This is a genomic window from Streptomyces sp. NPDC111802, assembly GCF_055634335.1.
In genome coordinates this window covers 1-56766 of the sequence record NZ_JBVKCZ010000048.1, presented here as the reverse complement: position 1 = coordinate 56766, position 56766 = coordinate 1, and the positions used below count along the sequence as shown (strand labels likewise).

Below are 56766 nucleotides of genomic sequence, written 5' to 3'. Positions count from 1 at the left end.
GCGCTCCTTGGCCGTGACGCCGGTGCGCGGGAAGAAGGCGAGGCCGGTCAGCAGGGCCGCGCCGGGCAGGGCGAACATGAACACCCGCAGGGCCATCTCACCGCCGTACGACTGCATGCCGAAGCCCAGGAACGGCACGAAGGTGAGGACGAGCAGCGAGCGCTCCCGGTAGTTGTGGAAGCGCCGGCGCCACCAGCCCCAGCAGGCGAAGGCCATCACCCCGCCGGCCAGCAGCACGCGCGTGTACAGCACGAGCTTGTGGGTGGAGCTGCCGCCTTCGATACGACCGGACACCGACGAGGTCACATTGGAGCCGACGCCGCCGACCCCGCCGAAGAGTTCGTCGAAGTGGCCGGACCAGTACGGCTCGGCCATGAAGCCGATCCAGACCGTCACCATGACGCCGAACAGGATGGGCAGGCCGCGCAGTTCGGACTTGCCGATCAGGACCAGCGCCGTCAGCACGCCCAGCATCACGAACGGCGTGAGCTGGTGGGCCGGGACACTCGCCGCGAACAGCCCGGTCACCACCATCAGCAGCACGGCCCGCTGCCGCCGGTCCGTCGGCTCGACCTCGACCTCGCCGGGCCGCCGCTTCGTCCAGATCACGCCCGGCGCGCGGAACCAGACCAGCAGGATCGCCGCGAAGGCGAGGTACAGCAGATAGGTGAAGCCCTGCGGCGAGAAGTAGTCCTGGCCGACCCAGCCGCTGAGCACGAAGACCCAGATGCCGGTCCACTGGGCCCGCCAGCTCGCCCGCATCGACCGCACCAGCAGGAACATCGGGACCAGGTACAGCAGTTGCATGGCCAGCGGCCACCAGCGGATGATCCCGGTGAGGTCGGTGACCCCGCAGGCCTGCGCGACGAACGCGGCCACCGCGAAGAAGCCCGGCCAGCTCCAGCGCGCGTCCAGATCGGGCACGGCGGACCCGGTGCGGTCGATGTGGTCGAGGAAGCCGAGGTGCTGCCAGGCCGTCGCGAACCGCGGCTCGGTCTCGATCAGCGCGGGCAGGGCGTGCAGCGACACGACCGTGGCGAGCAGCGTGACCAGCAGCAGCGCCCTGTGCTCGCGCCCCAGCCAGAGCAGCGAGGCGAACGTCACCGCCAGCAGTCCGGCCCCGAGCAGCGTCGGCGGCGGCAGCACCGAGATCAGCCCGAGCCCGCCCATGCCGTCCAGGTCGCTCTCGCCGAGCCGCAGCGCGGGCACCCAGTACAGCAGCAGCGCGGCGATCAGCAGACAGCCGAGGATCACCCCGAGACGGGTCGGCAGCAGCCGCTCGCGCCAGGTGAGCGCGGGCGCGTCGGCCTGTCGTACGGACGGCTCGTCTTCGCGCATGGGCGGCTCTTCCGGTACGGCGGACTCCTGCCGTACGGCAGCCTCTTCGCGTTCTTCCGGTACGGCGGTCTCATCGCCCATGCCCGCGTCGAACTCCGCCTCGAACGGCGCGTCCACCTCGGCGGGCCCCGTCGACGCCTCCGAGCCGGGCTCCCTCTCCTCCACCGGCAGCCCCACCTCGGGCGTGCGCGCCCAGGTCGGGCGGTGCTCCGGGTGGACCCGCGGGGTGCCGGTGGGCGGTGTGCCCGGTCCCGGGCGGACGTCGGGTCGCCGCTCCAGGTGGTCGAAGTCGACATGGATGCCGAGCGCGAGGGTGTCGGTGTCGAGCGCCCAGGCGGGCCCCCGCCTGCGCGCCCCCTCGGGCACCTCACGCGCCCCCAGATCGGCGAGGTCACCGTCGGGGGCCGCGTCCTCGGGCACCTCGGCCGACGTCGCCCGCACGGTCCTGTACAGCTTGGGCGCGGCGATGGCGACGATCACCGAGAGAGCGGCGATCTCGGCGACGCCGGCGCCGGTCAGGCCCATCCGGGGGAGCAGCAGCAGCGTCAGACCGAGCACCAGGGTGCACAACAGGCCCTGCAGCCATGCCAGTCCGGCGGTACGGCTCTGCGCGCGAAGGACCGCGAAGTACGTCTCCATGACGACCCGCAGCAGCGCGCCGAGCGCGAACCAGCGCAGCAGCGGGGTGGCCGCGTCCGCGTAGCCCGTGCCGAAGACGCCCAGGATCCACGGCGCCCCGAAGAACAGGATCGCGGAGACCGGCACCATGATCCGCGCCATGCGCTTCAGCGCGGCCCGGGTGTTGGCGGCCAGCCGCCTCGGGTCGTGCGAGCCCTCGACCGTGAGGGAGGCGCCCATGTTGATGGCGAGCAGATTGACCGTGCCGCCGATCGTGGCCGTGATGTAGAAGTACGCGTTGTCCTCGGCGGACACCCGCGCGGCCACGATCACCGGGATGAGATAGACCACGGCAAGCGAGAACAGCGAGCCGGTGTAGTCGCCCGCGAGGAACCTGCCGATCTCCTTCAGGGACGGCGGGCTGGTGCGGTCAGCGGTCGCCTCCACATGGCGCGGCACCAGACGCCGGAACACCAGCCAGCCCAGCGGCAGCACCGACACCGCGATGGCCGCGACCCAGGAGACGAAGACCCCGGCGGTGGGGATCGCCACGGCGAAGGCCACCAGCAGCCCCAGCTTCACCGCCGAGAACACGGTGTTGCCGACCGGCACCCACACCGCGCTGCGCAGCCCGGTCAGCACGCCGTCCTGAAGGGTGAGCAGGTTCCAGGCGATGACGGCCACGACGAAGAAGAGCCCGCCCCGTGGCCCGCTCAGGAACCGGTACGACGGCCCCCACAGATCCAGCGTCAGCAGGAAGACGCCCGCGGCCAGCGCCACGATCACACAACTGCCCGCGTACGTCCGGAAGATGAGCCGGCCGCTGCTGCGTCCCGCCACCGGGATGAAGCGGGCCAGCGCGCCTGTCAGCGTCACCGCGGTCAGACCCGCGAGGAACTTCATCGCGGCGATCGCGGCGGATCCCTGGCCGACCGCGGACTCGGAGTAGTAGCGGGCGGCGGCCAGCCAGAAACCCAGCCCCAGCACGGCGGAGACGCCGGTGTTGATCATCAGGGCGTAGGCGTTGCGGAACAGCTGGCTGCCGCCGGAGGACCTGCCCATGCCGGGCAGGCGAAGCCGGCGCCCCGACTGCTCGGGCGCCGGCGCGTCGGTGGATGCGGGCTCGGTCGTGGTCGTCGTGTCAGACACGGGAACTGATGGCCTTCCGGCGGACCTGTCGGGCTCTGCGGACCACGGCGTACCCCTTGGTGAGGGCGCGGTCCCTGGCGAAGGCGCGGGCGATGGCACGGCCCTCGACCATCCGCCCGAACTCCTCGATGCCGGTGGTGCGGCGCACGGTGAGCCGGGTGAGGGCGTACGGCCCCTGCCGGCGCCGTGCGAGGCCGTTGTTGACGGCGAGCGCCTGGGCGTACCCCGTCTCGCGCACCGCGTCGCGCACCCGGCGGCTGGAGTAGCCGTACGGGTAGGCGAACGAGGCCGGGACGGTGCCGAGCCGGTCCGAGATGATCTCCTTGCTGAGGATCAGCTCGGTGCGCAGCCTGCCGTCCGGGAGCTGGTCGAGCTGCGGATGTGTGTGGCTGTGGCCGCCGATCTCGACGTCCGCCTCGGCGAGTTCGCGGACCTGGTCCCAGTCGAGCATGGTGTCCAGGCCGCCGCCCATGTCGTGCGGGCCCTTCAGCCAGCCCGTGGAGACGAACACGGTGGCCGCGAAGCCGTGCTTGGCGAGCACGGGCAGCGCGTGCCGGTGCACGCCCTCATAGCCGTCGTCGAAGGTGATCAGCACCGGCCGCTCGGGCAGCGGTCTGCCGGACCGCCAGCGTGCCGCGAGGTCGGCGGTCCGCACGGGCGTGAGACCGAGGTCGCCGATCAGCGCCATCTGCTCCGCGAACGCCTCCGGCGCCACCGACAGTTCGCGGGTGGCATCGTTCGGCGAGGTGGAGACGGCGTGGTACATCAGGATCGGCACCCGCGCGTCGGTCATCCCGTTCCCCCCTTGATGCCCGGTTCCCCCTCCGTGCCCGCTTGCCCTTCGATCCCCGCCAGCGAGTACGTAACGTCACCCCGGCGCGCTCGGACACTCCCCACGACGTACCCACGAGCCGCCGTCAGCACCCCGGCGACGATCGCCCCGGCCCGCCCCGCACCGCCCGGCCGGGCCAGCACCGCGTCCCGGAGCCCGCGCACCACCCCGGCCGGCAGGACCCGGGTGGTGTACCGGCGCTCGGACTCAAGTCCCTTGTCGGCACCCACACTTCGGGCCACGAGCGCCTTCGACAGCCCCTCGGCGTAGGTGCGCGTGCGGAAGTACCCGAAGTGCTCGCGCGCCTTCGGCACCCGGTGGTGGATCACCGCTCGGTCGTCGATCAGCAGGACCGCGTCGGGTTTGGCCCGGGTCAGGCGGATGCACAGCTCCGTCTCCTCGCAGCCCAGCGGCAGCCGGTCGCCGTCGCGTCCGATGCCGGTGGCGAAGCCGCCCGCGAAGTCGAAGGCCGTACGCCGGAAGGAGGCGTTGCCGCCGAGGACGTTGCGCACCTTGACGCGGCCGCGCGGCAGGCCCCGGTAGGTGCAGCCGACCACCCAGTCGAACTCCTCCGGGAACCAGTCCGGTCGCCGTCCCGACGCCCAGATCGGCTCCGTGCGCCCGCCGACGGCCATGACGCGCGGATCGGCGTACCCGGCCGCGAAGTGCCTCAGCCAGTCCCGCTCGGCCACGGCGTCGTCGTCGAGGAACGCGATCACCTCGCCGTACGAGGCGGCGATGCCGGTGTTGCGGCCGGCGGACAGGCCGCGGGGGCCCGCGTTGGCGAACACCCGCACATCGGTCGCTTCCTTGTACTCCTTGGTCAGCCGGTCCAGGAGCGCCTCGTTGTGGTCGACGACCAGCAGCGTCTCCAGGGCCGGATACGACTGCGCCCGCACCGAGGAGACCGCCGCGAGGATGTCCTCCCAGCGGTCCTCGGTGTACACGCAGATCACGACGGAGATGTCGGGACCGCTCAAGACACCTCTCCCCGCACCGAGTGGACCGAGTCGAGCATCGGGGAGTGCGCCGCGGCGGTGCGGCGGCGCAGGGCACGCCGGTTGGAGCGCTCCTTCAGGATCACCTTGAGCACCCTCAGCCCGTCCCGCACGGCCCGCAGATTGCTCGTGCCGTGGATACGGAGGTACTCGTGGCTGGGTATCTCCTGCACCTTCAGCCCCGCCTTGACGACCCGGATGTTCATCAGGGTCTCCACCTCGAAGCCGGTGCAGTCCAGGTCGATCTTGTCCAGGCAGTGCCGCCAGAACGCGTTGTAGCCGTAGCACAGGTCGGTGTAGCGGGCGCCGAACTTACGGTTGACGGCCGTGCACAGCGCCCAGTTGCCCAGCTTGCGGATCGGCGTCATGTCGTCGGTGCCGCCGCCGTTGGCGAAGCGGGAACCCTTGGCGAAGTCCGCTCCCGAGAGCAGGGCGGAGACATACGAAAGGATCTCGTTGCCGTCGGCCGAGCCGTCCGCGTCGACCATCACGATGATGTCGCCGGTGGCCGCCTCGAACCCGGTGATCAGGGCATCCCCCTTGCCCTTGCCGCGCTGGCGCACGACCTTCACGTCGGGCCACAGCTCACGGGCCACCTCGACGGTGTCGTCGGTGGAGTTGCCGTCCACCAGGACCACTTCGTGTATCCAGTCCGGCAGTGTCTTGAAGACGTACGGAAGGTTCTCCGCCTCGTTCATGGCCGGGATCACCACGCTCACCGGCGGCGCGATGGCCAGGTGGGTGGAGACGGGCCGGTACTTGCCGGCCGGTGACGGATCTTGGTCCGCGACGGCCGGGTGCAGCACAGAACTCATGAGTCAGGTCCCTCTCGTCCGGTGGACCGCCCGCCCCTGGGCGGCCCGGCTATGTGTCCGGTTCGAAAGGGGGGTTCTTCTCACTCACGGCACGGAGGAACGGATCTCCGTACACGTGTGGTGAGCTGGCATGTCTGGCCGGCCGTCGAAGAGCGGCAGCCGGTCGCGCGGCACGACCCGGTCACAAGTGCGGACACCTTCACCGAGCACCCCCCTACCGCGCCCCACCCCGGAACCGTCGCGGTCCTTGAGCCCTCCCCTAGAGCCGCTTACCGACAGTCCGATGCGGGTGAGATGTACGACGGTATTGATGATTGAGCCTGTATGGCAAGAGCTGGAACGAGCCCTCACGTTTTTGTTGGGTTTGACCGGAGTTAGCTGCGCCCCGAGCGGATCTTCCCCATGCGCTTGAGGAGCCGGTCCGCCGGTTCGAAGAGCTCCGGCCGTGTCTGCACGGTGTTGCGCAGCGCCCGGAACGGCGCACGGCGTGCCCGGTGTCCGAACGCGACCGGATGACGCCTGGTCACCCACCCCTCCGACACCGTCAGCTCACGTGTCTTCAGGGAGTCCTTGTACTCCTTCTGGCCCCGGCCGAGATCGAGATACGCGATACCGTCGGCGGCGGCCGCCTCGGCCATCCGCAGATGCAGCACCAGGCCCGGCGAGTACTTCGAGAACGCCGGGTCGTACGCCGGGAACCAGCAGGCCAGCACCCGTTCGGTGCGCAGTCCGAAGTGCGCGGCGATCGGCTTGCCGTCCGCGTACAGCACCGACAGGATCCCCGCGAACGGCTCGGAGCGGGTGTGGAACAGCTGCTCCACGAGCAGGGTGATCCACGCGTGCGCGAAGCGGTCGCTGCGCCCGGTCCTGCGGTACTGCGCCGACTTCCAGTCCATCAGCGTGCGCAGCGCGGCCGGATCACGCTCGTCGTGCACATACCGCACCCCGTCGTGATCCCGCCCCAGCTTGCGCTCCTTGGCGAGCGTCGTCCGGGTGAACTTCGGTGAACGTTCGCGCAGTTGGGCCAGATACGCCTCGTACCCCTGGTCGACGTCCATGACCGGGGACGGGTATGCGCCGGAGGCGTCCGCCCCGAAGGCCACCTGGCCCTCCACCAGGTGGTCGAACTCCCATACGGCGAGCCCGCACGCCTTCAGCAGCTCCCGGGCGTCCCAGGCGAATCCGGGCCGGTGCACCACGCCCTGGGCGTCCGAGACGCCGAGTCCGATGGCCCGCCCGACGCCCGACGCCGTTCGCTGGAACGGGAAGAACGCGGCCGGCTCGCCGCCCTCCCGTACGACCGCGATCCGCACCCCGCGCCGGCAGCGGCCGACGGCGAGCGCGAACTCGGGCGACAGGAAGGGGTTGCCGAGCTCGGCTGAGCCCTGGAGATGGGCCTTGGACTGCATCGATGTCCACGCCGCCCGGTCGGCGGAGCTGAGCTCCCCGGGGCGGTACACGCTGATGTCCACGTCAGTCAGTCCGCCTTCGCGTCGTACCGCCGCGCAGCCGCCGCAGCAGAACCAGCAGGAGAATGAGGGCGCTGATCGCGGTCACGGCCACGATCCCGCCGCGTACCGACCACCGGTGCACGGCCAGCATGCCCTGGGTCACCAGCATGTTGACGACGACCGCTCCCGCGACCGCGGCCACGGTCCGGCCGAAGGGTTCCAGCCCGCGCAGCGCGGCGGCGATGGCCCCGGCCGGCGCCGCGAGCAGGAAGAAGAGCGTGAAGGGGCCGCGCAGTGGCGAGCCCGAGTCGACGAGCGCGAGGACCGCGCCGATGACCCCCACAGCCGTCGCGGCACCCGCGAGCAGCGGCGTCAGGTCCCTCCCCGGACCTGGTCGCGCACGCTCGCCGTCCTGAGTCCCGGCTCTGGATGAAGCTGTCTTGATACGTAAGGTCTGCATTGGCGACTTTGCCCCCCGAAGCGCCGGATGCCGGGCTTCAATGTGGCTCAGCGCCGCGTCGGCCGTCAAGATGCGAACGGCCTCTTGACATCTGTTCGTATCCGGCACGAGCGCATGTGGTCCCCGCAGGAGTGGGGCCTGCGGGGACCGGTGGTTCAGGTGGTGCGGGGGTGGGTCACGGAACCAGCTTCAGCAGCCGGTTCGGGGAGCCGCTGCCGGGGCTGGTGACCGCGTTCGTGGTGGCGCCGGAGGTCAGGGCCGAGGCGACCGCGGCCGGGGTGGCCGAGGTGTGGCTCGCCAGATAGACGGCGGCCGCACCGGCGACGTGCGGGGTGGCCATCGACGTACCGGAGATGGTGTTCGTCGCGGTGTCGCTGGTGTTCCAGCCCGCCGTGATCGAGGAGCCGGGCGCGAAGATGTCCAGGACCGAGCCGTAGTTGGAGTAGCTGGCCCGGGCGTCGGAGCTGGTGGTGGCGCCGACGGTGATGGCCTCGGTGACCCGGGCCGGGGAGTACGAGGAGGCGTTGGCGCTGCTGTTGCCGGCCGCGATGGCGTAGGTCACGCCGCTGGAGATGGAGTTGCGGACCGCCGTGTCCAGCGAGGTGGAGGCGCCGCCGCCGAGGGACATGTTGGCGACCGAGGGACCGGAGTGGTTGTTGGTCACCCAGTCGATGCCCGCGATCACACCCGCGGTGGTGCCGGAGCCCGCGTTGTCGAGCACGCGCACCGCCACGATGTTCGCCTTCTTGGCGACGCCGTAGGTCGAGCCCGCGATCGTGGTGGCCACGTGGGTGCCGTGGCCGTTGCCGTCGGAGGCGGTGGTGTCGCCGTCGACCGCGTCGTAGCCGTAGCCGGCACGGCCGCTGATGTCCTGGTGGGTGATGCGAACGCCGGTGTCGATGACGTACACGGTCACGCCGCTGCCCGCGGTGTCCGGGTAGGTGTAGGTGCCGGAAAGCGGAAGCGAGGTCTGGTCGATGCGGTCCAGGCCCCACGGGGCGCTGGACTGCGTGGCGTCCATCCGAACGCGCTGGTTCTGCTCGACGGAGGCCACCGCGGGGTCGGCGGCGAGTCTCTTCGCCTCGGTCGCGGAGAGGGTGGCGGTATAGCCGTTCAGCGCTTTGGTGAAGGTCTTGTTCACCTTGCCGCCGTGCTCCTCGACCAGGTCCTTGCCGGCGGCCGAGGACGCCTTGAGGCCGGCGCTCTTCTTCAGCGTGACGATGTAGCTGTCCTTGATCGCCGTGGGGGAGCCGGCGGCCAGGACCTTGCCCTCGGCGGGGGCTGCGTGGGCGGGGAGGGAGGTGAGTCCGCCGACGAGGGTGGCGGCCGCCAGGCTGGTTATCGCGGCGAACCGGAGCTTCTTGCTACGCAGTTGTGCCATTACGAGGGAGTCCTCCTCTAGGCGGTGCGCATGTGGTGCGCGCACATGTGGGGGGTGCACGCGTGGTCGCGCGCACAGCCCGGAACGTCGCGTTCCCGTTCCAAAGCCGAAGTAAAGGATCTGTGGTGCACGGGTGACCGACAAGAGAGTTGACGGTCTGTCAACAAGCTTGTCATGGACGCGAAATCAAACTCATGGGGCGCTCATAGGTTGCAGGCCGTGATAAGCGGAAAAGTCTTGGCATGGACACTTCCCGTCAACACGCGTAGTTGGTACGACGGTTAAGGCAGAGATCCTGCTATAGGGAGGTTCCATGAGACGTTCCCGACTTTCCGTATACGTCGCCTCACTCCTCCTCGCCGTCGGCACCGCCCTCACCGGGGCCGCCACCGCGCAGGCCGCCGACACCGCCGCCACCGGCGGGTACGTGGCGCTCGGCGACTCCTACTCCTCGGGCCTCGGCGCGGGCAGCTACATCAGCTCCAGCGGCGACTGCAAGCGCAGCACGAAGGCGTACCCGTACCTGTGGGCCGCCGCCAACTCACCCTCGTCGTTCGACTTCACGGCTTGCTCGGGCGCTCAAACGGGTGATGTGACCGCCAGTCAGCTCGGCCCGCTCAGCTCCGCCACCGCACTGGTGTCGATCTCCATCGGCGGCAACGACGCGGGCTTCGCCGACATCATGACGACCTGTGTGCTCCAGTCCGACAGCGCCTGCGTCGCACGCATCAACACCGCCAAGGCGTTCGTCGACTCGACGCTGCCCGGCCGGCTCGACACCGTCTACTCGGCCATCCGGGCCAAGGCCCCGTCCGCCCATGTGGTCGTGCTCGGCTACCCCCGCTTCTACAAGCTGGGCGCGTCCGGGTGCCTCGGGCTGTCCGAGACCAAGCGCAGGGCGCTCAACGACGCCGCCGACCACATCGACGCCGCTACCGAGAAGCGCGCCCTGGACCACGGCTTCACCTTCGCCGACGTGCGACCCCCCTTCACCGGGCACGAGATCTGCTCCGGCAGCTCGTGGATGCACGCCGTGAACTGGCTCAACATCCCCGAGTCGTACCACCCGACGGCCGCGGGCCAGTCGGGTGGTTATCTGCCGGTGCTGAACAGCGCGGCCTGAACGTCCGGTGCTTCGCCGGGCGCTACGCGCTCGGCGACTCGGTAGGCGCCTGCGAGACCCCGCCCGTCGGGGTCTCCGTCTCACAGGTGACCGAGAACGGCACCGACTCGGACTTCGTCTTCACCGGGTCGCGCACCTCGACACTGATCTCGTTCTCGAACGTCCCACTGTCGTCGTACGTCGTCACGAACGCCCGGTCCTGCTTGGTCCGTTCCCCGCCCTCCGGGAACGACAGGGTCTTCCAGCCCTGATCCATCACGTCACCGTCCTTGGACACCCAGCGATAGGTGACCTCCGCCGGCAACCGCCCCACCGTGAACGCCGCCGTGAAGGCGGGCGCGTCACCGCTCGGCGGCGGACAGGGCCCGGCGTACTCCAGATTCGAGCCCGTCAGTGCCACCCGCACGGACTGCGGCGCCGGAGCGCTGGTACGGCTCGGACTCGGTTGCGGGCTCTCGCCCGCGCCGGAGGTGTTCTCGTCCTCGGTCTCCGTGTTCTTCGTGGGCGAAGTCCCGCCGCCCTCCTGAGTGGTCGTGCTCCCGCCGCCCGCCTTGTCGCCGCCGTCGTCGCGGTTGAGCAGGGCGTACGTCAGTCCCGCCACGGCCAGTGCGAGGACCGCGATGCCCGCGATCAGGGTGAGGGCGGCGCGGCGGTTGCGGTCGGGGCGGTCGGGGGTCGTGGTCGAGGCGGGCGGGCCGACGGGCCGGGTCGGCGCGGGCGAGGGGACCGGGGCCGTCGGCCCGGTAGGCGACGGGAACGCCGCGACGGTCGGGGCAGCCCCCCGCACGGTGTCCGCGCGCACCGTCCCTCCGGCGCCGACGATCCGCAGGTCCTGCTCCGCCCGGTCGGCCGGCAACCGCTCGGCCGGGTCCTTGCGCAACAGCCCCTCGATGACGGGGGTGAGCGGACCGGCCCGGTGCGGCGGGGGCAGTTCGTCGTCGACGATCGCTCGGAGCGTGCTGAGCGGGGTGTCCTGACGGAACGGGGAGTTGCCCTCCACCGCCGCGTACAGGAGCACGCCGAGGGACCACAGGTCGGACTCCGGGCCGGGGGTGCGGCCCAGCGCACGCTCCGGGGCGAGGAACTCGGGGGAGCCGATGACCTCGCCGGTCATCGTCAGCGCGGAGCTGCCCTCGACCATCGCGATACCGAAGTCGGTCAGCACGACCCGGCCTTCGTTCGACAGCAGCACGTTGGCCGGCTTCACGTCCCGGTGCAGCACCCCGGCGTCGTGCGCGGCCCGCAGCGCGGACAGCACCTCGGCGCCGATGTGGGCGGCGCGCTGCGGGCTCAGCGGGCCCTCGGCGTCCAGCAGCTCGGCCAGCGAGATGCCGCGGACCAGCTCCATCACGATCCAGGGCCGGCCGTCCTGCGTGGCCACGTCGTACACCGTGACGACATTGCGGTTGGCGACCCGCGCCGCCGCCCACGCCTCGCGCTCCAGCCGGGCGTACATCCGCTCGACCTCCGGGGCCGGGAGCCCGTGCGGCGCGCGTACCTCCTTGACCGCGACCTCGCGGTGCAGCACCTCGTCGCGGGCCCGCCACACGGTGCCCATGCCGCCCTCGCCGAGCGGGGACAGGAGGCGGTAGCGGCCCGCGATGAGACGTTCACTGCTGTGTTCTTCGGACACGGGCGTCCCCCATTCGCATCCGTGCGAAATCTCCACTCCGTGTGATTTCTTCCCCAAAGTAGCTCAGCCGAGTACGGATGCCGCCCCCTGGAACACCAATCCGGCCCCGAGCAGCACGACCAGGAGCGCGGATGCCAGTGGAGCTGTCCTGCGCAGGAAGGTCGTGAACGGGTGCGCGGTCCAGCGGGGGCGTTTGTCCAGTACTCGTGTGACTCCGGTACCCAGCTTGACGACCGCGAACCCGGCCGCGGTCAGGGTCAGGGCGAGCCCGACGCCGTACGCCACGACGAGCAGCAGCCCGAACCAGGCCTTGCCGAGCGCCGCCGCGCCGACGAGCACGACGACCGCCGAGGGGCTGGGCACGAGCCCGCCCGCGAAGCCGAGGAGGATCGTGCCGCGGAGGGTGGGGGCGGTGGGGTGGGTGTGGGTGAAGCCGCCGTGGGTGTGTGTGAGCACGCCATGTGTGTGGGGGTGCGTGTGGGTGTGGTCGTGATGGTCGTGGTGGTCGTGGTGGTTTGCGGGTGCGGGTGCGGAGGCTTCCGTCGCGGTGTGGGTGTGGGCGGCGACCAGGACCGGCTGGCGCTCGTAGGCGTGGTCAGTGTTGGAGGTGTGGTCGTGGGGGTGGGGATGGGGATGGGTGTGGTCGTCGTGGGTGTGCCCGTGCCCGTATCCGTGCCTGCGGATCTGCCACGCCCGGCGTACGAGTGTCGCGCCCGCCGCGATCACCAGGGCGCCGCTCGCGATGCCCAGCCAGGTGATCACCGAGGGCGCCGCCGCGGACCCGGCCGTGACCAGCAGACCGAGGGTGACCACGCCCAGGGTGTGGGTGATCGTCACCGAGGCGGCCAGGGGCATGACGTCCTTCAGGCGTGCCCGGCCGCCACGTGCCGTCGCGACCGCGGCCATGATCGTCTTGCCGTGGCCGGGGGCGAGCGCGTGCATCGCGCCCAGGAAGATCGCGATGACCAGGGCGAGCGCGGCGAAGCCGACGGTGAGGTCGTGCCGGGCGACCAGGCCGTCCAGGGCACGCGTCCAGCGGTCGGCGCCGCGCGGCAGCACGGAGGAGGCGGGTGCGTCCCGCTCCGCCGACTCGGCGAGGGCGGGGCCGCCCGGGCGTACGCGCAGCGACGCGGCCCTGGTGTCGGCCGGGGAGGAGAGCAGCTCCTTCGGGTACGTGGTCAGTTCGCCGGAGACCGAGTCTTTCGGTACGTCCGAGTCGGTGAGCGTCATACGGTCGCCGCGCGCCGTGATCTCCCGCCAGCCGGGGCCGGACTGCGCGCCCGCGCCACGGAAGCCCAGAGTGACCGTGGCGTCCTCGGGAAGCGGTGCCGTCAGCCGGCACTCCACTCGGAGCGTGTCGAGCCCCGCCTGACCGGGCCGCACGCGCGCGTGGCTGCTGATCGGCGTCAGCTCGACCGTGCGGCCGTCCACGGTGACCTCGCTGCCCCGCGCGGCGTCCGCGCAACGCTGCCGGGCCCATCCCGTGATGCCGGCCTTCTCGATGTCCGGCCCGGCCTGCGTCGCGGGGATCTCGGCGAGGTCCTCGACATGGTGGACGCGCAACTCGCCAGGAGCGGCGACCAGGCCGTCGTAGCGGTTGACGGTGAAGTTGCCGAGGGGGTGCGCGCTCGCGGGAGGGGAGGCGAACAGCGCGAGCGAGCAGGCCGCCGTGAGGACGGCGGCACCGGAGGCGAACAGACGACGAGGGCTCACTTGGCCGCCTCCAGGTCCTTCAGTGCCGTACGGGCTTCCCGGGCGCCCAGCGGTGAGAAGCCGGGGTTCAGCTTCAGCGCGGCCTGCAGATGCTCGCGGGCGTCCTCGGCGCGGCCGGTGGCACGCTCGATGATCCCGCGGTGGTAGAGGAACGCGGCGCTGCGGTAGCCGGTGGCCGTGGCCTGGCGGGCGTAGGGCAGGGCTTCCTCGTCCTTGCCGTTGACGTGCAGCGCCCAGGCGAGGGCGTCCGCGGTGTGCACGGTGTGGCGGCGCTCCCACTCGGCGCGGGCCGCGCGCAGGGCGGAGGCCTTGTCGCCGTGGTCGGCGGCCGCGAGGGCCGTGTCGAGGTCGGCGTTGACGCCGTTGGCCCGCGCGAGGGCCGTCCAGGCGTCGACGAGGGCGTACTGGTCGTCGGCCTTCACCTCGTCGCCCGCTGACGCGTACAGCTCGCCGAGTTCGACGAGCGGGCCGGGGAGGGGGTAGCGGGAGACGACGTCCCGCAGTCCCTTGAGCGCGCCCGTCCTGTCGCCGCCCGCGGCCTGCGCGCGGGCGCGGCCTTCGAGCGCCGGGACGTAGTTCTCGTCGGCCGCGAGGGCTCGGGCGTAGTGGGTGAGAGCGGTGTCGTAGTCGCCCTGGTTCCAGGCGAGTTGGCCGAGCTGGGTGGCGACGTAGGCGATGTCGCCGGGGGAGACGGCGGAGGAGAGCGCCTGTTCCAGCACGCGCTCCGCGGTCCGGACGTCGCCGCGCAGCTCGTGCACGTACGCGTAACGGGTGAAGACCGGGATGCCCGGGCGGCGGTCGTCGGCGGTGTCGGCGGCCTTGGAGGCGTCGGCGTAGCGGCCGAGTTCGACGAGGGCGTCGACGCGGGTGCACAGGGCGCGTTCGCTGTACGGGTTCACCTTGAGTGCCTGGTCGGCGTACTTCAGGGCGTCCTCGAAGTCGTGCCGGGCGGCGGCGAGGGCGGCGCGGCCGGCGAGGGCCTGGTCGTTGTCCGCGTGCAGGGCGAGCGATCGCTCGAAGGCCTGCTCGGCCTGGGGGTAGCGGGAGGGGTCGCCCTTGGTGCGGGCCTGTTCGATGTAGGCGAGGCCCAGGGTCGCCCAGCCGCTGAAGTCCCTTGGCTGGTCGCGGAGGTGGGACTGCAGGGAGGCGATGCCGGTGTCCAGGTCGCCGGTGGCGAGCAGGCCCGGGGAGACGGCCGCGGAGGCGGGGGCGACGCTCTGGCCCGTGTGGTCGCGTGCCGCGCCGAGGGCTATGGAGCCGGCGGTGAACGCGACGGCCAACAGGGCGGCACAGCCGGCGAGATGCAGGGCGCGGCGACGGCGTGCCGCCGCGGCGGCGCGGCGTACGACCGCGATGCGGTGCTCGGCGGTTTCCCCGCCCCCGCCAGGGGGCTCCGCCCCCTGGACCCCCGTCGGCCCTGAACGGGCCTCGTCCTCATCCTCGAACGCCGGACGGGCTGAGATTGCGCGTCGCCCGAAGCCACGCACGCGCCGTACCGCCGCAACACGCTCCCCGCTCCCCGCGGCAGCGGCATCCGCACCAAGCGCCTTCCCGTGCTCCTCGTTCTCCGGTGCGCTGTCGTTCGTACGCGGGGCCATGCCCTCTCCTCGATCAAGACTTCAGGAACGGTCGTTGTCGCATGCGGCGCGGCCCGCGCCGTGGGGGATGAGTACTTCGCGGGCCGCGCCAGTCGGTGGGGGAGGGGCCTGGCCTCAGTACGCCCGGTCCCGCATCCGGCGCCACCACATCAGGGCACCGCCGATCAGCAGGATTCCGAGCGCGCCGGCGCCCGCGGACCCGGCGATCAGGGTCATGTCGTCCGTGCCGCCGGAGGCGCCGGCCGGCTGGAGGGCGTCGCCGATCTGGCTGCGGACGTCGGTGTCGCCGCTGGTGCCCTTGGCGAGCGGGCCGCGCGAACCCTCGGTCGGCAGGGCGACGTACGGGAAGGACTTCTCGAAGTCCTTGTCGTTCTTGTCGACCGCGTCGCCGAGGTCGTTCTTGGCGCCCAGCAGCTCACCCTCGACGACCTGGAGGGAGGCGTCGATCACGTCGTCGGTGAGGCGACGGCCGTTCGGGAAGCCCGCGTTGTCGCCGTCGAGGACGCCGAGCCGCTTGGGCTCTGCCGCCGGCTTGATCGAGGTGTTCAGGCGCAGCATTTCAGACGCTGTGACGTGCGGCGGCTGGTTGAGGCCCTTGACGCCCTTGAGGAAGACATCGACCAGGTCGTTGCGCGGCTCGTCGGGCGCCGGGATCTTGTAGATCGCCTCGATGAGCTTGGGCAGCTCGGGGTTGGTGACGTTCTTCAGGAACTTCGCGTCGTCCCACGGCGAGGACGCGTTGAACTTGTCCTTGTCCTTGAGCGGGTTGACGACCTCGTTGACCAGCGGGCTGCCCAGGCGCGAGACCTGCTCGTAGTAGCCCTTGGCGTTCTGGCGCTGGGTCGTCGACCAGATGCCGACGATCGGCTGGTCCGCCGACTCGGCGAGCATGTGGTTCGGGACCTGGAGGGCTATGGAGTTGACGTTGTAGCCCTTGAGCGTGTCGTTGCCGACCTCGGAGAGGTTCCCGCCGTAGAGCAGGTCGAAGACCCGCAGGTCGAGGAAGAAGGGATCGTCGGCCTGGCCGGCGAACGTGGTCGTGCCGCCGTGGACCTCGTGAACGGCCTGGTCGCGCAGCTTGGAGTAGTCCGGCATCGATGCCTTGCCGACGTTCGACGGCGCCACCGGCACATCGTTGGCGATCTTCGTCTTCGACACCAGGTGCTGGTCCTTCAGCTTCAGCAGCTCGATGTCGTACGTCTGCGTGATGTTGAGGTCCGGGTCGTCCAGGCTCTCGACCGGGCCGGTGTTGTACAGGAACGTCTTCTTGTTCTTGACGTGCGTGTCGAAGGTGAAGCGGTAGAGCAGGTCGCCCTGCGCGTCACCGTTGTTGTCGATGTGGATGTCGTACTGGGCGTCCTCGGCGAACGTGAAGAAGTTCGGTCCGCCGGCCGGCTCCTCGAACGGGATCCAGTTGGCGACGACCGTCGTCGTGTCCGGCTTGTCCGGGCTGACGAACGCGTACACGTCCGTGTTGTCGTACTGCGGGGTCCCCGAGATCAGCGGGGCCTCCCGGTGGCTGGAGGCGGAGGCCGCCCCCGGTTCCAGCGCGGTCATACCGGCGGCTACGAGCCCCCCGGCGGCCAGCGCTCCACAAACGAGGGTCGCGAGGCCCTTGCGTCCCGCTCCGCTCCTGGAAATAGGTGTCATGCCGTCCGTCCTCAGTGCCAACTTGCCTGACGCACCGGGATTCGGAGCCGGGGGCGGGCCGGATTGGTCGATCTCGAAAACAAATTTCGCGGCTGCTCGACCCGCGTTTTCGCCCCGCTGATCCGTAACCCCATCCGGAGGTGTGTTCGTTGCGAATACCTCGTGGGACAAGGCGGCCGAGATGCGGTCTGGCGGGAGGGGGAGACGAGTTGGAGGCGGACGAGCTGCTGGTGCTCGTGGCGGGCGGTGACCAGAAGGCGTTCGAGGAGCTGTACGCGCTGGTCTCCGGCCCGGTGTACGGGCTGGTGCGGCGCGTGGTGCGCGACCCCGCCCAGTCGGAGGAGGTGGCGCAGGAAGTGCTGCTCGAACTGTGGCGGTCCGCGGCGAAGTTCGACCCCGGCCGGGGCAGCGCCCTGTCGTGGATCCTCACCCTCGCCCACCGCCGCGCCGTCGACCGGGTGCGCAGCGCCCGCGCGGCCGGCGAGCGTGAGCAGCGCGAGGCCCTGCGCGCGAACCACCCCGCCTTCGACCACGTCGCCGAGGAGGTCGAGGCCGGCCTCGAACGCGAGTGGGTGCGCCGCTGTCTCGAACGCCTCACCGCCCTCCAGCGCCAGTCGGTCACCCTCGCCTATTACGACGGCTACACGTACCGTGAAGTGGCCGAGCGGCTCTCGCTGCCGCTGGGCACGGTCAAGACCCGGATGCGCGACGGACTCACCCAGCTGCGCAAGTGCCTGGGAGGTGTCGCGTGAGCTTCGTCGACCGCCTGCTGCGCCGCGCGGACCTGCACTCCCTCGCCGCCCCCTACGCCCTCGACGCCCTGGAGCCCGGTGAGCGGCTCCGCTTCGAGAAACACCTGAGGACCTGTGACATCTGCGCGGCCGAGGTGCGTGCCCTGTCCGAGGACGCCGTCCGCCTCGCCTGGTCGACGGCCGCCGCGCCGCCGGCCGCGATGCGCGACCGGGTCCTGGCCGCCGTACGGACGACTCCGCAGATGCCCGCCGGGCGGGAGCAGGCACGCGCGCGTGCCACCCAGTTGCCGCCACATGTGTGGGGCAGCCAGCCGCCGCCGCGCACCCGTGTGCCCAGGCAGCGCCCCTTGTTCGCGCCGTTCGCCACGGCCACGGCCGCCGCGGCCCTCGTCGTCGCCTCCCTCTTCGCCGTCCAGGCGAACAAGACGCAGGACCAGTTGGACGCCCAGCGGGCGCGGGCGAGTGAGATCGCTAACGTTCTGGCGGCCCCCGACGCCCGCGCGAGCACCGGCGAGGACAAGGAGGGCCGGACGATCGGAGTGGTCGCCTCCGCATCGGCGGGGAGTGCGGTCGTCACTCTGAGCGGATACGGCGAGCTGCCCGGCGGCCGGGTGCACCAGCTCTGGCTCATGCGCCCCGATGTGCAACCGCGCTCCCTCGGGCTTTTCGACGGCGACACGCCCTTGGTCGCGGCCGGTCTCGACAAGTCGGCGACGTCACTGGCTGTGACCGTCGAGCCCGACGGGGGGTCACCACAGCCCACCAGCCAGCCGGTTGTCCAACTCGCCCTGAAATCGGTTGGATTCGGAGAGTAATCGGGAACGGGTCGTCAACACCCTTACGGGGAAGGTGAATCCTGTGACCGCGATACACGAGTGCCTCACCGGGGAGATAGGGTTAACCTGCCCGGGCCGGGTGGACTCGTACGGGTGGGGAGTGACATGGATCAGATAACAGTGCGCAGCAGGGCCAGGGTCCCTGCGATCACCTGCGGGAGCAGCGCGACCAGTTCGCGCCTCGACCGCCATCTCTCGGTGCTGGCGGGTCCCGCCGTGCCGCAGACGGAGGCGGCCGAAGCGACCTCGCTGATGCGCGAACTGACCAGTCGTGACACCGCGCAGCGCAGCGACCGGGGTGCGCGGGTCCGCCGGGTCTCGCTCTTCGCCCCGCTGCGCCGGCTCCGGCGTTCGCTGTTCGGCGGACGCTGACCGCCCCGGCGTTTCTCCAGCGGCCTCCAGGCCCGCGCCCGGCAGATCACACGTCCCGGCGCCGTACGGCGCTGTCGCCGCCGTCATCCCCACGGCACGCGGCGGCGCCCCGACGTGCTACCCGGGCGCGGGTACGTCCCCCGACTCCACCCACCCCGTCCGTTCCTCAGCGCCCGCCGCGCGTGTACCGGCGTACCGCGAGCGGCGCGAACACCGCGAGCAGCACCCCGCACCAGACCAGTGACCCGGCGACGGGATGGGCGACCGGCCAGGCCGCGCCGTCCGGTACCGGTGCGTTGCCGAAGAGGTCCCGCAGGGCCGTGGTGACCGCGCTGATCGGATTCCACTCGGCGACGGTGCGCAGCCAGCCCGGCAGACCCTCGGTCGGAATGTACGCGTTGGACAGCAGGGGCAGCAGGAAGATCGCCCCGCCGAGCTGACCGGCCGCCTCCTCGTTCCGGGTGAGCAGCCCCAGGAAGATCCCGACCCACGTCGTCGCGAACCGGAACAGCAGCAACAGCCCCAAGGCGCCCACCGCTTCGAACGCGGACCCTTCGATCCGCCAGCCCACCGCGAGCCCGACCAGCAGGAACGGCACCGTCCCCGCGGCCGTCACCAGCAGATCCGCGGCCGCCTGCCCGAGCGGTACGGCGGCCCGGCTCATCGGCAGCGTCCGGAAGCGGTCCATCACACCACGGTGCGTGTCCTGGGCGGCCTGGAACATGCCGGTCATGATCCCGTTCGCGGCGGTCGCCACCAGCAGCCCCGGCACCAGGAACGACCGGTACTGTGCGCCGGGCATCGCCAGCGCGCTGCCGAAGACATAGCCGAAGAACAGCAGCATGCTGATCGGCATGGTCTGGGTCAGGATCAGCAGCCCCGGGTTGTTGCGGATCCGCCGCAGCTGCCGGCCCAGCATCGCGCCGCCGTCGTAGGTCAGGGTGCTCATGCCGCACGCTCCTCGGTGAGTCGCAGGAACACATCGTCGAGAGTCGGTGGTTTCAGGCTCGCGTCGAGCAAGGGCACGCCCGCCGCGTCGAGTTCGCGCACCAGCCGGGGGAGGGTGAGCGTGGCGTCCCGGGTGACCGCGCCGACGGCGCGCCGCTCGTGGTCGAACGACGGCTCGGCACCGGTGAGTTGATCCAGTACGGCCGCCGTCTTCACCATGACGTCGGCGTCGGTGACGACGACCTCGATGTGCGCGCCTATGGTCGCCTTGAACTGGGCGGGCGAACCCGTGTGCGCGACCCGTCCCCGGTCCATCAGGGCGATGTCGTCGGCGAGTTGGTCGGCCTCCTCCAGATACTGCGTGGTCAGCAGCACGGTCGTGCCGTCGGCGGTCAGCTGCCGCACGGCGTCCCAGATCCGGTTGCGGCTGGCGGGGTCGAGGCCGGTCGTGGGCTCGTCCAGGAACAGCACGTCGGGGCGGCGCACGAGGCTCGCCGCCAGGTCGAGACGGCGGCGCATCCCGCCCGAGTACGTGGACGCCGGCCGGTCGGCCGCCTCGGTCAGCCCGAAGCGGTCCAGCAGCTCGGCGGCCCGCTCGGCCGGCCCGCGCACCCGGTGCAGCCGGGCGAACAGCCTGAGGTTCTCGCGGCCGGTGAGTTCGCCGTCGACCGAGGCGTACTGGCCGGTGACGCCGATGTGGCGTCGGACGGCCGCCGGGTCCCGCAGCAGGTCGTGCCCGGCGACACGGGCCGAGCCGGCGTCCGGACGCAGAAGTGTGGTGAGCAGTCGGATCGCCGTGGTCTTGCCCGCCCCGTTGGGTCCCAGGAGCCCGCAGACAGTGCCCTGCGCGACGGCCAGATCAAGGCCACGCAGGGCATCGACCTCGCCGAACCGCTTCTCCAGACCTTCACTAAGTACAGCGTACGTAGAAGTCATGTCTCGACCATAGCGCACTACGTACGGTGTACGTAACTAGGATGGTGGCGAGGTGATGATCGATGGCGGGCCGAGCTGCCGTACCCGAAGTGATCTGGGCGCGTCCCGAGCGGACCGGGCGTGGTCCCAGGCCCGCGTTCACGCGTGCGGACATCGCGGCCGCGGCGGTGCGCATCGCCGACGCCCGGGGGCTGGATGCGGTGTCCATGCGGCATGTCGCGGCCGAGCTGGGCTGCGGGACGATGTCGCTGTACAACTACGTCCCCCGTAAGGAGGACCTGTACGAGCTGATGATCGACGCGGTGGGTGCCGAGCACGACATCCGGGAGCCCTCGGGCGACTGGCGTGCCGACATGGTCCGCAACGCGCAGGAGACCCGCGCCATCATGCATCGGCACACCTGGGTGCCGCGGCTGATGTCAGGGATGTACGGCTTCAGCCCCAACACCCTGCGCTATCTGGAGCACTGCCTGGCCTGTCTGGAACCGCTCGACGTTCCGTACAGCGTGAAGATGGAGCTGGTCGCGCTGCTCAACGGCGTCGTGACGACGTACACCGCGAACGAGATCGCCACCGCCGAGCGCACCCGTTCCATGCCCTGGTCCGAGGAGGAGGAGAACGCGGTCCGCATCGCCTACCTCGGCAGTCAGGTCGCCACCGGCAAGTATCCGCGCCTCGCCGCGGCCTTCATGGAGGACAGCGGGCCGATCGATCTGGAGGCGGTGTTCCGGCGGGCGCTCGAACGGGTGCTCGATGCTTTTGACCCCGGTTCGCGTTAGAGGTTGCGTCAGAGGTTGGTCAGAGCAACGCGAACTGGCCTTCTGGGCCTTCCTCGTGGTGGTCCAGGACGGATGCCGGGCGGCGTGTCGGCTCCGGCACCGGCAGGACGCCGGCCTTGTGGAGGTCGGTCGCGGTGATGGGCGACGTCAACTCCTGGTCGATCGGCTGGAGTTCCGCCAGCAGGGCCAGGACCGTGATCAGTTCCAGCAGCTCCGATGTCCACGTCTGCGGCCAGGTCGCCGGGCGGATCGCCGCCAGGGTGCCCGGTTCGGGCTCCGTGACGCGGGCGGCGAACCACTGCTCCAGGACCTTCACACCGGCCACCTCGTAGTCCCAGGCCTCCGGCGGGACCGGTGAGATGCGGCCCTCGTCCAGCAGCAGGGCCTCCTCGTCGCGGTCGTACTCCAGGGTCAGCGGACGGGAGGGGAGCGGCGCGCGGACGTACGGGCGGCGGCCGCCGGGCAGCTTCGGGCGGTCGCCGTCGCGCCGCATCAGCCACAGGGCGCGGTGGCCCGACTCCACGCCGCGCGCCCACAGTTCGGGGTCGGCGGTGAGGGGGACGGTGAGATCCGGGCGTACGGCCGCCACGGTCCAGGCGAGGAGGTCCAGCGGCTCGACCGGTCCGTCGAGCCGGTCCCGGAGGTGCTCCAGGAGGCCCGGCGCCAGATTGGGTTCCGTGCCGCCCGGGCGGCGGTACAGCGGGCGGACGCGTCCAGGGCGGACCAGTGGGAGCAGGGAGGTCGCCAGCAGGCGGGACTCCGGCGTCTCCAGCACGAAGATCTGGTGCTCGTCCATCACCCGCCACAGCTCCGGGCGGGCCGCGTCGATCAGACGGTGGTCGGGGATCAGCCACTGCTCGTCGAAGGGGGCGTGCAGGGCGCGCACCGGCTCCGGGCAGGGGCCCGAGGCGCGGATCAGCTTCTCCGTGCCGGTGGACCGGCCGGGCAGCTGTCCGACCGCCGAGTGCAGGGTGCGCGAACGCGTCGGCTCCAGCAGGGCCTCCCGGTCCGGGCCCTCGGCCTTCACGAAGGCGTCCCAGCGGGCCTTCAGGGACGCCGCGTCGGGGCCCGTCGGCCACCCCCGGCCGAGCCGCGGCGGTGCGACGGACCACGGCATGAGGTCCGCGAGCAGCGGAGCGTCGTCGTGCGTCACGCTGGGCATCGTACGACTTGGCTGTGACACCGGGGTCAGGTCGCCTCCAAGGTCACCGTGAAGGAGAAGCGGTCGCCCCGGTAGTGGATGACCGCCGCGTCCAGCACCTGCCCGTCCGCGTCGTACGTCACGCCCGTGTAGTGCAGGATCGGGCTCAGCAGCGGGACTTGGAGCAGCCGGGCCGTCTCCGGATCGGCCAGACGGGCCTCGACCGTGTCCGTGATGCGGCTGATGTCCGCTCCGACGACGTCCCGCAGCACCTTGGTCATCGGCCAGCGCACCAGGTCGTCCAGATCGATACGCGCGGCCAGTTCGGGGCGGACGTAGTTGCGGGCGTGGTTGGTCGGCTCGCCGGTCTTCTCGTCGCTGCGCAGGCGGTGGTACGTCGCCACCTCGTCGATGTCCGGGAAGTACTCGGCGAGTTCGGGCGGGACCCGCGCCCTGCCGTGCTCCAGCAGTTCGGTCGCCATGCCGGACTGCTGGGCCACGATCGCGTCCACCGAGCCGAGCAGCCGCACCGGGGCGCCCCGGCGGGCGTCCGGCTCGATGAACGTGCCGCGCCTTCGATGGCGCGTGATCAGGCCCTCGTCCTCCAGCTCCTTCAACGCCTGCCGCATGGTCAGCACGCTCACGCCGTAGTGCTCGGCCAGCTGCTCCTCGGTGGGCAGGCGCAGCGGGTCCTGCGGTCGGCGGCCCAGTATCGAGGCGCGCAGCGACTGCGAGACCTGGTACCAGAGCGGCAGCTTGCGGTTCAGGACGATCGAGTCAGGCGCGAAGGAGGTCACGGGGCCATCCGTACCGGTAGGGGATCTTTACTGCAAGGGGCGGAAGTGGCGCTCCATGCCTTGCCAGACGTCGTCGTAGCGCTGTTGCAGGTGTTCGGCCCCGGCCGCCTGCGGGGTCAGCGTCACCGGCCAGCGGGTCTCGAACATGAACGCCAGCCCGTCGTCGATCTTCTGCGGCTTCAGATCGGCGGCGCTCGCCCTGTCGAACGTCTCCCGGTCCGGGCCGTGCGCCGACATCATGTTGTGCAGCGAGCCGCCGCCCGGCACGAAGCCCTCCGCCTTCGCGTCGTACGCGCCCTCGATGAGGCCCATGTACTCACTCATGACGTTCCGGTGGAAGTAGGGCGGCCGGAAGGTGTTCTCGCCCACCAGCCAGCGCGGGGCGAACACGACGAAGTCGACGCCCGCGAGGCCCGGTGTGTCCGAAGGGGACGTCAGCACCGTGAAGATCGACGGGTCGGGGTGGTCGTAGGAGATGGTGCCGATCACATTGAAACGGCGCAGATCGTAGATGTACGGCACATGGTTGCCGTGCCAGGCGACCACGTCGAGGGGTGTGTGGTCGTAAGTGGCCGTCCAGAGGTTGCCGCAGAACTTGTTCACCACCTCCACGGGGCCCTCGACCTCCTCGTACGCCGCCACCGGAGCCATGAAGTCCCGGGCGTTGGCGAGGCCGTTGGCGCCGATCGGGCCGAGGTCGGGGAGGTGGAAGGGCGCCCCATAGTTCTCGCACACATAACCCCGGGCAGAGTCATCCAGCAGCTCCACACGGAAGCGCACCCCACGTGGAATCAGTGCCACCTGTGCCGGCTCCACATGCAGCAGCCCGAACTCCGTGCGCAGCAGCAGCCCGCCCTGCTCCGGCACGATCAGCAGCTCGCCGTCGGCGTCGCTGAAGACACGGTCCATCGAGGAGTTGGCGTGATACAGGTGCACGGCCATGCCGGTGCGCTGGGTCACGTCGCCGTTGCCGCCCAGAGTCCACAGGCCGGCCAGGAAGTCGGTGCCGGGCGCGGGCTCGGGCAGGGGGTTCCAGCGCAGGCGGTTCGGGTCCGGCACCGACTCCGTGAACGGCGCCGTACGGATCGCGCCGTTGTCCGTGCGGGTGAACGCCGGATGGGCGGCCGACGGGTGGATGCGGTACAGCCACGAGCGGCGGTTGTGCGCCCTCGGCTCGGTGAACGCCGTACCGCTCAGCTGCTCCGCGTAGAGGCCCAGCGGGGCACGCTGGGGTGAGTTGCGGCCCTCGGGGAGGGCGCCGGGCACCGCCTCCGAGCTGTGCTCGTTGCCGAAACCGGAGAGGTAGGTCAGCCCTTCCGCGGTCTTCCGCGTGTCCCCGCTCATGATCGCTCCCTTGAGATCTGATTCCTATGCTTCACCGTAGGATTGCGTTTTCGCAGGCGCAAGAGATCCGACGGACTCGCTGCGAGTACGACGAGAACCGGACGCCGACCCGACTCAAGGGGGATTCGGCTGTCGGACCGGTGTTCTAGTCTCCGGGCATGTCGTGGACGCGGACCCTTGTCGCCGCGCTCGCGGTCTGTGTCCTGCTGCTGACCGGAACCGCGGGCCGCGGCTCCAGTGGTGCGCGGAACCAGGACGGCAGCGCGGTGTCGCCCTCCCCGGTGGGCAAGGTCCTGGACGACACCGACGACGACGGACGGCACTACCGCGAGGTGGACAAGGACGATGCCCCCGCGGTCGCCATAGAGGTGCAGCCGGCCCGGGACGGCGCAGGTGGGGGAGGCTGGGACGTACGGCTGACGGTGCGCGACTTCCGCTTCTCGCCTCCCGGTGCGAAGGCTCATGCGGTGGCCGGACGCGGGCTCGCGTACGCGGAGACGACCGCGGCGCCGGCGTCGGCACCGTCCACCGCGGCACTGAGTGCGCCGGGTACTCGTCCCCGTACCTGGGGTCAGGGTTCACCGGACCGAGGCGGAAAGGCATCATGAAGACCGTGCCCCATCCAGCATCGCTACGCCGGGCGCCCGTGCAGCGGCGCAGCGCCGAACGGCTGACCAGGATCCTCGACGCCTGCGCCGACCTCCTCGACGAGGTCGGCTACGACGACCTGAGCACCCGGGCCGTCGCCCAGCGGGCCGGCGTGCCCATCGGCTCGGTCTACCGCTTCTTCGGCAACAAGCGCCAGATGGCCGACGCCCTCGCCCAGCGCAACCTGGAGCGCTACACCGCCCGCGTCACCGAGCGCCTGAAGGAGACCGACGACCAAGGCTGGCAGACGGCGATGGACGCCGTGCTCGACGAGTACATCGCCATGAAGCGCACCGCGCCCGGCTTCTCCCTCGTCGACTTCGGCAACCAGATCCCCGTCGGCAGCCGCGGCGAACCCAACCACCGCGTCGCCGACCGCCTCACCGACCTGCTCTCCGGCCACCTCGACCGCGAACCGGACGAGGACCTGCGCCGCACGTTCCTCGTCGCCGTCGAGACCGCCGACACCCTGGTCCACCTCGCCTTCCGGATGGCGCCCGAGGGCGACGAACGGATCCTCGTGGAGGCGCGGGAACTGCTGCGGGCGTATCTGGCGCGGGTGCTGGACTGACCGCACCGGCGGACCGGCTCGGGTACGGCTCTGCGGCGTCCGGTCGTCCGCGGGGCCGACGGCTCGCGAATTTCCGACCTCACCCCCCGCGAGGACTCCCCTCCATGCATACCGGTCGGTATGCTCGGTCGGAGTCCATGCGCCAATGTCGCCGCCATCTCCGGGAGGACCCGTGTCCCGCACCGCACTGCGCATCTGCCCCCTGTGCGAGGCCACCTGCGGCCTGACCCTCACCATCGAGGGAACCAAGGTCACCGGTGCCCGAGGTGACCGCGACGATGTGTTCAGCAAGGGGTTCATCTGCCCCAAGGGCGCCTCCTTCGGGGCCGTCGACGGCGACCCCGACCGGCTGCGCACCCCCCTCGTGCGCAAGGACGGCGAGCTGTGCGAGGCCACCTGGGAGGAGGCCTTCGACGCGATCGCGGCCGGCATCCGCCCCGTCGTCGAGCGGTACGGGCCGAACTCGGTGGGCCTCGTGCTGGGCAACCCCAATGTGCACACCGTGGCCGGCGCGCTCTATCCGCCGGTCCTGATCGCCGGCCTCGGCACCCGCAGCGTCTTCACCGCCTCCACGGTCGACCAGATGCCCAAGCACGTCTCCAGCGGACTGCTCTACGGCGACGCCCTCGCGATCCCCGTGCCCGACCTGGACCACACCGACCATCTGCTGCTCATCGGCGCCAACCCCCTGGAGTCCAACGGCAGCCTGTGCACCGCCCCCGACTTCCCCGGCAAGCTCAAGGCGCTCAAGGCCCGCGGCGGCACCCTCACCGTCATCGACCCGCGCCGCACCCGCACCGCCCAGCTGGCCGACCGGCACCTCGCGATCCGGCCCGGAACCGACGCGCTGCTGCTGGCGGCGATGGCGCACGTGCTGTTCGAGGAAGACCTGGTCGCCCTGGGGGAGTTGGCGCCGCACGTCCAAGGGGTCGAGGAACTCCGCGCGGAAGTACGGGACTTCACCCCCGAGGCGGTGGCCGACGCCTGTGACATCGACGCCGGTACCATCCGCGCCCTCGCCCGCGACCTCGCCGCCGCCCCGACCGCCGCCGTCTATGGCCGTATCGGCAGCTGCACCGTCCCGCACGGCACCCTGGCCAGCTGGCTCGTCGACGTACTCAACATCCTCACCGGCAACCTCGACCGCCCCGGCGGCGCCCTCTTCCCGCAGGCCGCCACCGACAAGACGCCCCGTCCGGCGGGGCCCGGCCGCGGGTTCGCGCTCGGCCGCTGGCACTCCCGGGTGAGCGAACACCCGGAAGCCAAGGGCGAGTTGCCGCTGTCCGCGCTCGCCGAGGAGATCGACACCGCCACCGAGGAGGGCGAGCCGATCCGGGCGCTCATCGCGGTCGCCGCCAACCCCGTCCTGTCGGCGCCCGACGGCGACCGGCTCGACAAGGCCCTCGGCTCGCTCGACTTCATGGTCAGCGTCGATCCCTACCTCAACGAGACCTCGCGCCACGCCGACGTCGTACTGCCCCCGCCTCCACCCTCGCAGAGCCCGCACCACGACTTCGCCTTCAACACCCTCGCCGTCCGCAACCAGGTCCGCTACACCCGCCCCGCCGTCCCGCTGGAGCCCGGCCGCATGGCCGAGTCCGAGATCCTGGCCCGATTGATCCTGGCCGCCACCGGCATGCACGGCGCCGACCCGGGCGCCGTCGACGCGATGGTCATCGACCAGACCCTCGGCAAGGCGGTCAAGGAGCCCCACTCGCCCGTGCACGGCCGCGACCCGAAGGAACTCGCCGCGCAACTCGCCGGCGTGAGCGGACCTGAGCGGCGGCTCGACATGATGCTGCGCCTGGGCCCGTACGGCGACGGCTTCGGCGTACGACCGGACGGGCTGACCCTGGAGCGGCTGCTCGCGCATCCGCACGGCATCGACCTCGGGCCGCTGAAGTCCCGGCTGCCGCAGCCGCTGAAGACCGTCAGCGGCAAGGTGGAGCTGCTGCCGCGGCCCATCGCCGACGACCTGCCGCGGCTGAGGGAGGCTCTGCGCGAGCGCCCCGACGGGCTCGTCCTCGTCGGCCGGCGCCATCTGCGCTCCAACAACAGCTGGATGCACAACGTCCCCGCCCTCACCGGCGGTTCCAACCGGTGCACCCTGCACATCCACCCGGACGACGCCGAGCGGCTGGGCGTGCGCACCGCACAACCCGTGCGCGTGAAGGGCGCCGGGGGAGAGGTGATCGCGAAGGCCGAGGTCACCGACATCGTGCGACCCGGTGTGGTGAGCCTCCCGCACGGCTGGGGTCACGACCGCCCCGGCACCCGTCTGACCCACGCCGCCACCGACCCCGGGGTCAACGTCAACCAGCTCCTCGACGGCAGCCTGCTCGACCCGCTGTCGGGCAACGCGGTGCTCAACGGAGTGCCCGTCGACGTGGCGCCCGTGAGCTGAAAAAGTTCCCCCTGTGACCGGAAATGATCAGCCGCTGACCTGAGCAAAGCTCTGACCTGGAGTTTTGCGCTTATTGCTCGCATGTCAACGTCTTGTTAACGCTGCTTGACGGGACCTAACGTCGTCGCACCCCCGGCCCTCGTGGGATGTTCAAGGGCGAACGTTAGGTATCCACTCATGCTGACCATCCTCGGCTTCGCCATGATCGCGACCTTCCTGGTCCTGATCATGATGAAGAAGATGTCGCCGATCGCGGCGCTCGTACTGATTCCTGCACTGTTCTGCGTGTTCGTAGGAAAGGGCGCCAAACTCGGTGACTACGTCATCGAAGGCGTGACCAGCCTCGCGCCCACCGCGGCGATGCTCATGTTCGCGATCGTCTACTTCGGTGTGATGATCGATGTCGGCCTCTTCGACCCGATCGTTCGGGGAATCCTGAAGTTCTGCAAGGCCGACCCGATGCGGATCGTCGTCGGCACGGCGATCCTCGCCGCGATCGTCTCGCTCGACGGCGACGGCTCGACCACCTTCATGATCACCGTCTCGGCGATGTACCCGCTGTACAAGCGCCTGAAGATGAGCCTGGTCGTGATGACCGGTGTCGCCGCCATGGCCAACGGCGTGATGAACACCCTTCCGTGGGGCGGCCCGACCGCCCGCGCCGCCACCGCCCTCAAGCTCGACGCCAGCGACATCTTCGTGCCGATGATCCCGGCCCTCGCCGTCGGCCTGCTGGCCGTGTTCGTGCTCTCGTACTTCCTCGGTCTGCGCGAGCGCAAGCGCCTGGGTGTGCTCACGCTGAACGAGGTCCTGGTCGAGGAGAAGGAGTCCGAGACGGTTCTGGTGGGTGCCGGCGGCTCCGGCAAGGCCAAGACCCCGGCGGGCACGGGCGGCTCGGGCTCCGGCACCGACGCCGAGGACGCCGCGGACGACGAGGACGAGCGCTTCCAGGCCCTCGACCCGAACCGGCCCACCCTGCGCCCCAAGCTCTACTGGTTCAACGCGCTGCTCACGGTCGTCCTGCTCACCGCCATGATCATGGAGTGGCTGCCGATCCCGGTGCTGTTCCTGCTCGGCGCCGCGCTCGTGCTCACCGTGAACTTCCCGCACATCCCCGACCAGAAGGCCCGTCTCGCGGCCCACGCCGACAACGTCCTCAACGTCTCCGGCATGGTCTTCGCCGCCGCCGTCTTCACCGGCGTCCTCCAGGGCACCGGCATGGTCGACCACATGGCCAAGTGGATGGTGGACGTCATCCCCGAGGGCATGGGCCCGCACATGGCCCTGGTCACCGGTGTGCTGAGCCTTCCGCTCACCTACTTCATGTCGAACGACGGCTTCTACTTCGGCGTCCTGCCGGTCCTCGCCGAGGCCGGCGCGGCCCATGGCGTCACCCCGCTGGAGATGGCCCGCGCCTCCCTGGTCGGCCAGCCGCTGCACATGTCGAGCCCGCTGGTCCCGGCCGTGTACGTCCTGGTCGGCATGGCCAAGGTCGAGTTCGGCGACCACACCAGGTTCGTGGTGAAGTGGGCGGCGCTCACCTGCCTCATCATCCTCGGGGCCGGTCTGCTCTTCGGCATCATCTGATCCGCGCACACATCCTGGGAGGGACACGATCATGGCGCCCGGTGGGAACCGCGGCTGGCTGCTCCGCCTCGTCATCGCCTTCAGCTTCGCGCAGGGGGCGGTGTCGATGGCCCGGCCCGCCGTCTCCTACCGGGCGCTCGCGCTGGGCGCGGACGAGCGGGCGATCGGTGTGATCGCGGGGGTGTACGCCCTGCTCCCGCTGTTCGTCGCCGTACCGCTGGGCCGCCGTACCGACCACGGCCGCTGTGCGCCGCTGCTGCCCGTCGGTGTCGTCCTGATCTCCGGCGGCTGCGCCCTCAGCGGCCTCGCGGCCTCCCTCTGGGCGATGGCGGTGTGGAGCGGGGTCATGGGCCTCGGCCACCTCTGCTTCGTCATCGGCGCCCAGTCGATCGTCGCCCGCCAGTCCGCCCCGCACGAACAGGACCGCAACTTCGGCCACTTCACCATCGGTGCCTCGCTGGGCCAGCTGGTCGGCCCGATCGCGGCGGGCGCGCTGATCGGCGGCCCGGACATGGCGGGCACCAGCGCGCTCGCCCTGCTGGTCGCGGGCGCGGGTGGCGCGGTCGCGCTCGGCTCGCTGTGGCGCATAGAGAGCCGTACGACGTCCATGTCGCGCGAGGCGCCGGGCGAGCGGGTCCCCGTCCGGCGCATCCTGCGCGCCCGGGGCGTGCCCGCCGGCATCTTCATCAGCCTCGCCGTGCTGTCCGCGACCGACATCCTCACCGCATATCTCCCCGTGGTCGGCGAGCACCGGGGCATCGCGCCCTCGGTGATCGGCCTCCTGCTCAGCCTGCGCGCGGCGGCCACCATCGCCTGCCGACTGGTCCTGACGCCCCTGCTGCGGCTGCTCGGGCGCACCCTGCTGCTGACGGTGACCTGTCTGCTGGCCGCCCTGCTGTGCGCGGGCGTCGCGCTGCCGGTGCCGGTGTGGGCGCTTGCCGTGATGCTGGCGGTGCTCGGCTTCTGCCTCGGCGTCGGCCAGCCGCTGTCCATGACGACGGTGGTCCAGGCGTCCCCCGAGGGCGCCCGCTCCACCGCCCTCGCCCTGCGGCTGACCGGCAACCGGCTCGGCCAGGTCGCCGCGCCCGCCTCGGCCGGCCTGGTGGCGGGCCTCGCGGGGGTGGCTGCGCCGTTCGTGATGCTGGGCGCGCTGCTGCTGGTGTCGGCGGGGACAGCGCTGCGGGCGCCCGCGAGGATGGCGGAGGAGGCCGAGGGCGCCGGTGGACGCGGCGGATCCAGGTCGGTTCTGCGGCGAAAGAGTGGAATCTGACGGCTCATCGGGCGCTGCTCCCCCGATTCGTCGTGCACATGTGAAAGAGAGTCAGACGAAGAGCGATTTGTACGAAAATCATCTGACTCGGAGGACTCGCATGCCCACCACGTCTCTTCCACGCCGCACAGCGCGCTTTGTCGCCGTCACGGCGCTGACCGCCGCGCTGACTCCGCTCTCCGGGATGCCGACGGCGGGAGCCGCGCCGATGGCGCCCGGTGACAATGGCACCCTCAAGATCCACACGGCGCCGTGGGACGGGGTCGCGCGCACGCCGTACGGGGACGCGATCGACGAGCCGAGGGTCTGCCGGTTCTACCTCGACGCGGCCAACTTCGAGACCATCACGGCCGTCACCTGGAACATCGCGACCCAGCCCAATGTGCCGGGCGGCGCCACACTGCGCGGGACCCTCAATCTCGCGGGCGGCATCGGCCACACCGAGGACCTGAATCTGCCCGACGGCCAGTACCGGCTGTCGTGGACGTTCACGGGCATGACGGGCGGCGAGCGTGAGAAGACGTTCACGGTCGACTGCCGGACGTCGATGACGACGCCCCCGCCCGGTCCGCAGGGCGGTCCGCCGGCCGGGGGCGGCGGCATCGCTCGCGGTGAGGCCTTCACCACCGTCGCCGGCGCCGGCGTCGTCGGCCTGGCCGCGGTGGGCGGGGTGATCTGGTTCCGGCTCCGTCGTCGTACGCATGGCGCGTAGAAGGCGCAGGCCCTGGTATCGCCGGCGCGCCTACCGGCTGGCGAGGACGGCCGTACTGACCGTCTCGCTGGTGGTGGTCTGCGTCCGGTGCGACCACGAGGGGTCCGGGGCCGGTACGGCCGCTCCGGGCTCCGCCGAGGCCTCCGAGGTCCAAGCCGCCGGCACCGACTCCGGTGCCGGCGGGGAGGGCACCGGCCTGCGAGCCGACTCCCGCCCGGCTGCGGGCGGTCCGGGCGCCGACGCGCAGCCGGCTTCGCCCGAACCGGCCGACCGCGGCGAAGCCGCGAACCTTCCCGTCGGCACGGCACCGACCACGGTCCCGGCGACCACCCAGGCCCCACCCCCACCCACCCCCTCCTCTCGGCCCGCCCGTTCCGGGAAGGCCGCCAAGCGCCCCGCCGGCCCTCGACCGCTGCCCCGCTCCAGCGCGACCCGTCTCGCCATCCCCTACATCAGCGTCGACGCTCCGCTGATGGACCTCCGCCTCGACAGCGGGCGGCGCCTGCCCGCGCCCCCGGAGGACAAGCCCGACCTGGTCGGCTGGTACGCGGACGGGCCCTCCCCGGGTGAGCAGGGCACGGCCATCGCCGTGGGCCACCTCGACACCGACACCGGCCCCGCCGTCTTCGGCGGCCTCGGTGAACTGAAACGCGGCAAACACATCGAGATCCGGCGCGCCGACGGACGGACCGCCGTCTACTCCGTCGACCGCATCAAGACGTACCAGAAGGACAAGTTCCCCAACCGCGAGGTGTACGGGGCCCGATCCCGTCCGGAGCTGCGGCTGATCACCTGCGGCGGCAACTACGACCGCAGGACCGGCTACACGGGCAATGTGGTCGTCTACGCCCATCTCACCGCGACCCGGGAGCCGAAGCGCGACCGCTGAGCCCAGGGGTGTCGGCCGGCGCTGAATGCGGGCGTCCGTTTGTCCGCCTGATGGACCGTGGCGCCCGATCCCGCCCGTTCCCTTCCCCCGGCCGCACACATTCCGTTAACTTCCGTGACTCATACGCCCCGTACGACCCGCACGGAGCGTTCGACCGCGGAGCACCAGGGCCTGTCCGGCACCCGCGCGTGCCGGAGTACACACCGGCAGCCGGACGCGCCCTGGCGCCTGATTGAGCCCCCGGGGGCATCCGTCATGACACGCGCCATCTCCCTGCACGACGTGAGCAAGGCATACACGCGAGGCGTCCGCGTCGTGGACCGGCTCTCGCTGGACATCGAGCCGGGCGAGTTCCTCGTCCTCCTCGGGCCGTCCGGCTGCGGCAAGTCCACCGTGCTCAGGATGATCGCCGGTCTTGAGGAGATCGACGAGGGTGAACTGCTGCTGGACGGCGAGGTGGCCAACGACCTGCTGCCCGCCGCGCGCCGGATGGCGATGGTCTTCCAGAACTTCGCCCTCTACCCGAGCATGACCAGCCGCGACAACATCGGCTTCCCGCTGCGCATCGAGTCCCCCGGCGCGGATCCGCGCCCACAGGTGGACGCCACCGCCCGCATGCTGGGCATCGAGGACCTCCTCGACCGCTTCCCGGCGCAGCTCTCCGGCGGCGAACGCCAGCGCGTCGCCATGGGCCGGGCCATCGCCCGGCACCCCACCGCGTTCCTGATGGACGAGCCGCTGTCCAACCTCGACGCCAAACTCCGCAACCACCTGCGCGCCGAAATCTCCGGCCTCACCCGGAAGCTGGGCGCCACCACGGTGTACGTCACCCATGACCAGGCCGAGGCGATGTCGCTCGGCGACCGGGTGGCCGTGCTGCGCGGCGGCGTCCTCCAACAGGTCGGCGCCCCACGCACGGTCTACGCGCTGCCCCGCAATGTCTTCGTCGCCGCCTTCATCGGTATCCCGCGCATCAACCTGCTGCGCGGCGTGGTGCGAGCCCCGCTGGACGGCGCGATGACCATCAGCCTCGGCAAGCAGTACCTCCGGCTGCCCGAACCGCTGTCCCTGGACCACCAGTTGCTCCGTGTGCAGCAGGGCCGCGAGGTCATCGTGGGCCTGCGTTCGGAGGCGGTCCGCATCGCCAAGCCCGCCGCCGCCCGCCCCGGCGAGGCGCACATCACCGGTCTCGTCGAGCATGTGGAGTTCCAGGGCCACGAGGTCCTCGTCCACTTCAACACCGGCTCCCGGCCGGCCGTCGTACCCGACCTGGAGGCCCCGCGCCCCCTTCCCCCGGTCCGGCGCCGGCGCCGTGAGGCCGGCACGGTGCTCGACCGGCTTCGCGGCCGCGCCGCCGCCCTGCGCGCCGGCCCCGTGGTGACGCTGGAGCACCCGGCCGACGCCGGCCCCGACCCCGCCCCGCCGGAGGGCCGCCTCCCCGGTGACCTCATCGTCCGCACCACCCCCGACATCGAACTACGGCACGGCATGCAGGTCCCCCTTCTCGTCGACATCGCCCACCTGTTCGTCTTCGACCAGCACGGAGAGCGAATCTGCCCGGATCCGGCGCGGCTGCCCGATCTGGAGGAGTGAAGTCCGCCCGGTATAGCCAGTTATGGGCCGTGAACGTGCCCTTCGCGCCCGGACAGCGGCCCGGAGGTCACCGACGAGCGGTTCATGGCGCTCGTCGGCGAGGAGGTCACGCTGCACTTTCCGGACGGGCTGACCATCCAGACGGTCAGGAGGCGGTGGGGAGGGTGGACGACGAGGCGCGCGTCGACTTCTGATGTCATGGGTCGCGCGGCGGAGCCGCATGGCGATACCGCTGGCGCCCAAAAACTAACGCCGCTAGTTTATGGGTCGGACGATGATGTGGCCCGCCCGGGAGGAAGCGTGATGAAGGCACACGACGGCATGTACATCGACGGCGCGTGGCGCCCCGCCGCCGGCCGGGATGTGATCGAGGTGGTGAACCCGGCCGACGAGCAGGTCATCGGCAGGGTCCCGGCCGGCACCGCCGCCGACGTCGACACCGCCGTACGAGCCGCCCGCAGCGCCTTCCCTGGCTGGGCCGCGACCCCGCCCGCCGAACGGGCCGCACGGCTGGCCGCCCTCCGGGACGCCCTGGCGGCCCGCAAGGACGAGATCGCCGAGACGGTCACCGCCGAACTCGGCTCGCCGCTGAAGTTCTCCCAGTCGGTCCACGCGGGCGCGCCCATCGCGGTCGCGGGCACCTACGCCGAACTCGCGGCGACGTACGCCTTCGAGGAGAAGGTCGGCAACTCCACCGTGTACCTCGAACCCATCGGCGTGGTCGGGGCGATCACGCCCTGGAACTACCCGCTCCACCAGATCGTCGCCAAGGTCGCCCCGGCGCTGGCGACCGGCTGCACGGTGGTCCTGAAGCCCGCCGAGGACACCCCGCTGGTCGCCCAGCTCTTCGCCGAGGCGGTGCACGAGGCCGGCGTCCCGGCGGGCGTCTTCAACCTGGTCACCGGCCTCGGCCCGGTCGCGGGACAGGCGCTCGCCGAGCATCCGGGCGTCGACCTGGTCTCCTTCACCGGCTCCACCGCCGTCGGCCGGCAGATCGGCGCGGTGGCAGGCGCGGCGATCAAGAAGGTCGCCCTGGAACTCGGCGGAAAGTCCGCCAACGTCATCCTGCCGAGCGCCGACCTGGCCGCCGCGGTCAATGTCGGCGTCGCCAACGTCATGTCCAACTCCGGGCAGACGTGCAGCGCCTGGACGCGGATGCTGGTGCACGCCGACCAGTACGACGAGGCCGTGGAGCTGGCCGCAACCGCCGCCGCGAAGTACGGCGAGCGCATCGGCCCGGTGGTCAGCGCCAAGCAGCGGGCGCGGGTGCTCGGCTACATCGAGAAGGGCGTCGCCGAGGGAGCCCGGCTGGTCGCCGGCGGCAGCGAACCTCCGCGCGAGCAGGGCTACTTCGTCAGCCCGACCGTCTTCGCGGACGTGACCCCCGAGATGACCATCGCGCAGGAGGAGATCTTCGGCCCGGTCCTGTCCATCCTGCGGTACGAGGACGAGGAGGACGCCCTGCGGATCGCCACCGGCACGGTCTACGGCCTCGCGGGCGCGGTCTGGGCCGGCGAGGAGGCGGAGGCCGTGGCCTTCGCGCGCCGGATGGACACCGGTCAGGTCGACATCAACGGCGGGCGCTTCAACGTCCGCGCCCCCTTCGGGGGGTACAAGCAGTCGGGCGTCGGCCGTGAGCTCGGCACGCACGGCCTGGCCGAGTATCTCCAGACCAAGTCCCTGCAGTTCTGAGGAGCCCGCACATGGTTCGCGCCGCCGTCCTGCCCGCCATCGGTGCCCCCCTGGAGGTCACCGACATCGACCTGCCCGACCCCGGACCCGGCCAGGTCCGCGTCCGACTCGCCGCCGCCGGCGTCTGCCACTCCGACCTGTCCCTGTCCAACGGGACCATGCGCGTCCCCGTCCCCGCGGTCCTGGGCCACGAGGGCGCGGGCACGGTGGTGGCCGTGGGGGAGGGGGTCACGCGGGTCGCGCCGGGTGCCGACGTGGTCCTCAACTGGGCCCCGTCCTGCGGCAGTTGCCACGCCTGCGGGCTGGGTGAGGTGTGGCTGTGCGCCAACGCGCTGAACGGCGCCGCCGACATCTATGCCCGTACTGCGGACGGCACCGACCTCCATCCCGGTCTGAACGTCGCCGCGTTCGCCGAGGAGACGGTGGTCCCGGAGGGCTGCCTGCTGCCGCTCCCGGACGGCGTCCCGCTCACCGACGCCGCCCTGCTGGGCTGTGCCGTGCTCACCGGTTACGGCGCCGTGCACCACTCGGCGCGGGTCCGGGCGGGGGAGACCGTCGCGGTGTTCGGCGTCGGAGGCGTGGGCCTCGCCGCCCTCCAGTCGGCCCGGATCGCGGGTGCGGCGAAGATCGTCGCGGTCGATGTCTCCCCGGCGAAGGAGGAACTGGCGCGCGCGGCGGGAGCCACCGACTACGTCGTCGCCTCCGAGAACACCGCCCGCGAGATCCGGGGCCTGACGGACAAGCAGGGCGTGGACGTGTCCGTGGAGTGCGTGGGCCGGGCGACCACGATCCGCGCCGCCTGGGACGCCACCCGCCGCGGCGGCCGCACCACGGTCGTCGGCATCGGCGGCAAGGACCAGCAGGTCACCTTCAACGCCCTGGAGATCTTCCACTGGGGCCGCACCCTCTCCGGCTGTGTATACGGCAACTCCGACCCGGCACGGGACCTGCCGGTGCTGGCCGAGCACGTACGCGCCGGGCGCCTGGACCTGGGCGCGCTGGTGACGGAACGAATCGCGCTGGACGGAATCCCGGCGGCGTTCGAGAACATGATCGCGGGGAAGGGCGGCAGGGCGCTGGTCGTGTTCTAGCCCTGCCCGCCGCGTGCCCCGGTCTCCGCGCGAGACCGGGGACTTCGGCATGTCCACGCCCGCTCGTCATGCCATGTGCAGGTAAAACTCCTACCGCGCGACCCGTTGACGTCCATACCGTCCGGTCAGTACGGTCCCCGGAACCCGAGCCACCCCCCGTTCCGTCCCCGCACCCACCGGAGTGTGCACGCATGGACACGGCACCTTCCGCCCAGCCGCTCACCCTCACTGCTCCGGCCGTCGGCAACCGCCGTCGCGTCGCCACCGCCGCGGCTCTCGCCTCGGCCGTCGAGTGGTACGACTACTTCGTCTTCGGCATCGCCGCCGCGCTCGTCCTCGGCGACCTGTACTTCCCGGCCGGCAGCTCCACCGCCGGAGTGCTCGCCGCCTTCGCCACCTTCGCCGTCGGATTCCTGGCCCGTCCCATCGGCGGCATCGTCGCGGGCCAGCTCGGCGACAAACGGGGCCGCAAGCCGATGCTGGTCCTCGCGCTCACCCTCATGGGCATCGCCACCACCGGCATCGGCCTGCTCCCCACGTACGACACGATCGGCGTCGCCGCCCCGATCCTGCTCGTCGTCCTGCGCATCGCCCAGGGCGTCGCGGTCGGCGCCCAGTGGGGCGGCGCGATGCTGCTGGCCACCGAGTACGCCCCCGAGGGCAAGCGCGGCATCTACGGCAGCGTCGTCCAACTCGGCGTCCCCATCGGCGTGGTGACCGCCAACACCGTCTTCCTGCTCGCCGGGGCCTTCACCACCGACGCGCAGTTCGCGGCGTGGGGCTGGCGCGTGCCGTTCCTGATCGGCCTGCTCGTCCTCGCGCTCGCCTGGTACATCCACACCCGCGTCGAGGAGACCCCCGAATTCCGCCAGGCCGAACAGGCGCTGGCCGAGAAGGAGAAGGCCGAGCAGAGCAGCCCCCTGCGCACGATCCTGCGCGGCCACCTGAGCACGGTCCTCCTCGCCGGCGGCTCCTTCGCCGTCAACACCGCGACCTTCTACATCCTGATCACCGGCGTCCTCGACTACACGACCCGGGAACTCGACATGGAGAAGGGCGCGGTCCTCACCGTCTCGCTCTGCGTCAGCCTCACCCAGCTGGTGCTGATCCCGGCCGCCGCCGCGCTCTCGGACAAGGTCGGCCGTATCCGGATCTACGCGCTCGGCGCCGTCGGCATCGCCCTGTGGGCCGTACCGCTGTTCCTGCTGATCGACACCGGGTCGCTGCTGTGGCTGGCGGTCGGCACATTCGTCGCCAGCTGCTTCCTCAGCATCATGTACGGCCCCCAGGCGGCCCTGTTCGCCGAGTTGTTCACGCCCGAGATGCGCTACACGGGCGCCTCCCTCGGCTACCAGATCGCGGCCGTGCTCGGCGGCGGGCTCGCCCCGTTCATCATGGTGCTGCTGCTGGAGGCCGCCGGTACCTCGATGGCGGTGTCCGCCTACATCATCGGTCTCGCGGTGATCGCGCTGCTGTCCATCAAGGTGCTCGCGGACAGGGCGCGTTCACGCTGACTCACGGGCCTGCTCGGGTTGTGGCGCGGTTGCCACGACCCGGGCGGACCGGGTCCGGGACCGCGACACGGCGACACCGGCCAGGCACAGCGCCCCGCCCGCCAGTGTGAGCGGCCCCGGCACCTCGCCGAGCGCCAGCCAGGACATCAGCACGACCAGCGCGGGCACCGCGTACGTGGTCGCGCCCATACGGCTGGCGGTCGTGCGGGCCAGGGCGTACGCCCAAGTCGTGAAGGCGAGCGCCAGGGAGAAGACGCCCAGATAGACCAGGTTGAGGGTCGCGGGCACCGAGGCGTCGGCCACGTCGTCGACGAGCTGCCCGGAGAAGGGCAGGCAGAGAACCGCCCCGACCAGACACCCGAAGGTCGTCACCTGGAGCGCGCTCGCGTGGCCGAGGGCCGGCTTCTGCGCCACCGCGCCGCCCGCGTAACCGACCGCCGCGAGCAGACACAGCACCACCCCGAGCACCGACGATCCGCCCCCGCCCGACATCGACAGCCCCACGGTCACCGCACCGGCGAACGACACCGCCATCCCCGCCAGCAGCCTCGGCGGCATCGGGTCGCCGAGCAGTCTGGCCCCCAGCAGCGCGATGAGCAGGGGCCCGATGTTCACGACCAGCGCCGCCGTACCGGCGTCCACCTGCTGCTCGCCCCAGTTCAGCACGACGCTGTAGAAGCCGAACCACAGCAGGCCCGATATCGCGATCCCGGGCCACGCCGCCCGGGGCGGCAGCCCCTCCCGCCGGACCAGGCAGATGACCCCCAGCACCAGGGCGCCGACGAGCAGCCTCCCGAGCGCGAGCGCACCCGGCGAGTACTCGGCCCCCGCACTGCGGATGGAGACGAAGGCGGAGGCCCACAACACGACGGTGACGGTGGCGCCACCGGCGGCGAGCAACTCCGTACGGCGGGCAGGGGAGGCGTTCATCATGCTCCAGAGGCTAGGAAGGGAAAACGAACGAGGCTGGCGGATTTCGGACGAGGCACAGGTCCGGGGCGCGGGGTCCGGGGCGCGGGGCGGCGGGCAGAGTTACGCCGACTGCAGCCCACCAGAGGCGCGCGGCGGCGGGCAGAGTTACGCCGACTGCAGCCCACCAGAGGCGCGCGGCGGCGGACAGGGTTACGCCAACTGCAGCCCACCAGGGGCGCGGGGCGGCGATCGGAGTTACGCCAACTGCAGCCCACCAGGGGCGCGGGGAACTGCGCGACAAGCCCCCACACACCCGCACCCGGCCCCCGACACAAGCCGCCGCCCCCTGAGCCGCCGCCTCACCGCAACGCCTTCGCCTCGGAGGTGTGGGGTCCGGGGCTGTGACCCGGGGCGGCCGGCAGAGTTGCGCCAACTGCAGCCCACCAGGGGCGCGGGGAACTGCGCGACCAGCCCCCCACACACCCGCGCCCGACACCCGGCACCCCGCAGGCACCCCGCACCCGACACAAGCCGCCGCCCCCTCACCGCAACGCCCCCGCCTCGATACCCAGCAGCCTGCCCAGCGCCCGCTCTCCCGACGGAGTCACTTTCACGGCCCGCTCCGACCCGATCCGCACGCACCACCCCGCCTCCAGCGCGTGCCGGCACAGCGTGGCGCCGGCGACCCCGGCCAGGTGGGGGCGGCGCTCCGTCCAGTCGAGGCAGGCACGTGCCAGGGGGCGTCGGCTCGACCGGTCGAGGGAGATGCCGGTGGACTCGAACCAGCCGAGCCCCGTGTCCGTCAGCGCGAACCCGGTGTCCTGGCGCAGCAGCCCCTGCGAGGTCAGCGCGTCGGTGACCGCGATGCCGAGCCGCCCGGCGAGATGGTCGTAGCAGGTGCGGCCCCTGGCCATCGCCGAGCCCGCGCCGGCCTCCCGTAGCGTCCGGGGCCGTCGGGTCGTCCCCGGCGCCACATGGGCCGCCAGGTCCTCCACGAGCTGGGCGATCCGCGCGTCGGCCAGCCGGACGTACCGATGCCGTCCCTGCCGCTCCTCGGCCAGCAGGCCGCCCGCGACGAGCTTGCCCAGGTGCTCGCTCAGTGTCGAGGCGGCGACCCCGGCGTGCCGCGCCAGCTCACCGGCGGTCCACGCCCGGCCGTCGAGCAGCGCCAGCAGACAGGCGGCCCGGGTCTCGTCGGCGATGAGCGCGGCGAGCCGGGCCAGCTGGAGGGCCTGTGGATCCCTGGTGGTCATGCGTCCAGGATGCGGCACGGACACTTCGGTGCCGGCCGAAGGATGACTACGCCTTTGCGGCCTGCTCGTACTGCCGCGCCAGCCCGTCCAGCAGCGCCGTCAGCCCCGTCTCGAAGGCCCGCTCGTCGATCTTCTCCTGCTGCTCGGCGAGCAGGTGGGCCTGCCCGAGGTGCGGGTAGTCGGACGGGTCGTACGCGCTCGCGTCGTCCACGAAGCCCCCGGCGAACGAGCCGAGCGCCGAGCCCATGATGAAGTACCGCATCAGCGCGCCGATGGACGTGGCCTGCGGCGGCGGCCAGCCCGCCTCGACCATCGCGCCGTAGACCGCGTCGGCGAGCCGCAGCGCGGCCGGACGGCGGCCGGGGCCGCGGGCGAGGACGGGCACGATGTTCGGGTGGTCGCGCAGGGCCGCCCGATAGGAGACCGCCCAGTCGTGCAGCGCGGTCCGCCAGTCCCGGCCGTCCTCGAACATCGACAGGTCGACCTGGCCGCTCACCGAGTCGGCGACCGCCTCCAGGATCTCGTCCTTCGTGCGGAAGTGGTTGTACAGGGACGGCCCGCTCACGCCCAGCTCGGCGGCGAGCCGGCGCGTGGAGACGGCCGACAGGCCTTCCGCGTCCACGAGTTCGCGAGCCGTCTCGACGATCCGGTCGTAGCTGAGGAGGGGCTTGCGCGGTCGGGCCATGGCGCACATAGTAGGGCTGCCGACCAGAAACTAGCAGTGCTAATTTAAATGCACGGCTTTCGATCCACGACCGTCCGCGTCCACCGACTGTGGGGTGACTCTGCATGAACCTGGAGCTCAGCGAGGAGCAGACCGCCGTCCGGCGGCTCGCCCGGGACTTCGTGGACCGCGAGATCGCCCCGAACGTCGTCGCGTGGGACCGCGCCGAGGAGGTCGACCGCTCGATCGTCAAGAAGCTCGGCGAGGTCGGCTTCCTGGGCCTGACCATCGACGAGGAGTACGGCGGCTCCGGCGGCGACCACCTGGCGTACTGCCTGGTCACGGAGGAGCTGGGCAGGGGCGACTCCTCGGTGCGCGGCATCGTGTCGGTCTCCCTGGGTCTGGTCGCCAAGACGATCGCCGCCTGGGGGAGCGAGGAGCAAAGGCGCCGCTGGCTGCCGGGGCTCACCGCGGGCGAGCTGGTCGGCTGCTTCGGCCTCACCGAGCCGGGCACGGGCTCCGACGCGGGCAACCTCACCACACGGGCGGTGCGTGACGGCGACGACTACGTCCTCAACGGCACCAAGATGTTCATCACCAACGGCACCTGGGCCGACGTCGTCCTGCTCTTCGCCCGCTCCACCGACGCGCCGGGCCACAAGGGCGTCTCCGCCTTCCTCGTCCCCACCGACACGCCCGGCCTGACCCGCCGCACGATCCACGGCAAGCTCGGCCTGCGCGGCCAGGCCACCGCCGAACTGGTCCTTCAGGACGTACGGGTGCCGGCGGCGGCCCTGCTGGGGGAGGAGGGCAAGGGCTTCTCGGTCGCGATGTCCGCCCTGGCCAAGGGGCGGATGTCGGTCGCCGCGGGATGCGTCGGCATAGCCCAGGCCGCGCTGGACGCGGCCGTCCGGTACGCCGGTGAGCGTGAGCAGTTCGGCAGGTCCATCGCCCACCATCAGCTGGTCCAGGAGCTGATCAGCGACATCGCCGTCGACGTGGACGCGGCCCGGCTGCTGACCTGGCGGGTCGCCGACCTGATCGACCGGGGCCAGCCCTTCGCCGTGGAGTCCTCCAAGGCCAAGCTCTTCGCCTCGGAGGCCGCCGTACGCGCCGCCAACAACGCACTCCAGGTCTTCGGCGGCTACGGCTACATCGACGAGTATCCGGCGGGCAAGCTGCTGCGCGACGCCCGGGTGATGACCCTCTACGAGGGCACGAGCCAGATCCAGAAGCTGCTCATCGGCCGGGCGCTGACCGGGGTTTCGGCTTTCTGAGTACCTTCTAGGTACTTCGGCGGATGTGGCGGCGGCCATATCCGCCGACCCTTGTCCCCATGAGTGACGCATCGGGCAAGCAGCAGAACACGGCGGCCTTCTACGGCCAGGCCGTCGCCTCCTTCGCGGTCGCCATGGCCGCGACCGCCATCGGCATCTTCAAGCTGAACGCCGACGCCTGGGTGCGCGCCTTCCTCGGGATCGCCGTCCTGTACCTCGTCACCTCCGCGTTCACGCTCTCCAAGGTGATCCGGGACCGGCAGGAGGCCGCGGATCGCGCGTACCACCCCTTCGAAAAGCTCTGACGGCTCCGAGACCTCCTGGACCTCCTGGACCTCCTGGACCTCCCAGACCCTCCGGGCCGCCACGCTAAGCGCTCGCTCACCTTGGGCGGTATGGTGGTCCCTCTGTCTTCGAGAGGGGCGAGTGAGCGATGAGTACGGCGGAGGAGACGGCCGGCGGCGATGCGTCGGCGTGGGCCGAGGTCACCCCCGACGCGGCCCGGCGGCTGCTGATCGCCGCCGTGGAGGCCTTCGCCGAGCGCGGCTACCACGCCACGACGACCCGTGACATCGCGGGCCGCGCCGGTATGAGCCCGGCAGCGCTCTACATCCACTACAAGACCAAGGAAGAGCTGCTGCACCGCATCAGCAGGATCGGCCACGAGAAGGCCCTGGAGATCCTGCGGACGGCGGCCCGGCGCGAGGGCAGCGCGGCCGAGCGGCTCGCCGACGCCGTGGGCTCCTTCGTCCGCTGGCACGCCGGGGGGCGCACCACCGCGCGGGTCGTGCAGTACGAGCTGGACTCGCTCGGCCCCGACGCCCGCGCCGAGATCCTCGCGCTGCGGCGGCAGTGCGACGCCGAGGTACGCGGGATCATCGAGGACGGTGTGGCGGCCGGCGAGTTCGATGTGCTGGACGTGAAGGGCACCACCCTCGCGGTGCTGTCGCTGTGCATCGACGTGGCCCGCTGGTTCAACGTCGACGGCCCCTGGACACCGGACGAGGTCGGCGCACTGTACGCCGACCTCGTGCTGCGGATGGTGGGGGCGAAGTAGGCCCGGCCGCTGCTGGTGCCCGCTGCGGCCCCGCTACAGGTAGTACCGCGCGACGGACTCGGCCACGCAGACCGGCTTGTCCCCGCCCTCGCGCTCCACGGTGAAGGCGACGGCGACCTGGATGCCGCCCGTCACGTCCTCGACCCCGGTGATGGTGGCGGTGGCGCGCAGCCTCGACCCCACCGGGACCGGGGCGGGGAAACGAACCTTGTTCGTCCCGTAGTTGACGCCCATCTTCACGCCCTCGACCTTGATGAGCTGGGGGCCGAAGAGCGGAAGCAGCGACAGTGTGAGATACCCGTGGGCGATGGTGGTCCCGAAGGGCCCGGAAGCGGCCTTCTCCGGATCGACATGGATCCACTGATGATCGCCGGTGGCCTCGGCGAACAGGTCGATCCGCTTCTGGTCGACCTCCAGCCAGTCCGTGTACCCCAGCTGCTCGCCCACCGCCGACTTCAGGTCGTCGGCGGAGGTGAAGATCCTCGGCTCTGCCATGTCCCGGCCTCCCGCGTCACGTATGTCTGTGAGTGATGCCTGCGCCACTTCTCTAAGCGACTGCTTAGCATGCTAGGTGACGGGACCCCTGTCAACGGATCGGGGCGATGGCCGGGTAGGTAGGTTTGAGGGGTGCCCCAGATCCCCGAGAAGATCCACGAGCTCACCGTCGGCCAGCTGTCCGCGCGTAGTGGTGCCGCGGTCTCCGCCCTGCACTTCTACGAGTCCAAGGGCCTGATCAGCAGCAGCCGCACCACCGGCAACCAACGCCGCTACACCCGTGACACCCTGCGCCGGGTGGCCTTCGTCCGGGCCGCGCAACGTGTCGGCATCCCCCTGGCCACGATCCGCGAGGCCCTCGCCGAACTCCCCGAGGAGCGCACGCCCACCCATGAGGACTGGGCACGTCTGTCGCAGGCCTGGCGCTCGGAACTGGACGAGCGCATCAATCAACTGAACCGCCTCCGCGATCACTTGACCGACTGCATCGGCTGCGGCTGCCTCTCGCTGGACACCTGTGTCCTCTCCAACCCGGACGATGTCTTCGGCGAACGCCTCACGGGGTCTCGTCTGATGGCGGAGCAAGGGGGCGGCGGGCAGAAGGGGAAGGGTGCCGGCAGGGCCGGATGACAGGGCGTGAGCGACCTGACCCCGCACCGGCCCCGGCGTCGGGCGCCTGCCGGAAGGCGGCGCCCGCTTACTCGTACTCGGTCCCGCCCTTGCGCGTCAGATAGGCCGGACTGACGGCCTTCGCGATCGCCCGCCCCCCGGTCACCGCGCTGTACCGCTCGACGACGGGACGTATCACCACACCCTCCCGCAGATGCAGCTCCCGCCCGGACACCGTCTCCCGCCCGCTCGCGACCTCCAGCACCCGCTCGATGTCGAAGGGACCCTCGAACAGCCGCGGTACCAAAGGCAGTTCGCCCTCCAGTACGTCCGCCGCGTCCAGCCACTCCACCCGGCCGTCGATCTCCGCGGACACATCGAACGCGGCGTACCCCAACGTCTCCCGTCGCCCGTCGGCGCCGTACGTCAGGTCCTGCACGCCCGCCCCGAACACCTCACCGAAGATCCCGACCCGCCGGGCCCCGAGCCGCTCGGCCAGTCGAGCGGCCGCCTCGGCGACGCCGTGCCCGCGTACCGCCCGCCAGTACAGATTCCGCGACTCCTCGCGCAGTGCCAGCGACTTCGCGCCGAAACCCTTGGAGGAGACCTGGACCCGGCCCTCGTCGGCGACATACGTCAGCAGACACGCCGACCCGTGCAGCTTCTCGGTCAGCACCACCGGCTCACCGGGCGTGAAGATGTCCGGATACCGCTGGATGTTCTCGATGTCGACCCAAGGCAGCAGATCCGGCGCCGACTCCACGTCACCGGACATCGTCGGCGGGATCGGCGGTACCCACTTGGTGATCCCCAGCCGCTCGGCGAAGTCCGTGCCCTCCGAGGCCGCCCGTGTGAGGTCGACGCCGGCCAGCACCTTCGGCCGGCACACGATCCCCTGCGACAGCTCACCGCGCAGCCGCACCGCCTTGACCCGGTCGGCGCTGCTCCCCGCCAGCCGCCCGGTCAGCCCCAGCTCCTCGATCAGCTCGACCGGGAGCACGGACTGCTCGGGGATGTACACGGCGGCCTCGCCGGTGCGGTACGCGCCCTTGGCGACGACGGCGCGGTACAGACCCACCTGGGCCAGCTCCAGCGCGTCGGCGTTGGGATGTTCATGGACGGTCAGCACTTCGGCGGTGACGCGCAGCGTCGACATGAGGGGCTCCTTCAGGACCTCGGGTCTCGTTTCATCGCCCCCAACTGTCCGGACGGGAAAGGGCTGGAGCGAGCGGTTTACGGACTGCTACCGTCGCGATCCGTCCTCGCCCCGCCCCTGCCCTATGACGAGCGTCGGGCCCACCCGTACTGGACCAGTCCCTCGGCCACCAACTGAGCATTGGACCGGGCCCGTTCACCGTCCGGCAGGACCAGCGTGTCCTCCAGGCCGATCCGCGTCGCAAGCCCCAGCCGCCCCGCCAGCCGCAGCACCGGCCACGCGCCCCCGTCCTCCCCGTGCAACAGCACCGGGCGGCCGAACGCCGGGCCAAGGTCGGTCAGGAGGTCATGGGCGGTCCGCTCGGCTGTCTCCGGCGATGTGTCCGTCACCTCCGCCAGAACCCGCAACACCCTTGGCCCCAGCCGCGAGACCGCGAAACGCGCCGCTCCGTCCGTGCCGGACCAGATGCCCGCCTCCACGCCCACGCCCCGCTCCAGCAGCGCCGCCGCCAGCTCCTCGGCGCCCGGCTCGTGCCAGTTGACCGAGGCGTGGTCCGGCAGGACCGTCCAGCTTCGGACGCGCTCCAGCCGTGCGCCGGGATCCGGTTCCGCCCATGCGCCCGTGGTCACACCGACCGGCACCGACACTCGCGCGCGTATCTCCTCCAGCGTCGGCGCGAGCACGCGCGGGGACAGGCTGTCCTGGCCGCAGGGGGTCTTGGGATGGACATGGATGTCCGTGGCACCGGCCACTACGGCCTCGGCCGCGGCGTCGGCCAGCGCCGTCGGCGAGAGCGGTACCGCCGCTCCGTCGCCCGCCCCTCGGGGCCCGTTGAGACACACCTGGATCATGTCTCGATGGTGCCAGTCACCACTGACAACGAACCTGCGACGAACGACCCTGCGACGAACGGCCCGCGAACGACCCCGCAACGAGAAAGGCCGGCAATAGGGGGTGCGGCATCCCCGGCGCACCCCCGTCGTACTAGGCGGACACGAGCAGCCGCCGTCCGCGCCGCGACGCCGCCAGCGCCTCGGGCGTGAGCACCGGGCGCGGCACCACGATCCCGCACACCGTGCAGACCGGGCCCGACGACGGTTCATGGGCGAGGTCGTACATCCAGATCAGCCGGTCCCCGCAGCACACCGGGCACTCCGAGCCCGGCTCGCGCTCCAGCGCGGAGATCAGTCGGCGCAGCACCTCGGCCAGGGGTTCATCCGGGTGGACCTGGGGATCGTCGCACCAGGCGACTCCGAAACCGCCCCAGGTCAGCCGGTGCCAGTCGTCCACGCTGCCCGGCCTGCGCAGTCCGTCGTGCTTTTCCTTCTTGCGTCGCTCGGCGAACTCGACCTCGTAGGCCAGCCAGACCGAACGCGCCTCTTCCAGTTCTTCCAACGCGGCCACGAGCCGCGCCGGGTCGGGGGACCGGTCCTCCGGACCGAATCCCGCCCGGGAGCACAAATGGTCCCAGGTCGCCCTGTGCCCGTAAGGAGCGAATCGCTCAAGGCACTTCCGCAGCGAGTAGCGTCGCAGCGCGAGATCGCACCGCGGATCGCGCACCTGTCTCGCCAGACTCCGGAAACCGGCCATCGCCCTGCACCTCCGTCACACCTGCACCTGTACTTCGGTCACTTCGGCGTCGTCGTTCGGACGTCGCCGAATAGACGTATCGACAAGCGATTCGGCTCCATCCGATTTCCCATGACCTCCCTGGCGAGTCCTGGCGACCCGAAAAGGTGACGCATGTTCATCTTCAATCCCGGGGATACCGCCGGTAACACTTTCGGCCCACCCTCGTCGGTAGGAGCTGCCATGCCAAGGCGTCACTTGAGCCACTCCCCGGACAGACTGAGAACTCCCGGCAGATTCCCCGGGTTCCTGAAGACCGCATCCATATGCGCCCTGATCGCCGGTCTTTTGTCGCCACTTTCCCCGGCGGTCGCCGCGTCCCGGGCGGCAGTGACGGAGGTCACTGCCGCGAACGACCACTGCGGGAACCAGTGCTCCGACATACTGCCGCCGGGCCAGAACGGCAACGCCACCCTGGCGCAGGTCCTCCTCAACCAGGCCTTCGGCACCATGCCGGAACACGCCTCCGACCAGCTGGGTCCCTACGCCGGCCTGGCCAAGGGCTACTCCGGCCTCACCAACGCGACGATCAACAACTTCTTCAACGACGCCTCGTTCGGCGTCCCGTCCGATCAAGTCGCCTCCACCGTCAGTCCAGCCGGGCGCGGCGACGTGACGATCGTCCGTGACAAGAAGACGGGCGTACCGCACATCACCGGTACCACCAGATACGGCACTGAGTTCGGCGTGGGCTATGCCGCCGCCCAGGACCGGCTGTGGCTGATGGACGTCTTCCGGCACGTCGGGCGTGGCGGGCTGACCTCCTTCGCCGGCGGCGCGCCCTCCAACCAGGGTCTTGAGCAGCAGTTCTGGCGCAACGCGCCCTACACCGAGGCCGATCTGCAGGCCCAGATCGACAACGCCGTCGCCTCCAACGGCGAACGCGGCCGGCAGGCCCTCGCCGATGCCAACGCCTATCTCGACGGCATCAACGCCTATATCGACGCCTCCGACAGCGGCCGCTACTTCCCTGGCGAGTACGTCCTGACCGGCCACAAGGACTCCATCACCAACGCCGGCACGATCGAGCACTTCAAGCAGACCGACCTGGTCGCGCTGGGCTCCGTCATCGGCGCGCTGTTCGGCTCCGGAGGCGGCGGCGAGGTCAACAACGCGATCTCGCTGCTGGCCGCGCAGGAGAAGTACGGCGTGGCCGAGGGCACCAGGGTCTGGGAGTCGTTCCGCGAGCGCAACGACCCCGAGGCGGTCGTCACCGTCCACGACAAGAGCTTCTCGTACGCCACCCGCCCCACCGACCCGCAGGGCGAGGCCCTGCCCGACGCCGGCTCGGTGACCGAGGAACAGCTCGTGTACGACCGTACGGGCAGCGCGGCCGGCTCCGCCGCGGGCACCGCCTCCGCCACGGCGGCTCGGACCGCCATGACCTCGGCCAAGCGGGGCATGTCCAACGCCCTGGTGGTGAGCGGCGAGCACACCGCGAGCGGCCATCCGGTCGCCGTCTTCGGCCCGCAGACCGGCTACTTCGCCCCCCAGCTGCTTCTGCTCCAGGAGATCCAGGGCCCCGGCATCAGCGCCCGCGGCGCCTCCTTCGCCGGCCTGAGCATGTACGTCGAGCTCGGCCGCGGCCAGGACTACTCATGGAGCGCCACCACCTCCGGCCAGGACATCATCGACACCTACGCCGTCGAGCTGTGCCAGGACGACCACCACTACCTGTACCGCGGCACCTGCACCGCGATGGAGAAGATCGAGCAGAAGAACGCCTGGAAGCCCACGACCGCCGACAGCACCCCCGCCGGCTCGTACACGATGCGGGTCTGGCGCACGAAGTACGGTCCCGTCACCCACCGCGCGACCGTCGGCGGCAAGAGGGTCGCCTACACCACCCTGCGCTCGTCCTACCTGCACGAGGCCGACTCGATCATCGGCTTCCAGATGCTGAACGACCCGGACTACGTCAAGGGCCCCGAGGACTTCCAGAAGGCGGTGCAGCACATCAACTACACCTTCAACTGGTTCTACGCCGACTCCGAGCACACCGCCTACTACAACAGCGGCGACAACCCGGTCCGGGCGACCGGCGTCGACGCGGAGTTCCCGGTGTGGGCGCGGCAGACGTACGAGTGGCGGGGCTGGGACCCGGCGAAGAACACGGCGCAGTACACCCCGGCGTCCGAGCACCCCAACTCCATCGACCAGGACTACTACATCTCCTGGAACAACAAGCAGGCCAAGGAGTACACGACCGCGCCCTGGGGCGACGGCTCGGTCCACCGCGGCAACCTGCTGGAGAACCGGGTGAGGAAGCTGGTCGCCGCGGGCGGTGTGACCCGGGCCTCGCTGGTGAAGGCCATGGCGGAGGCGGGCCTTGCCGATCTGCGGGCCGAGGACGTGCTGCCCGACCTGCTCAAGGTCGTGGGCGGCTCGACCGTGACCGACCCCACGGCCGCGGCGGCCGTGAGCAAGCTGCAGGCGTGGCTGACGGCGGGCGGCAAGCGCACCGAGACATCGGCCGGTTCGAAGACATACGCCGACGCCGACGCGATCCGCATCCTGGACGCGTGGTGGCCGCTGCTGGTGAAGGCCGAGTTCGAGCCGGGGCTCGGCAGCGAGCTGTACGGCGCGATGACGGACAACCTGCCCATCGACGAGTCCCCGTCGGCAGCCCACGGGCCGACCGGCTCGCACGCCGGAAGCTCCTTCCAGTACGGCTGGTGGAGCTACGTCGACAAGGACATCCGGGCCGTGCTCGGTGAGCCCGTGCAGGGCCCGCTCGCACAGAAGTACTGCGGCGGCGGCAGCCTCGGCGCCTGCCGGGACCTCCTGATCAGCACCCTGAAGGAGGCGGCGGGCAAGACCGCGGCCCAGGTCTACCCCGGCGACGACCAGCGCTCGGCGGGCGACCAGTGGTGTGCCGACTCGATCGTCCAGCGCACCCTCGGCGGCATCAAGCACGGCCGGATCAGCTGGCAGAACCGGCCGACGTATCAGCAGGTCGTGGAGTTCACGTCACACCGGTGACGGTGAGCGGCCGGCGGCGGGTCAGCGGATACGGCCCGCCGCCAGCACCAGCCGCGCCAGCTCCCGGTGCACGATGTCGCTGTGCGCCCCCGTGGGCGGCCCGCCCCGTCTGACCACCGCCGTCGCGTCGACGTTCACGCACCCCGACGCCGGCAGCGTCGCCTCCAGGGCGTCGGCCAGCTTCAGCGACTTCGTCCCCGGCACCGCCCGCACCCCGTCGTGCCCCATCGCACCCCACTTGTCACCCAGCAGCCGCCCGACGTCCGGCGCCGCGATCCCCCGTGCGTCGCCCGCCATACGGGAGGCCAGCGGGTACATCGTGGACAGCGCCGAGTCATGCCGCGAGTAGCAGCACACCAGTGGTCCGTCGATACGTTTGTGCTGGCCCTCCAGCACCCCGCCCGCATGGGCGTCGTGCGGCAGCCGGGACGCGAACGCGTAGTGCGAGAAGGCGCCTTGCAGCAGGGTCACGGACTTCACGGTCCGCACCCCCTTCGGCAGCCCGCGCAACGCGAACGACACCAGCCGCGCGCCGAAGCTGTGCCCCACGAGATGCACCCGCACCTCGGGCTCCCGCGCGGCCAGTTGCCCGACGACCCGGCCGAGCCCGCGCTCACCGACCGTCCCCGCGCGCCGCTTCATCGCGTAGTACGTCGCCTGCCGCAGCAACTCGTGCGCGCCCTCCCACGGGTTGGGCAGCGAGAAGGAGGCCACGCCACCGTCCGGCGCCGCGTCGGGCGGTTCGAGATGCGTCAGCGTCCGCGCGAACTCCTCGCACAGGGCCGCGGTGGAGCCCGAGAACAGGTCCGGTGAGTCCTGCGGCACCCCCTCGCGCAGCGTGTCCGCCGCGAACAGCGCCTGCGGCCCCGGCGGCACCACGTCCACCAGCATCCGCACCAGCCGCCCGAACTCCTCCAACTCGGCCTCCTCGCGCGGCTGCTGGTCCAGCAGCCGCGCGATCTGGTCGATCACGGTCGCCCGCCCCGGGAACGTCTCCAGCAGCGCGTGCCGCGTGTCCTTGTCGAGCACCGGCCGACGCGGCATCTCGGCCGCCACGGCCCGCGGAAAGTCTGGGATCGGCTCGTCCGAGAACCGCATCGACGGCCAGACCACGCCCACGTACCCGATCCTCGCCTCCGGCGCGAGCTGCGGGATCGGCGCGAAGAAGCCGTCGTAGAGCCGGGTCGCGCCCGAGCGGTCGTTGTTCCAGCCGTGCGCGAAGACGATCAGATCACGGACGCCGTGCTGCGCCACGCCGGCCAGCAGCCGGTCCCGTCTGCCGGCGTCCGGGTCCCCGTCCGCGTCGAAGGTCAGCTCCCAGTAGGGAGTCACGCTCACTGCCGGATCCGCCATGACAGGCCCCCTCGGCCCCCGTAGTGGTGCTGTACGGGCGCATCGTCCTGCTACCTGGCGGGATTGGCCATACGTCGTCACCCATCCGCGGGCCGCTCATTTGTACAGCAGGTACTCCCTGCGGACCCGCCGGAACGCCGCCAGCTCCTGTTGCCAGCCCGCCACCACCTCGTCGGTGTTCGCGCCCGCGTCGATCATCGTGCGGACCCGGGTGGAGCCGGTGAGCTTGTCGATCCAGTTGTCCGGGCGCCAGGCGAAGCCGCTCCAGGCCTTCTTGGCGGTCACCAGCAGGGCGATTCCGGTGCGGACGGGGTCGTAGGCGGCTCGGTCGCGCACATGGATCTGTACGCCGCCGATGGTCCTGCCCTGGAACTTGGAGAACGTGGGCGCGAAGTACGCCTCCCTGAAGTGCATGCCGGGCAGGCCGAGTTCGTTGGCCGCCGCCGCCCAACGGCCGTCGATGCCCTCCGCGCCGAGCAGTTCGAAGGGGCGGGTGGTGCCGCGGCCCTCCGAGAGGTTCGTGCCCTCGAAGAGACAGGTGCCGGAGTAGACGAGGGCGGTGTCCGGGGTCGGCATGTTCGGGCTCGGCGGCACCCAGGGCAGGCCCCACGCGTCGTAGAACTCGGATCGCTTCCAGCCCGTCATCCGTACGGTCTCCAGGGGCACCGGGGTGGTCAGGAACTCCCCGTTGAACAGCCGCGCCAGCTCGGCGACGGTCATGCCGTGGGCCTGGGAGATGGGGCGGCGGCCCACGAAGCTGGCGAACTCCTGGTGCAGGACCGGACCTTGGGCCGCACGTCCGGTCACCGGGTTCGGCCGGTCCAGTACGACGAAGCGCTTGCCGGCGAGCTGGGCCGCCTCCATGCAGTCGTAGAGGGTCCAGATGTATGTGTAGAAGCGGGCGCCCACGTCCTGGATGTCGAAGACGATCGTGTCGACGCCGGAGGTGGTGAAGATGTCGGCGAGTGGCTGACCGCTCTTGAGATAGGTGTCGTAGACGGGCAGGCCGGTCGCCGGGTCGTCGTAGTGGCCTTCGGAGCCGCCTGCCTGGGCGGTGCCGCGGAAGCCGTGTTCGGGGCCGAACACGGCCCTCAGGTTCACCCTTTCGTCGGCGTGCATGACGTCTACGATGTGGCGGACGTCCCTGGTGACGCCGGTGGGGTTGGTGACGATCCCGACCTTCTGGCCGTGGAGGACGGAGTAGCCGTCGGCCGTGAGGCGCTCGAAACCGGTGCGCAGTGGCTTGTGGCGTTCGGACGCCGCCGCCGCTGCGGAAGGGAGGGATGCTGCTGCCGTTGTCGCCGCGAGTAGGGCTCGTCTGGATAGGCGCATGGGGGGCACGGTATTGCTCCCGCAGGTTGTGGGGAAGGTGCCGGTTGTCCGTGGCTTGTCGCGCAGTTCCCCGCGCCCCTTAGGGGCGATGCAGTGCCCCTTCCTTGTCACATACCGACCGGTTAGTCTGGCGCTCATAAGGGAGCCGCAGTCGAAGGAGACCGATGGTGGAAGCCGTTCAGGGTGCCGGAGTCGTCGTTACCGGGGCTGGGGGTGGCATCGGCGCGGCCCTGGCCCGGCGCTTCGCCGCCGAGGGAGCTCGCGTCGTCGTCAACGACCTGGATGCGGGGCGCGCGAAAGCGGTCGCCGAGGAGATCGGCGGCATCGCGGTGCCCGGCGACGCCTCCGCCATCGTCGCCGAGGCCCGGGACGCGCTCGGCGGTGCCATCGACGTCTACTGCGCCAACGCCGGCGTCGCCTTCGGCGGGCCCGACCTCGACGACCTCGGCGACGAGAAGTCCTGGTCGCTGTCCTGGGACGTCAATGTCATGGCCCACGTCCGCGCGGCGCACGCCCTGCTTCCCGAGTGGCTGGAGCGCGGCAGCGGACGCTTCGTCTCCACCGTCTCCGCCGCCGGGCTGCTCACGATGATCGGTGCCGCGCCCTACGCCGTCACCAAGCACGGGGCGTACGCCTTCGCCGAGTACCTGTCACTGACGTACCGGCACCGCGGGATCAAGGTTCACGCGATCTGCCCGCAGGGTGTGCGCACCGACATGCTCGCCGCCACCGGCACCGCGGGTGACCTGGTGCTCAAGCCCACCGCCATCGCCCCGGAGGATGTGGCGGACGCCCTGTTCAAGGGGATGGCGGAGGACCGCTTCCTGATCCTGCCGCACCCCGAGGTCGGCGGGTTCTACGAGGCGCGGGCCGGTGATCCCGACCGCTGGCTGGCCGGCATGAACCACCTCCAGCAGAAGTGGGAGGAGGCCCGGTGACCGGCTCCCGGTACGCGGCCAAGCCCTGGCTGCCCCTGCTGAACGACGCCCAGCGCGCCCCGATAGCCCCGGCCGACTCCCTCGTGCACGCGCTGCGCCGGGCCGCCGCCGAGACCCCGGAGCGCGAGTTCCTCGCCTACTTCGACGGCCGCCTGACCTACGGCGAGGTCGACGAGCTCAGCGACTCCGTCGCCGGGCACCTCGCCGATCGCGGACTGGAGCGCGGTGAGCGCGTGGCGGTCCTGCTGCAGAACTCCCCGCACTTCGTGCTCGCCGTGCTCGGCGCCTGGAAGGCGGGGGCGGTCGTCGTGCCCGTCAACCCGATGTACAAGTCGGGGGAGGTCACCCATGTCCTGCGGGACGGCGACGTGGCCGCGCTGATCTGTTCCGACCGGGCCTGGGAGTCGTATCTGCGCGAGACGGTGGCCGGTTCGCCGGTGCGGATCGTGCTCACCGGGTGTGAGCTGGACTTCCAGACCCGCGATGACGCGCGCGTGCTGACCTTCGAGCGGCTCCCGCAGGCCGGTGACGCCGACGACCTGGCCACGGTCGCCCGCGGCGGGCACAAGGCGCCGGAAGGCCGCGAGCCCGGCCCGTCCGACATCGCGCTGATCAGCTACACCTCGGGCACCAGCGGCGCCCCCAAGGGCGCCACCAACACGCACGGCAACATCATGTACAACGCCGAGCGGCAGCGCACCGGCCTGGGACTGCCCGAGGCGCCCGTCTACTTCGCGATGGCGCCCCTGTTCCACATCACCGGGATGGTCGCCCAGTTCGGTGCCTGCCTCAACAGCGCCGGCAAGCTCGTGCTGGCGTACCGCTTCGAGGCGGGTGTCGTGCTCGACGCGTTCGCCGAGCACGGGCCCCACTACACCGTCGGCCCGTCGACCGCCTTCATGGCGCTGGCGGCGCACCCGGCCGTCACCCGCGACCACTTCGCCTCCTTCGTCAACATCTCCTCGGGCGGCGCCCCGCTGCCGCCCGCCCTGGTGGAGAAGTTCCGGGCCGCCTTCGGGCCGTACATCCGCAACGGCTACGGCCTCACCGAGTGCACCGCCCCCTGCGCCTCCGTCCCACCCGCCCACGAGGCCCCCGTCGACCCGGTCTCCGGGACGCTCGCCGTGGGCGTGCCGGGCCCCGAGACGGTCGTCCGGATCGTCGACGACCTGGGCGAGGAGGCGCCGTTCGGCGAGCAGGGCGAGATCGTCGTACGGGGACCGCAGGTCGTCCCCGGCTACTGGCGGCGCCCCGACGCCACCGCCGAGACCTTCCCCGACGGCGAGCTGCGCACCGGCGACATCGGCTTCATGGACGCCGAGGGCTGGCTCTACGTCGTCGACCGCAAGAAGGACATGATCAACGCGTCCGGCTTCAAGGTGTGGCCGCGCGAGGTCGAGGACGTGCTCTACACACACCCGGCGGTGCGCGAGGCGGCCGTGGTCGGGGTGCCCGACGGGTACCGCGGCGAGACCGTCAAGGCGTACATCAGCCTCCGTCCGGGTGCCGAAGCCGACCCCGACGCACTCGCCGCGTACTGCCGGGAGAGACTGGCCGCCTACAAATACCCGAGGCAGGTGGAGGTCCTGCCCGACTTGCCCAAGACGGCGAGTGGGAAGATCCTCCGGCGGGAACTTCGCTCCCGCGCGAACGACCAGCAGAAGCAGAGCTGAAAGGCAGGTGGCGGCACAGTGGCCAGGACGACGGACGGAGACGGTACGCCCGTCCCGCAGCGGCTGCTCGCCGCCGCCACCCGGCTCTTCGCCGAGCAGGGCTACGACCGCACCTCGGTGCAGGAGATCGTCGAGGCGGCCGGCGTCACCAAGGGGGCGCTGTACCACTACTTCGGCTCCAAGGACGACCTGCTGCACGAGGTGTACGCGCGCGTGCTGCGCGTTCAGCAGGAGCGGCTCGACGCCTTCGCGGGCGCCGACGAGCCCATCGAGAAGCGGCTTCGGGGCGCGGCGGCGGACGTCGTGGTGACGACCATCGAGAACCTCGACGACGCGATGATCTTCTTCCGCTCGATGCACCACCTGAGCCCGGAGAAGAACAAGCAGGTGCGCGCCGAGCGCCGGCGCTACCACGAACGCTTCCGCGCGCTCGTCGAGGAGGGCCAGGAGACGGGCGTCTTCTCCAGAGCGACCCCGGCCGACCTGGTCGTCGACTACCACTTCGGGTCGGTCCACCACCTGTCGACCTGGTACCGGCCGGACGGCCCGATGAGCCCCCAGCAGGTCGCCGACCACCTCGCGGATCTGCTGCTGCGCGCGCTGCGGCCTTGACCGCCCCTTAGGCTGTCGAGACGCTCAGGGCCGGCACAGGTGCCGGTAGGGGACTTCGGGGAGGAACCTGTTCCAAGCGGCTGGGGACAGCGAGGCTCCGGCGCGTGCGCATACCGTGTCGACGGCTCGGTCCGGATCGATGTCGTACTTCTGCCACGGGACGTGCTCACCTGCGGCATACAGTGTGCC

The 56766-nt window shown here is 71.1% G+C and carries 49 protein-coding genes and 1 pseudogene (1 of these 50 only partly in view); 25 read left to right on the top strand and 25 right to left on the bottom strand.

Annotation, left to right across the window (positions count from 1 at the left end; genetic code table 11):
* The 7 genes from ACZ7NC_RS37320 to ACZ7NC_RS37290 form a co-directional block, all read right to left on the bottom strand.
* Positions 1–3105, bottom strand: the 5' portion of a protein-coding gene (locus ACZ7NC_RS37320; protein WP_471495218.1) for a lipopolysaccharide biosynthesis protein. The gene continues 741 nt to the left of window position 1, outside the view; 3105 of the gene's 3846 nt are visible here — the first part of the coding sequence; its start codon is at positions 3103–3105; the stop codon falls past the left edge of the window.
* Positions 3098–3898, bottom strand: a complete 801-nt coding sequence (locus ACZ7NC_RS37315) for a polysaccharide deacetylase family protein (protein WP_471495216.1) — start codon at positions 3896–3898, stop codon at positions 3098–3100. The genes ACZ7NC_RS37320 and ACZ7NC_RS37315 overlap by 8 nt, the downstream gene beginning before the upstream one ends.
* On the bottom strand, positions 3895–4917 hold the full coding sequence (locus ACZ7NC_RS37310) for a glycosyltransferase family 2 protein (RefSeq protein WP_471495214.1): 1023 nt from the start codon (positions 4915–4917) through the stop codon (positions 3895–3897). The genes ACZ7NC_RS37315 and ACZ7NC_RS37310 overlap by 4 nt, the downstream gene beginning before the upstream one ends.
* Positions 4914–5750 (bottom strand): glycosyltransferase family 2 protein, encoded by an 837-nt coding sequence (locus ACZ7NC_RS37305; protein ID WP_471495212.1) that lies wholly within the window; start codon positions 5748–5750, stop codon positions 4914–4916. The genes ACZ7NC_RS37310 and ACZ7NC_RS37305 overlap by 4 nt, the downstream gene beginning before the upstream one ends.
* 374 nt (positions 5751–6124) lie before the next feature.
* Positions 6125–7222 carry a GNAT family N-acetyltransferase gene (locus tag ACZ7NC_RS37300; protein ID WP_471495210.1) on the bottom strand — a complete coding sequence of 366 codons (1098 nt, stop codon included), beginning with the start codon at positions 7220–7222 and terminating at the stop codon, positions 6125–6127.
* A 1-nt stretch (position 7223) separates the two neighbouring features.
* Positions 7224–7544, bottom strand: a complete 321-nt coding sequence (locus tag ACZ7NC_RS37295; RefSeq protein ID WP_471495208.1) for a hypothetical protein — start codon at positions 7542–7544, stop codon at positions 7224–7226.
* A gap of 292 nt (positions 7545–7836) precedes the next feature.
* Positions 7837–9042, bottom strand: a complete 1206-nt coding sequence (locus ACZ7NC_RS37290; RefSeq protein ID WP_471495206.1) for a S8 family peptidase — start codon at positions 9040–9042, stop codon at positions 7837–7839.
* A gap of 313 nt (positions 9043–9355) precedes the next feature.
* Here ACZ7NC_RS37290 and ACZ7NC_RS37285 point away from each other — a divergent pair, with 313 nt between their 5' ends.
* Complete coding sequence (locus ACZ7NC_RS37285; protein ID WP_471495204.1) at positions 9356–10165, top strand: SGNH/GDSL hydrolase family protein; 810 nt, start codon at positions 9356–9358, stop codon at positions 10163–10165.
* Between the two features lie 22 nt (positions 10166–10187).
* Here the strand turns inward: ACZ7NC_RS37285 and ACZ7NC_RS37280 are convergent, their stop codons facing one another.
* From ACZ7NC_RS37280 to ACZ7NC_RS37265, 4 genes are all read right to left on the bottom strand, one after another.
* Entirely contained in the window at positions 10188–11798 is a 1611-nt protein-coding gene (locus ACZ7NC_RS37280; protein ID WP_471495202.1) for a serine/threonine-protein kinase, read from the bottom strand.
* Between the two features lie 63 nt (positions 11799–11861).
* Positions 11862–13511, bottom strand: coding sequence for a HoxN/HupN/NixA family nickel/cobalt transporter (locus tag ACZ7NC_RS37275; protein ID WP_471495200.1), 1650 nt, complete (start codon positions 13509–13511; stop codon positions 11862–11864).
* A complete protein-coding gene (locus ACZ7NC_RS37270; RefSeq protein ID WP_471495198.1) occupies positions 13508–15109 on the bottom strand; it encodes a tetratricopeptide repeat protein in 1602 nt (533 codons plus the stop codon). Before ACZ7NC_RS37270 ends, ACZ7NC_RS37275 begins: the two co-directional genes overlap by 4 nt.
* Before the next feature lie 114 nt (positions 15110–15223).
* The gene (locus ACZ7NC_RS37265; RefSeq protein ID WP_471495196.1) at positions 15224–16759 is read right to left on the bottom strand and encodes a DUF4331 domain-containing protein; all 1536 of its coding nucleotides are present in this window, start codon (positions 16757–16759) and stop codon (positions 15224–15226) included.
* A 209-nt stretch (positions 16760–16968) separates the two neighbouring features.
* Between ACZ7NC_RS37265 and ACZ7NC_RS37260 the strand changes: the two genes are divergently transcribed.
* The 3 genes from ACZ7NC_RS37260 (at position 16969) to ACZ7NC_RS37250 (ending at position 18719) form a co-directional block, all read left to right on the top strand.
* The gene (locus ACZ7NC_RS37260) at positions 16969–17511 is read left to right on the top strand and encodes a sigma-70 family RNA polymerase sigma factor (RefSeq protein WP_383418342.1); all 543 of its coding nucleotides are present in this window, start codon (positions 16969–16971) and stop codon (positions 17509–17511) included.
* A complete protein-coding gene (locus ACZ7NC_RS37255) occupies positions 17508–18326 on the top strand; it encodes an anti-sigma factor (protein ID WP_471495194.1) in 819 nt (272 codons plus the stop codon). The genes ACZ7NC_RS37260 and ACZ7NC_RS37255 overlap by 4 nt, the downstream gene beginning before the upstream one ends.
* Positions 18327–18452: 126 nt before the next feature.
* Positions 18453–18719 carry a hypothetical protein gene (locus tag ACZ7NC_RS37250; protein WP_471495192.1) on the top strand — a complete coding sequence of 89 codons (267 nt, stop codon included), beginning with the start codon at positions 18453–18455 and terminating at the stop codon, positions 18717–18719.
* A 166-nt stretch (positions 18720–18885) separates the two neighbouring features.
* Here the strand turns inward: ACZ7NC_RS37250 and ACZ7NC_RS37245 are convergent, their stop codons facing one another.
* Both ACZ7NC_RS37245 and ACZ7NC_RS37240 read right to left on the bottom strand, forming a co-directional pair.
* Positions 18886–19668, bottom strand: coding sequence for an ABC transporter permease (locus ACZ7NC_RS37245; protein WP_471495190.1), 783 nt, complete (start codon positions 19666–19668; stop codon positions 18886–18888).
* On the bottom strand, positions 19665–20603 hold the full coding sequence (locus ACZ7NC_RS37240; RefSeq protein ID WP_471495188.1) for an ATP-binding cassette domain-containing protein: 939 nt from the start codon (positions 20601–20603) through the stop codon (positions 19665–19667). Before ACZ7NC_RS37240 ends, ACZ7NC_RS37245 begins: the two co-directional genes overlap by 4 nt.
* Before the next feature lie 62 nt (positions 20604–20665).
* Here ACZ7NC_RS37240 and ACZ7NC_RS37235 point away from each other — a divergent pair, with 62 nt between their 5' ends.
* Entirely contained in the window at positions 20666–21382 is a 717-nt protein-coding gene (locus ACZ7NC_RS37235; protein ID WP_471495186.1) for a TetR/AcrR family transcriptional regulator C-terminal domain-containing protein, read from the top strand.
* A gap of 19 nt (positions 21383–21401) precedes the next feature.
* On the opposite strand, the gene ACZ7NC_RS37230 is transcribed toward ACZ7NC_RS37235, so the two are convergent.
* The 3 genes from ACZ7NC_RS37230 to hmgA are packed head-to-tail and all read right to left on the bottom strand — an operon-like array spanning position 21402 to position 24664.
* Positions 21402–22544, bottom strand: a complete 1143-nt coding sequence (locus ACZ7NC_RS37230; protein WP_471495184.1) for a type ISP restriction/modification enzyme — start codon at positions 22542–22544, stop codon at positions 21402–21404.
* Between the two features lie 26 nt (positions 22545–22570).
* The gene (locus ACZ7NC_RS37225; protein WP_471495182.1) at positions 22571–23320 is read right to left on the bottom strand and encodes a GntR family transcriptional regulator; all 750 of its coding nucleotides are present in this window, start codon (positions 23318–23320) and stop codon (positions 22571–22573) included.
* Between the two features lie 27 nt (positions 23321–23347).
* Positions 23348–24664, bottom strand: coding sequence for a homogentisate 1,2-dioxygenase (hmgA, locus tag ACZ7NC_RS37220; RefSeq protein ID WP_471495181.1), 1317 nt, complete (start codon positions 24662–24664; stop codon positions 23348–23350).
* Positions 24665–24822: 158 nt separating this feature from the next.
* On the opposite strand from hmgA, the gene ACZ7NC_RS37215 reads away from it, so the two are divergent.
* The 12 genes and pseudogenes from ACZ7NC_RS37215 (at position 24823) to ACZ7NC_RS37160 (ending at position 38635) form a co-directional block, all read left to right on the top strand.
* The gene (locus tag ACZ7NC_RS37215; RefSeq protein WP_471495179.1) at positions 24823–25272 is read left to right on the top strand and encodes a hypothetical protein; all 450 of its coding nucleotides are present in this window, start codon (positions 24823–24825) and stop codon (positions 25270–25272) included.
* Positions 25269–25883 carry a TetR/AcrR family transcriptional regulator gene (locus ACZ7NC_RS37210; RefSeq protein WP_471495177.1) on the top strand — a complete coding sequence of 205 codons (615 nt, stop codon included), beginning with the start codon at positions 25269–25271 and terminating at the stop codon, positions 25881–25883. The genes ACZ7NC_RS37215 and ACZ7NC_RS37210 overlap by 4 nt, the downstream gene beginning before the upstream one ends.
* 172 nt (positions 25884–26055) lie before the next feature.
* A complete protein-coding gene (locus ACZ7NC_RS37205; protein WP_471495175.1) occupies positions 26056–28287 on the top strand; it encodes a molybdopterin oxidoreductase family protein in 2232 nt (743 codons plus the stop codon).
* A 141-nt stretch (positions 28288–28428) separates the two neighbouring features.
* On the top strand, positions 28429–29874 hold the full coding sequence (locus ACZ7NC_RS37200) for a CitMHS family transporter (RefSeq protein WP_471495173.1): 1446 nt from the start codon (positions 28429–28431) through the stop codon (positions 29872–29874).
* Positions 29875–29905: 31 nt separating this feature from the next.
* Entirely contained in the window at positions 29906–31144 is a 1239-nt protein-coding gene (locus tag ACZ7NC_RS37195) for an MFS transporter (RefSeq protein WP_471495171.1), read from the top strand.
* 100 nt (positions 31145–31244) lie between these two features.
* Positions 31245–31856, top strand: coding sequence for a hypothetical protein (locus ACZ7NC_RS37190; RefSeq protein ID WP_471495169.1), 612 nt, complete (start codon positions 31245–31247; stop codon positions 31854–31856).
* Positions 31846–32745 carry a class F sortase gene (locus ACZ7NC_RS37185; RefSeq protein ID WP_471495167.1) on the top strand — a complete coding sequence of 300 codons (900 nt, stop codon included), beginning with the start codon at positions 31846–31848 and terminating at the stop codon, positions 32743–32745. The genes ACZ7NC_RS37190 and ACZ7NC_RS37185 overlap by 11 nt, the downstream gene beginning before the upstream one ends.
* A 255-nt stretch (positions 32746–33000) precedes the next feature.
* The gene (locus tag ACZ7NC_RS37180) at positions 33001–34338 is read left to right on the top strand and encodes an ABC transporter ATP-binding protein (protein WP_471495165.1); all 1338 of its coding nucleotides are present in this window, start codon (positions 33001–33003) and stop codon (positions 34336–34338) included.
* A 54-nt stretch (positions 34339–34392) separates the two neighbouring features.
* Positions 34393–34500, top strand: a pseudogene (locus tag ACZ7NC_RS37175) (DUF3574 domain-containing protein); the annotation flags it as partial.
* Between the two features lie 141 nt (positions 34501–34641).
* On the top strand, positions 34642–36030 hold the full coding sequence (locus ACZ7NC_RS37170) for an aldehyde dehydrogenase family protein (RefSeq protein WP_471495163.1): 1389 nt from the start codon (positions 34642–34644) through the stop codon (positions 36028–36030).
* Between the two features lie 11 nt (positions 36031–36041).
* Complete coding sequence (locus tag ACZ7NC_RS37165; RefSeq protein WP_471495161.1) at positions 36042–37121, top strand: Zn-dependent alcohol dehydrogenase; 1080 nt, start codon at positions 36042–36044, stop codon at positions 37119–37121.
* Positions 37122–37312: 191 nt separating this feature from the next.
* Positions 37313–38635, top strand: a complete 1323-nt coding sequence (locus ACZ7NC_RS37160) for an MFS transporter (RefSeq protein WP_471495159.1) — start codon at positions 37313–37315, stop codon at positions 38633–38635.
* Here ACZ7NC_RS37160 and ACZ7NC_RS37155 read toward each other — a convergent pair.
* The 3 genes from ACZ7NC_RS37155 to ACZ7NC_RS37145 all read right to left on the bottom strand — a co-directional run bounded on the left by ACZ7NC_RS37155 (position 38627) and on the right by ACZ7NC_RS37145 (position 41485).
* Positions 38627–39568 carry a DMT family transporter gene (locus tag ACZ7NC_RS37155; protein WP_471495157.1) on the bottom strand — a complete coding sequence of 314 codons (942 nt, stop codon included), beginning with the start codon at positions 39566–39568 and terminating at the stop codon, positions 38627–38629. The two genes, ACZ7NC_RS37160 and ACZ7NC_RS37155, sit on opposite strands and share 9 nt — an antisense overlap.
* Before the next feature lie 521 nt (positions 39569–40089).
* Positions 40090–40800 (bottom strand): ArsR/SmtB family transcription factor, encoded by a 711-nt coding sequence (locus ACZ7NC_RS37150; protein WP_471495155.1) that lies wholly within the window; start codon positions 40798–40800, stop codon positions 40090–40092.
* 46 nt (positions 40801–40846) lie between these two features.
* On the bottom strand, positions 40847–41485 hold the full coding sequence (locus tag ACZ7NC_RS37145) for a TetR/AcrR family transcriptional regulator (protein WP_471495153.1): 639 nt from the start codon (positions 41483–41485) through the stop codon (positions 40847–40849).
* A 104-nt stretch (positions 41486–41589) separates the two neighbouring features.
* Here ACZ7NC_RS37145 and ACZ7NC_RS37140 point away from each other — a divergent pair, with 104 nt between their 5' ends.
* From ACZ7NC_RS37140 to ACZ7NC_RS37130, 3 genes are all read left to right on the top strand, one after another.
* Positions 41590–42741 carry an acyl-CoA dehydrogenase family protein gene (locus tag ACZ7NC_RS37140; RefSeq protein WP_471495151.1) on the top strand — a complete coding sequence of 384 codons (1152 nt, stop codon included), beginning with the start codon at positions 41590–41592 and terminating at the stop codon, positions 42739–42741.
* 59 nt (positions 42742–42800) lie between these two features.
* Positions 42801–43046: a YiaA/YiaB family inner membrane protein gene (locus ACZ7NC_RS37135; RefSeq protein ID WP_471495149.1), complete on the top strand. Its 246-nt coding sequence runs from the start codon at positions 42801–42803 to the stop codon at positions 43044–43046.
* Between the two features lie 128 nt (positions 43047–43174).
* The gene (locus ACZ7NC_RS37130) at positions 43175–43798 is read left to right on the top strand and encodes a TetR/AcrR family transcriptional regulator (protein WP_471495147.1); all 624 of its coding nucleotides are present in this window, start codon (positions 43175–43177) and stop codon (positions 43796–43798) included.
* A 33-nt stretch (positions 43799–43831) separates the two neighbouring features.
* Here ACZ7NC_RS37130 and ACZ7NC_RS37125 read toward each other — a convergent pair whose 3' ends face one another.
* The gene (locus tag ACZ7NC_RS37125) at positions 43832–44293 is read right to left on the bottom strand and encodes a MaoC family dehydratase (RefSeq protein WP_471495145.1); all 462 of its coding nucleotides are present in this window, start codon (positions 44291–44293) and stop codon (positions 43832–43834) included.
* A gap of 132 nt (positions 44294–44425) precedes the next feature.
* Between ACZ7NC_RS37125 and soxR the strand changes: the two genes are divergently transcribed.
* A complete protein-coding gene (gene soxR / locus ACZ7NC_RS37120; RefSeq protein ID WP_471495143.1) occupies positions 44426–44923 on the top strand; it encodes a redox-sensitive transcriptional activator SoxR in 498 nt (165 codons plus the stop codon).
* Positions 44924–44990: 67 nt separating this feature from the next.
* Here soxR and ACZ7NC_RS37115 read toward each other — a convergent pair whose 3' ends face one another.
* The 3 genes from ACZ7NC_RS37115 to ACZ7NC_RS37105 form a co-directional block, all read right to left on the bottom strand.
* Positions 44991–46058: an RNA ligase (ATP) gene (locus ACZ7NC_RS37115; protein ID WP_471495141.1), complete on the bottom strand. Its 1068-nt coding sequence runs from the start codon at positions 46056–46058 to the stop codon at positions 44991–44993.
* 122 nt (positions 46059–46180) lie between these two features.
* Positions 46181–46909: a 3-keto-5-aminohexanoate cleavage protein gene (locus tag ACZ7NC_RS37110; protein WP_471495139.1), complete on the bottom strand. Its 729-nt coding sequence runs from the start codon at positions 46907–46909 to the stop codon at positions 46181–46183.
* Positions 46910–47042: 133 nt separating this feature from the next.
* Positions 47043–47648, bottom strand: coding sequence for a hypothetical protein (locus ACZ7NC_RS37105; RefSeq protein ID WP_471495137.1), 606 nt, complete (start codon positions 47646–47648; stop codon positions 47043–47045).
* 222 nt (positions 47649–47870) lie between these two features.
* Between ACZ7NC_RS37105 and ACZ7NC_RS37100 the strand changes: the two genes are divergently transcribed.
* Complete coding sequence (locus tag ACZ7NC_RS37100; protein ID WP_471495135.1) at positions 47871–50669, top strand: penicillin acylase family protein; 2799 nt, start codon at positions 47871–47873, stop codon at positions 50667–50669.
* 21 nt (positions 50670–50690) lie between these two features.
* Here ACZ7NC_RS37100 and ACZ7NC_RS37095 read toward each other — a convergent pair whose 3' ends face one another.
* Positions 50691–52022 carry a serine-threonine protein kinase gene (locus tag ACZ7NC_RS37095; RefSeq protein ID WP_471495133.1) on the bottom strand — a complete coding sequence of 444 codons (1332 nt, stop codon included), beginning with the start codon at positions 52020–52022 and terminating at the stop codon, positions 50691–50693.
* A 96-nt stretch (positions 52023–52118) separates the two neighbouring features.
* On the bottom strand, positions 52119–53354 hold the full coding sequence (locus ACZ7NC_RS37090; protein ID WP_471495131.1) for an exo-beta-N-acetylmuramidase NamZ family protein: 1236 nt from the start codon (positions 53352–53354) through the stop codon (positions 52119–52121).
* Between the two features lie 164 nt (positions 53355–53518).
* On the opposite strand from ACZ7NC_RS37090, the gene ACZ7NC_RS37085 reads away from it, so the two are divergent.
* The 3 genes from ACZ7NC_RS37085 to ACZ7NC_RS37075 are packed head-to-tail and all read left to right on the top strand — an operon-like array spanning position 53519 to position 56577.
* Positions 53519–54292 (top strand): SDR family oxidoreductase, encoded by a 774-nt coding sequence (locus tag ACZ7NC_RS37085; RefSeq protein WP_471495129.1) that lies wholly within the window; start codon positions 53519–53521, stop codon positions 54290–54292.
* Positions 54289–55965, top strand: coding sequence for a class I adenylate-forming enzyme family protein (locus ACZ7NC_RS37080; RefSeq protein ID WP_471495127.1), 1677 nt, complete (start codon positions 54289–54291; stop codon positions 55963–55965). Before ACZ7NC_RS37085 ends, ACZ7NC_RS37080 begins: the two co-directional genes overlap by 4 nt.
* Before the next feature lie 18 nt (positions 55966–55983).
* Positions 55984–56577, top strand: a complete 594-nt coding sequence (locus ACZ7NC_RS37075; protein WP_471495125.1) for a TetR/AcrR family transcriptional regulator — start codon at positions 55984–55986, stop codon at positions 56575–56577.
* Positions 56578–56766: the final 189 nt, after the last annotated feature.

Bases quoted from the DNA above. Each gene is read 5' to 3' on its own strand.
- ACZ7NC_RS37160 (WP_471495159.1), top strand. From the start codon at position 37,313: ATGGACACGGCACCTTCCGCCCAGCCGCTCACCCTCACTGCTCCGGCC.
- ACZ7NC_RS37180 (WP_471495165.1), top strand. From the start codon at position 33,001: ATGACACGCGCCATCTCCCTGCACGACGTGAGCAAGGCATACACGCGA.
- ACZ7NC_RS37195 (WP_471495171.1), top strand. From the start codon at position 29,906: ATGGCGCCCGGTGGGAACCGCGGCTGGCTGCTCCGCCTCGTCATCGCC.
- ACZ7NC_RS37115 (WP_471495141.1), bottom strand. From the start codon at position 46,058: ATGTCGACGCTGCGCGTCACCGCCGAAGTGCTGACCGTCCATGAACAT.
- ACZ7NC_RS37245 (WP_471495190.1), bottom strand. From the start codon at position 19,668: ATGAGCACCCTGACCTACGACGGCGGCGCGATGCTGGGCCGGCAGCTG.
- hmgA (WP_471495181.1), bottom strand. From the start codon at position 24,664: ATGAGCGGGGACACGCGGAAGACCGCGGAAGGGCTGACCTACCTCTCC.
- ACZ7NC_RS37235 (WP_471495186.1), top strand. From the start codon at position 20,666: ATGGCGGGCCGAGCTGCCGTACCCGAAGTGATCTGGGCGCGTCCCGAG.
- ACZ7NC_RS37290 (WP_471495206.1), bottom strand. From the start codon at position 9,042: ATGGCACAACTGCGTAGCAAGAAGCTCCGGTTCGCCGCGATAACCAGC.
- ACZ7NC_RS37305 (WP_471495212.1), bottom strand. From the start codon at position 5,750: ATGAGTTCTGTGCTGCACCCGGCCGTCGCGGACCAAGATCCGTCACCG.
- ACZ7NC_RS37210 (WP_471495177.1), top strand. From the start codon at position 25,269: ATGAAGACCGTGCCCCATCCAGCATCGCTACGCCGGGCGCCCGTGCAG.
- ACZ7NC_RS37090 (WP_471495131.1), bottom strand. From the start codon at position 53,354: ATGCGCCTATCCAGACGAGCCCTACTCGCGGCGACAACGGCAGCAGCA.
- ACZ7NC_RS37240 (WP_471495188.1), bottom strand. From the start codon at position 20,603: ATGACTTCTACGTACGCTGTACTTAGTGAAGGTCTGGAGAAGCGGTTC.
- ACZ7NC_RS37135 (WP_471495149.1), top strand. From the start codon at position 42,801: ATGAGTGACGCATCGGGCAAGCAGCAGAACACGGCGGCCTTCTACGGC.
- ACZ7NC_RS37110 (WP_471495139.1), bottom strand. From the start codon at position 46,909: ATGATCCAGGTGTGTCTCAACGGGCCCCGAGGGGCGGGCGACGGAGCG.
- ACZ7NC_RS37270 (WP_471495198.1), bottom strand. From the start codon at position 15,109: ATGGCCCCGCGTACGAACGACAGCGCACCGGAGAACGAGGAGCACGGG.
- ACZ7NC_RS37100 (WP_471495135.1), top strand. From the start codon at position 47,871: ATGCCAAGGCGTCACTTGAGCCACTCCCCGGACAGACTGAGAACTCCC.
- ACZ7NC_RS37130 (WP_471495147.1), top strand. From the start codon at position 43,175: ATGAGTACGGCGGAGGAGACGGCCGGCGGCGATGCGTCGGCGTGGGCC.
- ACZ7NC_RS37150 (WP_471495155.1), bottom strand. From the start codon at position 40,800: ATGACCACCAGGGATCCACAGGCCCTCCAGCTGGCCCGGCTCGCCGCG.
- ACZ7NC_RS37170 (WP_471495163.1), top strand. From the start codon at position 34,642: ATGAAGGCACACGACGGCATGTACATCGACGGCGCGTGGCGCCCCGCC.
- ACZ7NC_RS37095 (WP_471495133.1), bottom strand. From the start codon at position 52,022: ATGGCGGATCCGGCAGTGAGCGTGACTCCCTACTGGGAGCTGACCTTC.
- ACZ7NC_RS37230 (WP_471495184.1), bottom strand. From the start codon at position 22,544: ATGCCCAGCGTGACGCACGACGACGCTCCGCTGCTCGCGGACCTCATG.
- ACZ7NC_RS37190 (WP_471495169.1), top strand. From the start codon at position 31,245: ATGCCCACCACGTCTCTTCCACGCCGCACAGCGCGCTTTGTCGCCGTC.
- ACZ7NC_RS37145 (WP_471495153.1), bottom strand. From the start codon at position 41,485: ATGGCCCGACCGCGCAAGCCCCTCCTCAGCTACGACCGGATCGTCGAG.
- ACZ7NC_RS37155 (WP_471495157.1), bottom strand. From the start codon at position 39,568: ATGATGAACGCCTCCCCTGCCCGCCGTACGGAGTTGCTCGCCGCCGGT.
- ACZ7NC_RS37285 (WP_471495204.1), top strand. From the start codon at position 9,356: ATGAGACGTTCCCGACTTTCCGTATACGTCGCCTCACTCCTCCTCGCC.
- ACZ7NC_RS37250 (WP_471495192.1), top strand. From the start codon at position 18,453: ATGGATCAGATAACAGTGCGCAGCAGGGCCAGGGTCCCTGCGATCACC.
- ACZ7NC_RS37105 (WP_471495137.1), bottom strand. From the start codon at position 47,648: ATGGCCGGTTTCCGGAGTCTGGCGAGACAGGTGCGCGATCCGCGGTGC.
- ACZ7NC_RS37140 (WP_471495151.1), top strand. From the start codon at position 41,590: ATGAACCTGGAGCTCAGCGAGGAGCAGACCGCCGTCCGGCGGCTCGCC.
- ACZ7NC_RS37185 (WP_471495167.1), top strand. From the start codon at position 31,846: ATGGCGCGTAGAAGGCGCAGGCCCTGGTATCGCCGGCGCGCCTACCGG.
- ACZ7NC_RS37085 (WP_471495129.1), top strand. From the start codon at position 53,519: ATGGTGGAAGCCGTTCAGGGTGCCGGAGTCGTCGTTACCGGGGCTGGG.
- ACZ7NC_RS37265 (WP_471495196.1), bottom strand. From the start codon at position 16,759: ATGACACCTATTTCCAGGAGCGGAGCGGGACGCAAGGGCCTCGCGACC.
- ACZ7NC_RS37215 (WP_471495179.1), top strand. From the start codon at position 24,823: ATGTCGTGGACGCGGACCCTTGTCGCCGCGCTCGCGGTCTGTGTCCTG.
- ACZ7NC_RS37315 (WP_471495216.1), bottom strand. From the start codon at position 3,898: ATGACCGACGCGCGGGTGCCGATCCTGATGTACCACGCCGTCTCCACC.
- ACZ7NC_RS37165 (WP_471495161.1), top strand. From the start codon at position 36,042: ATGGTTCGCGCCGCCGTCCTGCCCGCCATCGGTGCCCCCCTGGAGGTC.
- ACZ7NC_RS37125 (WP_471495145.1), bottom strand. From the start codon at position 44,293: ATGGCAGAGCCGAGGATCTTCACCTCCGCCGACGACCTGAAGTCGGCG.